This window comes from Shewanella metallivivens (genome assembly GCF_028750675.1).
Classification (GTDB): Bacteria; Pseudomonadota; Gammaproteobacteria; order Enterobacterales; family Shewanellaceae; genus Shewanella; species Shewanella metallivivens.
The window spans coordinates 288,358-346,028 of record NZ_JAQQPZ010000013.1 but is presented as its reverse complement, the minus strand read 5'-3'; the positions used below and the strand labels follow the sequence as shown (position 1 = coordinate 346,028).

Here is a 57,671-nt window from a genome sequence, read left to right as displayed (position 1 = left end):
GCCATGAGTCCTAAGCTGGTGGCGTACCTCGACAGTGGTTTACAGGCAGGCAAAATTGATCAGGCTCAGGTCGTTTGGCACGGTGCGCTAAGTGATTTTCCATATCATGATAGCAGCGGTGTATTTCAAGCTGAATTTACCCTTCAACAAGGTCATTTTAAGTTTCAACCTAATTGGCCTGCGGTCAGCGAATTAACGTTATCTGCACTGTTTGAAAATGACTTAATGGACCTGCATATTGATCACGGCATGTTAGGCGATGTTGTCGTTGATGGCGCCCGAGTCTCTATCCCTCAGTTGGGTAAAGAATCATTATTAAAAGTTGAGGCCGAAATAACGGCAGATGCCCAAGCCGCCACCAAAGTGATTAACAACTCATCGTTAAAAGACTCGGTAGGCGCCACCTTAAATGTTGTGCAAATAAAACAGCCAATCGGGGTCGATTTAGATTTAGCTATTCCGCTTTACAAAGACGGTAAACAGCTGATTAAAGGCCAAGTGAATTTAAATAACAACCCGATTTATATTGCATCTCCAGGCTTACAATTAAACAAAGTGACCGGCCAGGTGAGTTTTGTTAATCAGTTAATTGAAGCAAAAGGTATGAGTGCAAAGCTGTTTGAGCAACCGTTAACTTTTAATGTTAAAACGGGTAAGCAAAACCAAAACTTTGCCTTGAATATCGATATGAGCGGCCGTTGGGATCTCGACACCTTGCCAAGCAAACTCAATAACCCTATGAGTAGCACATATAACGGTAAGTTAGATTGGGATGGGGCATTAACGATGATATTTGATCCCAGTGGTTACAGTTTACAAATGTCGGCCTCTTCAGACTTGCTCGGCGTAGCCCTCGATTTGCCTAGCCCATATACCAAATCAGCCGTTGAACCTAAAAAACTCCGTGCAGATTTAATTGGCGACAATAAGCAATCATCGTTAAGTATCAAGCTTGGTCAAGATGTTGAGTTTTGGGGGGGCTTTAATCCGGAAAGTGGTGGCCACTTGGCGTTTTACGATGTGATGATTGGGCGTCATTTTAAATTAGGCGATAAACTCAAAAAACAAAACGGCCACTTACATTTAGATCTCCCTAAAGTCGAACTGGAGCAATGGTTACCCATCATTAAAGGTTTTAGCTCAACGGCCGCGCCAGACGTTATTGCCTCGTCGGTGCGTGACCGCATATTAACCGACAATGAAGTGCCAACGATGGTCACTCAAGAGACCGTAGCGGTTAACCCTGCACCATCACCCACCTTATTTCCGCCATTGGTGGGTATTCATGCCAACGTTGCCCAATTAACGGCCTTGGGGCAATCGTTTGATCAGTTACAGTTTGATGCCGAACCAACAGAATATGTATGGCGCTTTAATGCGCTGTCAGAGCAATTTGATGGCCAAATTGATTTTTACTCAAATTGGCGAGATCAAGGGATTAAAGTGGTCGCCAAAAAACTGCGTATTTCTCCGCCGCCACAAACCGTATTGCACGGTGAACCTTCATCGACGCAAAGTCACTTAATCTCGCAATTGCCAACGTTAGCCATTGATGTTGACGAGTTCAGCATTTATGACTTGTCACTTGGGCACTTGGTTTTACAAGGCGTTCCTTCTGAACAGGGGTATCAATTTCAAACTTTATCACTGACCAAGCCAACCTTGTCTATGCAAGCAAATGGATTGTGGTCAATAAAAGATGGTATCGACAATACCGAGTTTGATGTGAACGTGCAGGCCGACAATTTTGAAGATCTATCGGCTACATTAGGGATTAATCCCGGTATTAAAAATGCACCGTTAGATCTTAATGGCCAATTATCATGGCATGCTGCGCCATACTTATTTTCGCTCGATACCTTAAATGGCCAAATTCAGTTTAGTTTGGGTAAAGGCCATTTATCGGAAATCAGCGACAAAGGTGCCAGGGTATTTTCGTTATTTAGTTTAGATTCGTTACTGCGTAAGTTGTCATTGGATTTTTCAGACGTGTTTGGCCAAGGGCTGTATTTCAACACCTTTACAGGTAATTTAAACATAGATAATGGTGTGGTTAAAACCACCGACACCGAAATGGATGCCATAGCCGGTAATATGAAGGTAAGAGGCTTTACTGATTTAACAACCCAAAGTCTTAATTACGATATTCGTTTTGTGCCGCAATTGGCCTCCAGTGTGCCTACCGTGGTCTTACTGAGCACCAGTGCATGGACTTTAGGCTTGGGCGCCTTTGCGTTAACCAAAGTGTTAGAGCCTGTGATTGAAGTGATTTCAGAAATTCGTTTTCGAGTCACTGGCACCATGGATAATCCACAACTTGAAGAGTTAGAACGTAAGAGTAAAGAAATCGAAATTCCCAAAGCTATTTTACCGCAACCCGATGAAACCGGTCCCGATGGGGTTGAGGATATACCAGCTAAAGCGAAGGGGGCTGAACAACAAAGTCCGGCATCTGAAACACAACCTACAGCCGAAGCGTCAACTATTGACGCCCCTACACCAATAACCAAGGTCGTGACGCTACAAGGAGCACAATATGCAAATCAGCTTATTACAATGCCAGAGCAGCCGCGATGTTCAAGCCAACTTAGCGTTTATCGACTCGCAGCTTAAATTATTACCGCGCGACATTGATGAGCCACAACTCGTGGTACTGCCTGAATGCTGCTTGTTGTTTGGCGGCCATGAAAGTCAGCAGCTGCAATATGCCGGTAGCGAGCATCAAAGCGAGCTTAAAACGGCTTTAGGTAATCTGGCCAAACAATATCAAGTGTACTTAATTGCTGGCACCATACCGATGCGTGCCAATGATGGTAGAGTATTCAGTCGCTGTTATTTTTTTGATGATCATGGCGTCACCCTAGGTCATTACGATAAACTGCATTTATTCGATGTCGATGTTGCCGATGGCACTAAAACCTACCGTGAAAGTGATACATTTCATCCAGGTGATCACTTATGTGTGGTTGATACACCCTTTGGTAAAGTGGGTCTGGCCATTTGTTACGATATTCGCTTTGGTGATTTATTTCGCGCATTGCGTCTTGCGGGCGCTGATTACATCGCACTGCCGTCGGCCTTTACCAAAGTGACCGGAGAGGCGCATTGGCAAGTGTTATTGCAGGCAAGAGCCATTGAAACTCAATGTTATTTATTGGGTGCCGGCCAATGGGGACAACATAATCAAGGCAGTCGTGAAACATGGGGCCACAGCATGATAGTTGACCCATGGGGCAGAGTGATTGCCGAGCGCGCTACAGAGTGCGGTTGGGCACAAGCCAAGGTTGAGCTTAGTGAGCTACAACGTATACGTCAGCAAATGCCGATAATTAGCCATAACCGTTTCATTGCGCCGCAATTAACCCCTGTTTAGGTAGGCGCTAAATACCTTATTCGCGCTACGTGTTAGCTATTAATAAAAGAGAATTTGAATGCCATTTTTAACCCAAGTAGAGCAAAGCTTATTACAAGATGGATTAACCTTAGATGGGCTACAAGGTTACTTAACTACGATTCATCAACATAATATTGATTTTTCAGATCTGTATTTTCAAGGTTGTCGTCATGAGTCGTGGGTATTAGAAGATGGCATTGTCAAAGAAGGCAGTTTTCATATTGAACGTGGTGTTGGTGTGCGTGCCATTAACGGCGAAAAAACCGGTTTTGCTTATGCCGATGAAATTACCCCCGCTGCATTAGATGCTGCTGCGAGAGCCGCGCGTGGTATTGCCAGTGCGGGCGAGCAACACAAGGTCCAAGCGTTTAAGCGTCAAACGGCCCATAAACTGTATGACAGTGCCGACCCGATAGCCGCAATGGACGAAGTAAAAAAAATCGATTTGCTTAAACAAGCTGATGCCTATATTCGTAGCTTAGACAGCCGTATCATCCAGGTTGTGGTGAGCTTATCAGGCGTGCATGAAGAGATATTAATTGCCGCAAGCGACGGGACGCTAGCCGCAGACATTCGTCCACTCGTGCGGTTTAACTGTAGCGTCATTTTAGAAGACAACGGCAAGCGTGAACGCGGCAGTGCTGGTGGTGGTGGTCGTCATGACTACAGTGTATTTTTAGCCACTGATGACGCCGGCTTACCACTCAGTTTTGAATTTGCCCGTGAAGCGGTGCGCCAGGCTCAAGTTAACGTAAATGCCATTGATGCACCAGCGGGAGAAATGCCCGTGGTACTAGGCAGTGGTTGGCCTGGTGTATTATTGCATGAAGCCGTTGGTCATGGGTTAGAAGGTGATTTTAACCGTAAAGGCAGCAGTGCATTTAGCGGCAAAATTGGCCAGCAAGTGGCGTCAACATTAGTCACGGTAGTAGACGACGGCACAATAGAAAATCGTCGTGGCTCGTTAAGCATTGATGATGAGGGCGTGCCTAGCCAAAAGACCACCTTAATTGAAGCGGGTATTTTAAAAGGTTATATGCAAGATAAACTCAATGCACGCTTAATGGGCCAAGCCCCTACCGGTAATGGTCGCCGCGAATCATACGCTCATTTGCCTATGCCGCGCATGACCAATACCTATATGAACGCGGGCGAATCGGACCCTGCCGACATCATTAAGTCTGTTAAAAAAGGCATTTATGCGCCTAATTTTGGTGGCGGACAAGTCGATATTACTTCGGGTAAATTTGTATTCTCAGCTTCAGAAGCTTACTTAATTGAAAACGGTGAAGTCACTCAAGCGATTAAAGGTGCCACGTTAATTGGTAACGGTCCAGAAGCCATGGGATTAATCTCGATGGTAGGTAATGATTTAGCCCTAGATAAAGGCGTTGGCGTGTGTGGTAAAGATGGTCAAAGCGTGCCAGTGGGTGTGGGTCAACCCACATTAAAAATTGACCGTTTGACCGTAGGTGGCACAGCTTAACTCAAGGCAGTGAATGAGCTTAATGTTGGGTGTTAAGCTCATTAAAACGTGTTTATACCCAAACAACGTGAATATGCTCTGAAACACGTATCTTCAAGTTGATTGGGTATTTATTGAAGAAATGGGTGCAACCTCTTACCAACCTGTGCAATAGATCGCAACGATTAGCGTATAAACAATATAGATGCAGGGTATAATCTATCCAGGAAATAGAGCAACAGTTCTAGAGGTGATAGTGATTTTAATCAGTCTTATTGGTCAATGCTTTAAATGCTCTGCACGTATTGTTGCTGGTGTTGCGCTAGGGATTAGTGCAATATTTGTTATGGGTTTTGCTTACGCAGAACCTTTTTCGTTTCCACAAGCGTGGCAACAATTACAGCAGGTGAGCGATCATCTACAAGCTAAAAATCAACACGTTAACCGTGCTAAAGCCGAAGAGCATGCCGGCGATGCGTTAAACTACCCGTCACTCAATATTGCTGGTAGCTATACTCGTCTCGAAAAACCGCTCGAACTGGATTTACAAGATTTAAATCCACTTGCCTCCCTTGATGCCAGTTCATTACCCAGTGCGATCACTGAAGTATTAGCCACTATCCCTAGCTCAATGTATGTCACACCATTTACCGAGCAAGATGTATTTCGTGCAAGTTTGCAGGCCATGTGGCCAATCTACACTGGTGGACGAATTACTGCTGCGCAAGGTATTCATGCAGCACAAGTTTCTGAAACAGAACAAGAGTTAGCCCTTGCCAGTCGAGAGTTATTTTTGCAATTAGTTGACCGTTATTATGCGGTGTCGGTGACGCAGACCTTAGCCGATACCCAAAAGCAGCTCGTTGACTCATTAAGCTTACATGTTTCTCATGCTGAAAAGCTTGAACAACAAGGCCAAATAGCTAAAGTTGAACGCCTAAATGCTCAAGTGGCCCTTGAGAATGCCAAAGTGGACTGGGGTAAAGCTAAGCGCCAGTATGAAATGGCCGAAATTGCCCTTGCGCGGATGCTGCATGTGCCTACGGTTAGTCCCAATACCCCATTATTTGTGCTCAAGCAACAACCGTCTTTATCGCGCTTAAGTCAGTTAACCTTAACCCAACACCCTGCACTAAAACTGCTTGAAGCAAAAGAAACTCAAGCCAATGGTTTGGTTGATTTAGAAAAAGGCGGCTATTTTCCAACCGTGTATTTATACGGTAATTACACCTTGTATGAAGACGACAGTTTATTTGCCCAAATGGAACCCGACTGGATGGTGGGTGTGGGGGTGAGTATTCCGTTAATAAGCCGTGATGGTCGCAGTGGTAAAGTCTTGGCGGCCAAAAGTGCGTTATTACAAGCGCGATATACCAAGGCACAAACGAAACAAGATTTAAGCTTACTGATAGATCAAAGTTATCGTCAAATGCTGCAAGCTCAAGAAGAAGTTGAAGCATTGAATACCTCACTTGAGCTGGCATCTGAAAACCTGCGTTTACGCGAGTTAGCATTTAACCAGGGTTTATCCACCTCCATTGATCGCGTCGATGCCGAACTGAATTTAACCGCGGTTAAAACCAAACAATTAGGGGCCAAATATCGTTACATGCAAGCGTATGCCAAAGTGATGGCGGTAAGCGGTCAAGTCGACGAATTTATTAATCAAATTCAAATTCAGGGAGCTTCACATGCGAACTAACAAGGTTATCGCAGTATTCGCATTGCTGCTGTTATTGTTATTACTGGGCTATGGCGTCATGTTGGCGTTTACGCCTAAGCCAACTGTGTTGCAGGGGCAAATTGAAGCGCGAGAATATAATATCTCTTCTAAAGTCCCTGGCCGTGTTGAGCAAGTCCTCGTACGTAAAGGTGACCGCGTAGCACAAGGCGATATTTTATTTTCTATTAACAGCCCTGAGTTAGATGCCAAATTAATGCAAGCCCAAGGTGGGTTAGATGCTGCCACCGCCCAACAACAGCAAGCCAATAATGGTGCGAGACAACAAGAAGTGACCGCTGCCCAAGAGCAATGGCGCAAAGCAAAAGCAGCAACAGAACTCAGCGCTAGTACCTATCAACGAGTTGAAAACTTGTTTGAAGAAGGGGTTGTCGCACGGCAAAAACGCGATGAAGCCTACACCCAATGGCAAGCCGCTAAATATACCGAACAAGCCGCCTATGCCATGTATCAAATGGCACAAGAGGGGGCTCGCAGTGAAACCAAAGCTGCAGCCGCAGGGCAAACTCGCATGGCTGAAGGGGCAGTAAAAGAAGTGAATGCCATTTTAGTCGACAGCCAAATGCGCTCACCCAAAGATGCTGAAGTCAGTGACGTATTACTGCAAGCGGGCGAACTCGCTCCTAGCGGTTTTCCTGTGGTGAGTATTATCGATATGGCCGATGCCTGGGCGGTAATGCAGGTGCGCGAAGATCAATTGAGCCAATTTAAACAAGGGCAAAGCATAACCTTAGAGATTCCAGCATTACAACAACAGGTCGAGTTTGAAGTGTCGCACATCAGTGTGATGGGTAACTTTGCCACATGGCGCTCTACCGAAAGCGGTCACGATTTTGACATGCGCACCTTTGAAGTTGAGTTGACCCCCAAACAACCCATTACCGACTTACGCGTGGGGATGTCGGTATTGTTTCGTGTCGACACGTTTACACAATAAGCCAGAGTACAAGGCTTAATGATGACAGAGTTATTTAAGCGAGAACTCAACGCCCTGTGGCACTCGCCATGGCAGTTGGCCCTGATAAGCTATATTCCACTCATTGGCGTACTGGCATTATGGTGGCTGTTCAGCGCAGGGTTACCACGGCAACTCCCTGTGGCGGTTGTTGATATCGACAATAGTCAAATAAGCCGCATGTTAACTCGCCAATTGGCCGCTAACGCTGTTATTGCGCCACAATCTTATGCCAATGAAGCCCAAGCAATAGAGGCAATGCGCCAAACCCAGGTGTATGCCATGGTGGTGTTGCCTTATCAGCTGAGAAAAGATCTACTGACGGCTAAGCAGCCCACCATTGATATTCGCTATAACAGTCAGTTTTTGCTAGTGGGTAAATTACTGTCGAGCCAGTTACAGTTGAGCTTAGCTGAGGGGCTGACCCAAATAGGTCAGCAGCGCTTGCTACTTAATGGCGCTAAAAAAGCCACCGTCGATGTGAGCCTGACCCCCATTACCAATCAAACCACCGCATTATTTAATCGCAATAACAATTATGTGGGCTTTTTAGTGCCGCCCATTCTGATTGCGTTGTGGCAAATATTATCGATGTTGGTGTTCGTTAATAGTCTTAATCAAGAGCTGATCCTGCACCAAAACCGTTATTATTTGCCTAAACAAATCTGGGCGCTAATCGCGACTAAAATACTGTTTTATAGCCCTATCATGTTACTGCATGGCGGGTTTATTTTATTGTGGTTATATCATTACTTAGGGTTACCCGCCGCAGGTACGTTGGTTGATTTAGTGTTAGCGCAGTTCGCAATGCTACTCGCGTTATGGTTAATAGTATTAGTGATATTTACAGCACTGCGTGACAGCGCGCGTAGTGTGAGTTTTTGTACCGCATTATTCGCCCCTGCATTTGCATTTATGGGGATTACTTTTCCTGTGAATGACATGCCTTTACTCGCACAGTGGTGGCGCTTAGTGATGCCGTCGAGTCATTACATAGACTCTCACGTGAGCGTGATTAGCTATGGGGTCGAGCTGCCTCATGTGTTGGGGCAAATCAGTGGTTATTGGGGTTTTTTATTGTTGTTGCCTGTCATTGTGTTTTTCGGCAACAAAGCCAAAGATATCCCACGGACAGCGCTGACCTCAAGCAGCCTTAATCAAGAGGTGAGCAAATGAACTTCTGGCAGTTGATGCTTGCTGAGTTGAAGGCTATTTTTGCTGACAAAGCGATTGTGGTGACCCTGTTTGGTGGCGTGTTGTTTTACTCAGTATTGTATCCGTTACCTTATTTACACCAAGTGCCTACCGAACAAAAAGTGGTCGTGGTTGATCACGATAACTCATCGCTTAGTCGTTTAGTGACTCGCCATGCCGATGCCAGTGCCAAAATTAATATTTTAGCCAACCTAGGCAGTATTGATGAAGCTGAAACCTGGATTAACCAAGGTAAAGCTCATGGTTTATTGGTTATCCCGGCCAATTTTAGGCGTGATTTGTTGTTAGGCAAAGGTGCAACCTTAAGTTATGGTGGCGATGCCAGTTACTTTTTAATTTATTCTGCAGTGGCAGAAGGGCTCGTGGCTGCGGGTCTTGATGCCAGTAAACAAGTGCAACTTATTGGTTTGCTCGCTCGAGGACAAAATCCACAATTAGCTGAGCAAAGTGTTAACTCAATTAATATCAACTCGGTACCAGCATTTAACCCGAGTTTGGGTTACACCCCCTATGTCATCCCCGGGCTCTTTTTACTTATTTTGCATCAAACGTTATTAATAGGCACTGGGATTTTAGGTGCTGGCCAATGGCGTAGGCCTGGGTATTGGCAACATGCGACCCCCAGCGTATTGGTATTTGTGCGTTTAAGTGTTTTTTTACTCATTTATAGTGTGTTTAGCTGCTTTTATCTGGGGTACTGCTTTTATTGGTATCAGGTCAGTGTAGTGGCAACCATCATGGAAGTCGGTTTATTTATGCTGCCATTTTTATTAGCCACAGGTGCATTAGGGATCGTGATGAGTAGTTTATTTGCTCGGCGCGACTTACCCACCCAGGTGTACTTACTGATGTCGATGCCAGTGTTATTTGTGTCGGGGTTTGTATGGCCTATCGCCTTAATCCCAGAACCTTTGGTGATGATATCGCAGGTTATTCCTGCGGTGCCCGCCATTATGGGGATGCTAGAACTCAATCAACTCGGGGCTGGTTGGTTAGCTGTTATGCCTAAATGGTTGCAGCTTTGGGGATTATTTGCGGTGTTTGCGTGTATCGCAATCATGAGGGTAGCCGCGAGACAAAAACAGGCTAAAGCGATGTTAAGTTAAACTCGCGATCACATTCAACATAGTTAAGTGTTGCCGAAGTAAAAAGACAGGCATCGCAATGATTGGCCTGTCTATCGCGTCTCACTCAGTTAGATTTGGCAGTCTTTTTACTAAAGAAACCACAGCCAACCTTTATGGTTGTTTGGTTACGCTGCAATTATAAGATGCCAGTTTTTGCCGTGTTTAATGCGGCTTCTAAACGTTCAAGGTTATGTTTGTAGATACTGCTGTTATCGACTTTAGCAGCGCGCTTAAAATCAGCAAGTGCACCTAAGTTGTCGTGGTTCATTAACTTCATTATGCCACGGTTGTTATAAGCGTAAGCACGAACAGACATCGATGGAACAGCCACTAAAGAGCGCGCACTTTTTACTGCTGCACTGCATGCTTTTTGTGCTTTTTCCATGTCAGACATTTGTACGTAACCGGCGCATAAATTCACATTGCGTGAATAGTCGTCCACGGTGTATTTGCTTGCAGCTAAAGTTGCGGTTAAGCCTTCTTCTACATGGCCGGTTTGCAATGCGTCTACGCCTGGCACATCTTCAACAAGTACCATTTTATATGCATTGCTACTGATTTGTTGGCCTTGGTTGTCGGCCATAACGCTTGCTGATGCGGTCAGTAATAATGTGGCACTGATTAGGCCTGTAATGATGTTCTTGTTCATGATGTTGCTCCTCTAAAAATATCTGTAGCGCCGCGCTACAGTTGAACTTTAGTGAAAAGGCATACAGGCGACAAACGATAAAAAACGCATTAATGGATTAAAAAAATTCAACTATACATAAAGAGGTAGTTACAGAGTGATTCACTCTGTTTTATACAAGAAAATGAGGTTAGCTTTTTTGTCGCGGGTTAGCGCTGCACAGATGTTAGCGAGTGGCTTCGTTATGAAAGCTTTTAAGGATCCAATCAATAAGTAGCTGTACTTCAGGGCGCTGCTGTTCATTAGTGTGGCGTACAAGGTAATAGCGGTCGTGACTGAACAGAGGGTGGCGAAATAGCGGAATAAGGGTTTTATTGTCAAACCAGGCTTGGCTGATGGGCAAGGGGATTAATGCTACGCCTAGCCCTTGTTCTGCGGCGCGGGCAACGCTGAACATGCTGTCTAACTGTATGATTTGTTTCGGTTGAAAACCATCAAACCCGACACTTTCTGCCCACTGATGCCAGGCATATGGTCTGGCTTTATGTAATATTAACGGCACTTTAGTTAACGCTTTAAATCCTTGTGATGCTAACTCACTGTGAAGTTGTGGGTTGCATGCTGGTATATAGGTGATGGGGAATAAATCATATATGTCGTCAGTGGTTTGTTGTTTACCTGACAACATAATCGAGACGTCGGTATGCTTTATAGCATCGGTGCGCGATTTTATGGTTTCAAGCTTGAGATTAATATTGGGATATTTAGATGACCAGCCAATCAGTTTAGGCATAAACAGCTCGCTGGCAAAAAACTCGGGCATAGAAATGCTCACTTCGAGCATGCGATCTGATTGGTTAAACTCGCTGACAGTATTAACCAATTGTTGCATTACTGGCTCGATAGCTTGGTAAAAACGCACACCTACTTCTGTTAGGGCAATTGAACGAGTTTGACGAATAAATAATTGTTGATTAAGGGTTTCCTCTAGCTGCTTAATTTGGTGGCTAACCGCAGACGGCGTAAGGTACAGCTTTTTCGCTGTTTCTTTAAAGCTTAAGCATTCAGCAGCAACACAAAAACAACGTAGGCCGCGCATAGAGGTATGTAAAGGGATCATTTATTTCTCAACAACAAAGCTATTTGCATCATTCTTACGGATAATATAGGTTCACAATATATATAGGTTCACAATATACATAGGTGCATAAATAACATAATTGCATCAGTATTATGAAATATATATGAATAACAATTGTGCATGAGTGGTTATCTATGGTGCAGGTTACAAGGTGACTAATAACAAGGTTTCCACTCACTTAATGATATTCAGATGACTTCACTCAGGTTACTTTGTAACAATAACCGCGATAAAATAACGTATAAAAATATCATTGCAGCAAAGATCAGACCATACTATAAAATCATTAAAAAACATAACCTTGTTATATAAGTTATGCGTGAGTTGAATCCTATTAGTGCTTTATTGAAAACCATGCGCACCACAGGGGTGCAATTTTTCCAAAGCAAAGTAAGCAGGGCTAGCGCTTAATGGGGTTACCGATTAGAAATAAAGTGTTTCTTTCTGCTCGCCATCAATAAAGATGTCGCACTTGTCAGCCGTGCTGTTTTTTGTTGATTGAACAATACTTGCCACAACCCCAAATGCACCACCTTGATCACCTAAAACAGAACCAAAATAGCAATCGCCTTTAACGGCCATTCCATTGAATTTGGCGTTAAGGTGTTGCGTTGGTGTCATTGGCGGAAATCGCCCTTGCATGATTGAGTCGCCATTGGCGATAAGTTGCAGTTTGTTTTTTTCTTTGTCGTAAATCCCGCCAAAGATAATCGTTTGGTCATTGACTACAACTGTCTTATTTTGTGCCACGATGGGTGGCTTTGCTGCACAGGCGCTGAGTAGCAAGCCTGCTGTTAAAGTAGAAAGTACATAAAGTTTGCGCATTATTGTTCCTTAGTATGCGTCGAGAAACGTTTACCTGTTTCTCGTATAAATAAACTAGCCCTGTTTATCATTGGGTGACGCAGATAATAGATAGAAATACAGTAAAAGTTTTACGGTATTCTCGCCGTCATTGTAACAACTTATCAACAAATTCCAATCACAAAAAAGCCTGCGTATTTAGCAGGCTTCTGTTTATGATAAAGATGGTGAGTTACAACAAGGTGACAAAAAAGCTCAGTTCAGTCACGACACCTTTTGGCGTTGTGGCTGTTAAAGTCACTAGGCTAGTACCCGAGTTGTCGTCATTGGTTATCATAAATGATGTTGAGGTGCCACCGGCAGAGTTACGGTCGGGTACCGTGTATCCAGAAAACGTTAATTCACCTTCACTGCTGCTCACCGATAAAGTTGTGCCAGAGGGTAATATTTGGTCAGCACTGTCGCTGAGTACCACAGTAAATATCGAAGAGCCACCATTGGCGATGTCTTGAATGTCAGTATCAAAATCATTAATCACTGAACCATTTTGGCTTACCGTAAAGCTGGCTGTTGAGCCTGACATGGTTAACACCAAGGCTTTACGGATATAGGTTGTTGTTGCCGTGCTGTCGCATAAGCTACCTTGGCATTGTGGGCCGTTGAATACGCCGTCAGCTCCTTGATAGGTGCTGCTTGATTTTGTGTTAAAGTACGGCTCACCTGAATCGCGTTCGCCTGACTCATCGTCATCTCTAAAGGCATCTGGTAAATCAACAAAGCCATTATCTTGATAGGTTTCTACGTCCATACCGTTACCGCTACAGGCGACAGACGTTGTGCCAATTAAACAGCCATTAACTGCACTACCATCTTCATCATCAAACACGTTGTTGCCATTGGTATCGAAAAAGGTTTCATGGCCAAGCGCATAAGCCAAAATGGTAATACGATGATCAGTTACCCGTGGTGATGCCGATGTCCAGGTCACGGTACAGCTCCCGCTTACGATGCTACATGACGGCTCAATTTGGCCACCTTCAGTTGTAAAGTTAACCGTAGTATCGTCTGGCGCTGGGTTACCAAAGCTGTCTGATGCATACACTGTAATCGTGACATCTTCGCCATTGTAATCGCCCGCTTCTGGGTTAGAGGTTGACGCAGAAATACTAAAACCCAATTGTTGTGGCAGTCCGGTATTCACTGTGAGTTGTTCTGATTGGCTTGTAATAGTGTCGCCGGTGTCAGCATCGGTTGTCGATGCCATTACGCGAACAGGGGTCGGAATAGTGCCAGCTTGCACTCTAACACTCACAAGTCCTTCTGAATTAGTGATGCTGCTATCAGTCGTGTCGCCATTAGAAAATTGTAAGCCACCCACTGTGGTATCAAGGCTAAATTCAACCTCTTGTTGGGCAGCAGGTTGGCCATTAGCGCTGCTTACCAAGAACGTCACCAAAGATGACTCTGTTGTATCTGTGCCTCCAGAACCTTTGATACGGATTTGAGTTGGGTCTGCAGACACAAAGCTAATATTTGATAATGTTTGGCGTGCTAATGTGAAAGGTAAGCTCGCGCTTAAACTGGTGTCATTAACGGTTGCGCTGGCGACAATGGTGTCAGTGCTTTCACTGTTGCCACTGCAACTGGTGTCTGAAAACGTCGAGCTGGCTGAGCCTGCGACAGTGGTCACCGGTGTGTCTAAGGTTGCATTGTCGTTCGTGGTGCAGTCTGAACTAAAGCTAATACTGATTGGGCTTTGTAAGCGGGTAATCGTACCGTCTATTGCTTCTGTCACTAGGGTGGCTGTAACGCCAAATGAGCCGCCAGCGCTAATGGTATAACTACCCTCTGTATCTGCTGTTAAGGTTGTCGCTAATAGATTTTCAATAAATTCACCGCTGTCATCGTAAGAGCCCATCATCACTGTGCCATCAGTTGTGACATCGGTCGATGCAAGCACTTCATAGGCACTGGTCGCGGTTAATGTCGTGTCTTCATATTCTGCAGTGGCGGTAAGCTGGCTAGCCCCTAATTCTGAATCGGTGGGCGTAAAGCTTAATGTTGCGATACCTGCGTCTGTGGTGAGCGCGGTCGCAGGCGATAACGTCGCGCTGCCGGCATTAAAGGTCACAATTTGATTGGCAATACCTTGATTACTGCTGTCGGTAAGCTGTGCGTTGAGTTGTACGGTGTCGCCAACATTAAAACGGGTAATGACTCCGCTACTGTCACTGATTGATACGGTAAAATTTAGCGCTTCAGCGGGGGCGGTGGTGCTGTACTCTTTAAATTGGTAATTACGGCTGTCACTGACACTGTCGTCGTCATCTGAAGTGTAGGTTGCCGTTAAGGTACCGGCTTCTGTGCTGGTGGAAGTGATAAAGGTAGTCGCTATGCCGCTAGTATCGGTTAACACCGATGCATTACTTAATGTGGCATTGCTGCTGGTAAATTCGATAAGCGCCCCACTGACGTTAGCATTACCTAATGTCAGTTTGGCTACAGCGCACACGCTATCGTTAAGGTCAAAGATTAAACTGTCGGTACTGGCATCGCATTGGCCGTTGACTACATCCTGGTAGCTCACCGACAGGCTATAACTGTCATCTGATGTATCTGAGTCAGTACCATCTGCGGCACCGTTACAACCCGTAAATAACAATATTGAAGCAATAGATAAAAAAAGTGCACGTATCGTTGTTTCAAGCTGCATTAGCCACATCCTTATTTCGATTAATCAGACTATTTTTGAGTATAGGGTTTACTCTTTTATCTCAGAACGTAAGTATTTAAACAATTCTTTAGACGACTTTGATTCTGGGCCTTTGGCTAACTCTTTATTAGCTTGGCGGATCAATTGACGTAACTTTTGACGTTCTAACTGCGGGTGCTGATCTAATAGGCTTTGAACTTCATCGTCACCATTAGTCAATAAGCGCTCGCGCATCTTTTCAAAGATTTGCAACTGAGCGGCCTCATTATTGTTCTTATTCAAGACTTTATCTAGTGCTGCTTGAATAGGTTCGTGATCAAAGCCACGCATTAGTTTACCGATGTATTGCAAATGACGGCGGTATGCTTCGGTTTTTTGCTTAATGAGCTTAGATTTTAAGATAGCATCGTAGAGAAACTCATCTAAATCCATTTTATCTAATTGGGTTTTACTAAGCGCAACCAAGCGCATGCCAAGTGCTTGAGCCTCTTCGCTTTCTTTTTTAAATTCTGTTCTGCTGACGTAATCGTCATCGTTATCATAGGGCTGCTGAAAGTGTTCAGAATCGCCAACAATCTTCATAGTGTTTAACCTCAAGTCAATATAGGCTAATGATAGCATTTATTTGGCATTGAATATGCAGATTTTATTCAAGAGAAGCGCTTGGTTATCAATCGGCTTTTTTATTTGATATGCTAGCGACAATTAGACTAATCAAAGAGTAAATTTGTGGCTTCTCATCCTTCTTCAGCGCCTAGCGCCAGTGAAACAACACCAAGAATTGATTCTGAATTATCAGCACTAAAAGACGCCGTTGCCGTTGCATTAGAGTACGCTAAACAATTAGGCACAACTGCCGCTGAAGTGGCTATTAGTAAACAGCAAGGTTTGTCGGTGTCGACGCGTGAAAAAGAAGTCGAAACTGTCGAGTTTAATAAAGATGGTGCATTAGGTATTACCATTTTTCGCGACGGTCGCAAAGGTAACTCTTCTACTTCAGATTTAAGCCCTGAAGCCATCCGTGAAGCAGTAAGAGCGGCTGATGGTATTGCTAAATACACCTCAGAAGATCCTTTTAGTGGTTTGGCTGATGCTGCATTAATGGCACAAGATATTCGTGATTTACAGCTGTATCATCCACAAGACATTGATGCAGAAGAATTAGCGCAATTGGCTATTCGTGCAGAAGCAGCCAGTTTGTCAGTTGATAGCCGTATTCGTAATTCAGACGGTGCGTCAGCCAATGCGCACACCGCCGCAAAAGTTTATGGTAATAGCCATGGTTTTTTAAACGGTTATTGCAGCTCGCGCTATAGCTTAAGTTGTGTGGTCATTGGCGAAGAGTCAGATGGCAACATGCAGCGCGATTATGATTATACCGTTGCGCGTAAATACCAGGACTTATTGTCGCCAGAGTCTGTTGGTCAGCAGGCTGCTAATAAAACGTTAAGCCGTTTAGATGCACGTAAAATTGCCACGGCAAAAATGCCCGTCTTGTTTGCACCTGAAATCGCCACAGGCTTAATGGGTCATTTAATTGGTGCAATTAGCGGCAGCAGTATTTATCGTAAGTCGAGTTTTTTACTTGATGCCTTAGGCACCCAAGTGTTTCCTGAATGGTTTAATATTGAAGAACAACCACATTTATTAGGGGCCTTAGCTAGTGCTAATTACGACAGCGAAGGTGTTGCAACACAAGCGCGCCGTATTATCGACAATGGCCAACTCGCGACGTATCTTTTAACCAGTTATTCTGCCCGCAAACTCGGCATGACCAATACGGGCCATGCTGGTGGTATTTATAACTGGACATTAAGCCACACTAATCAAACTTTTGATGACCTAGTCAAAGCAATGAACACGGGTTTGATAGTGACTGAAGTGATGGGCCAAGGGGTGAATGGTGTTACTGGAGATTACTCGCGTGGCGCAGCGGGTTTTTATGTTGAAAACGGTGAAGTACTTTACCCCGTCGAAGAAATTACTATCGCAGGTAACTTAAAAGATATGTTTAAAGGGATTCAAGGTATAGGTAAAGATCGTGACTTACGCTCATCAATTCGTACTGGTGGTATTTTGCTGAGTGAAATGAAGATCGCCGGTAACTAGGGCCTGTTGGTCTTTGCTGGTTAAATTTTGTTCGAGTTAAAAACGTGTTAATCGAGGCGAATGGATTGATGCCTAGTCATCTAAGCAACTCTTTATTCGCAAAGAGTCATTCAACAAAGCGTAAAACGTTTTTAGCCGAACCCTTCGGGCAGCGTTTGTTGGCCATTTTACGGCGTTATCGACTTTTTATGTAGAATAACTACACCTCTAAGTCTCTGCCGCGCACTTGTATATGAGTAATGGCCAACAATTCGCTGCAAAAACAACCTTGACAGATCAACAGGCACTAGTTTATTACAAATTTACATGGTGAATGCGGAGTCCGCTTAACGCGCTTAGTCTGTTTTTTGCTCGATAGTACGATTTAAAACCTCTTGTCGACTGATAAGAGGTTTTTTTATAACCAATTTAAGCCCACTTGACGATTTATATACCAACTTTACGTATCTTGACAGTCGTTTACGCATACAAAGAGTCATAATACTGCAAATGTAGCTAAGTGGTTAATGGAGCAATTATGTTTAACAAGAAATTAGGCCGATTGATATTGATATCAACGGTTGGAGCTGTACTGTTTGGTTGTGGTTCTGACAGTTCAGATAGCAGTAGCAGTGATGTTGCTTATGTACAGTATTACAATGCCTCACCTAACAGTACCTCGACATCGTTAGTGCTTGATGACTATTCGTATACAGCAATTGACTTTGCGGATGCTATGCCACGTTATGGTTACAGCACTGGTAGTGCTGATTTAGAAATTTACGGTCAGGATGAAGATGGCGAAACCGTTACCATTTACAGCGATACTGTGGATATGGAAAACGACGATAACCACTTGTTTGTGCTTTATGGTGATTATCTTGACCCACAATTACTGGACATTAATTATAACCGTGAAGATATGGACGAACTTAATGCGGATGATGATTATGAATACAGCAAAATGCAGGTGCTTATTGCCAACGTAGCTACTGATGAAGGCACATTTGATGCGTATATTTCTCTTGATACTCAAGACTTTGATGAAGCGGTAATGTTAGGCAGTGTGGGTTATGGTACTTACAGTGACTCAATGATCCTAGACACCGAAGATTATATTGTTTATTTAACAGAAGCAGGTACTACTGATGTAGTTTACACCACTGGTAGCATGGATTTCTCCACGGAAACCGTTTACAAATTGGTTATTCGTAATAGCTTTGGTGCTGGTGATCTTAAAGTGAATATCGACAGTGTAGACTCAACGACTACAGTCGATAATTATCCAGCGTTGGAATCAACTGCAGATTACCGAGTATTTAATGGCCTTGAAACTCAAAACATCGATGTGACGATTTCGAGCCAACAAGAAACTCAATACCTGTATGATATTGCTGCATTTTCGGTATCTGACTATCAGTCAACGTCGTTTAATGATTACGGTATTACCGCAAAAGATGCTACAACCAAAACACAGCTATTTAATAACTTGCTCGTGACGTTTGAACAAGATGATGTGAAATCATTGCTTGTATATCAAAACGAAGACGGTTCAGTAGAAGGGATGGAAATTACTCAGGACCTTCGCCCACGTGCATATGAATATAAAGTTGATGTCGTTAACTTGTCTTATGACTACGATGATCTGAGTGTGTATTTTGTGCGTGATTCAGAAACCATTGAAACTGCAGAATATACCTTGACTGATTTAGACTTCGTTGAAGAGCAGAGTACAACATTACCTGAAGATTTTTACGAAATTAATATCGTGTATGAAGCTGATAATGGTACTAAAACATTGATTTATCAGTCTGAAACATTAGATATTAGTGGCGACAGCAACTTTACTTTTGTACTGACACCAGACAGTTCAAGTGCACTAGGGCATAGATTAACCATGCTAGAATAGTTCGTTGAAATAATGAGTTAGCAAAGCAAAAAGCCGATATCACTTCAGATATCGGCTTTTTAATTTGAGTTTCAGTTGCAGGTTATGCGTTAAGCAAAGCGATTAATCTTCGACTTTAACGCCCCACACATCGTGCTCGTCGGCATGTATAATTTGCACCCAAACTTGATCGCCTGGTTGTACGTCAAACTCGTCGGTTAAATACACTTTGCCGTCAATTTCTGGCGCGTCCATGTATGAGCGACCCACAGCACCTTCGGTGTTCACTTCATCAATTAAGATTAAATACTCTTGGCCAATGCGCGCTTGCAGCTTGTCGGCACTGATCTGTGCTTGTACCGCCATAAAGCGTTGTAGGCGATCTTCCATCACATCTTCTGGTACATGGTCTGGTAAATCGTTGGCTTTAGCGCCTTCCACCGGCGAGTATTTAAAGCAACCGACGCGGTCTAATTGTGCTTCTTCTAAAAAGTCTAATAGCTCTTCAAATTCTTCTTCGGTTTCACCCGGGAAGCCCACAATAAAGGTTGAGCGGATCACTAATTCTGGGCAAATCTCGCGCCATTTAGCGATGCGTTCTAATACTTTGTCTGAGCTACCAGGGCGTTTCATCAATTTAAGAATACGCTTATTGGCATGCTGAAACGGAATATCTAAATAGGGCAGAATTTTACCTTCAGCCATTAATGGAATAATGTCATCCACATGCGGATAAGGATACACATAGTGCAGGCGCACCCATACGCCTTGTTTGGCCAATTCTTCACAAAGCTGCTGCATATGGGTTTTAACGGGCATACCATCCCAAAATGCGGTTTTATGCTTTACATCCACACCATAAGCTGAGGTGTCTTGCGAAATAATTAATAGCTCTTTTACGCCTGCGTTTACTAAACGTTGCGCTTCACCTAATACATCGCCAATAGGGCGAGAGTCTAAATCACCGCGCATTGACGGAATAATGCAGAAAGTACAACGGTGGTTACAACCTTCAGATATTTTTAAATAAGCGTAATGCTTCGGTGTGAGTTTTACACCGTGATCAGGCACTAGATCCATGAGTGGATTATGTTTAGGCTTTTCAACATGCAGGTGAACTTGTTTTAATACTTCATCATAGGCGTGAGGGCCTGTTACGCCTAACACGTTAGGGTGAAGTTCGACAATTTCATCTTTCTTAACGCCTAAACAGCCAGTGACTAACACTTTGCCGTTGGCTGCTAATGCTTCGCCAATGGTTTCTAACGACTCTTGCACCGCGCTATCAATAAAGCCACAGGTGTTCACAATAACCAAATCGGCGTCATCATAGCTGTTGGTAACGTCATAGCCTTCGGTACGTAATTGAGTGAGAATCCGTTCTGAGTCGACTAAGTTTTTTGGACAGCCCAGTGATACAAAGCCAATTCGATTACCAGTGCTAGGGCGACTTGTGCTGTTGGCTTCAAGGGTTTTAACTGGAATGTCGAGCGTGGTAGTTTGTTTGGGTGTAAAGGTTTCAACTGTCATAAGATCTCACACATAGAGTTTGCGATTAACGTAGGTGATAAAAATTGCGCGGATTATACCTGAAAGTGGTAAAAGGTATAGATCCAATGTGGTCGAAAAGTATACTGTACAAACTTGGCATCAGGCTAATAAAAAACGACGTGGTATCGGTGGATATCACGTCGTTTTATGTTGAGTTAATGAATGACTAGCTGTTCTCTTTAGTTAGTGCGGTAACGGCTTAAAATCTTCCCTAAGTTAGCAGAGGCTTTGGACAGATCTTTCACACCATGTGCTGATTGCTGTGACAACCCGCGGATGACATTCGATTTTTGACGGATTTCAGTCAGTTCTTTAGCAATATCATTCGCTACAGCGCTTTGCTCTTCAGAAGAAGTCGAAATCTGGAAGCTCATGTCCATAATTGAACGAGATGATTCAGCAATCGCATCAATGTCAGTACCAATGTTACTGATTAAGTCGCTACTGGTTTGTGCTTGTTTAACAGTGTCTTGAGTAATACTGTCGATGTTAAGTGTTTCGTTTTGCAGTAACTCAATCATGTTATGAATTTCAACTGTTGCTGCTTGAGTACGGCCCGCTAGGGTTCTTACTTCGTCTGCAACCACGGCAAATCCACGGCCCATTTCACCGGCACGCGCGGCTTCAATTGCCGCATTAAGCGCCAGTAAGTTAGTTTGATCTGAAATAGCATTAATGGTCGTAATCACATCATTAATGTTAGTGGCATTGACCTTCAAGGTGTTAACTGAGTTTGACGTTTGCTCTATGTATTTAGACAGCTGCTCAATTTCGTTAATAGCACGTTTTGCTCTGTCATAGCTTTGGCGAGTGTATTCGGAGTCTTGCTCAACACGTTCGGTAGAGTTACGGGCAATGTTAGAGACTTCTGCGGCAGAGGCGGTCATCTCTTCCATTGCAGTCGCAACAGAATCTAAAGAGGCATACTGTAAGTCAATTTGTTCAGCGCTTTGTTCTGCATCGCGGGCAAAAGAGTCTGATGTTGCATGCAAGGTATCGGTATTGGTTTTAACCGCAATAACCAGCTCACTTAAGGTGTCCATGGCTTTGTCTAATGCACAACCAATCGTACCAAACTCGTCGCGCCCAGGATGAAAGCCTAAACGTGAGGTTAAATCGCCTTTAGCAATTTTCTCAGTGGTATCCCATAACACCCATAACGCGCCACCAATAAAGGTGGCGTTCCAATAAATAACTAAAGCAAAGGGTAATATCCATAAAAACGACAGTAACATTGAGTTCATTGCCGCTTGTTTCGCATCAGACTCTTGGGCATATACCGATTCGCTAAGGGAATAATATTGGCCAGCAGAAGCGTATACCGCAGTGACGGTGTCTTTTGAGCGATTACTGGTTTGAGCGCGACTAGAAACTTGTAACCCAAGGCTTGCAGCTTGTTCAAGTTGGCCGGTTGAATCGAGCGCCTGCACCATACCAGCAGCTTTTTGCTCTAAAACCTGTAACGATTGTTGTTCAATTTGATCAATTTTACTGACATAGCTGCCGATGGATACGCTGGATAATACGATTAAAAATAGCGCGAAAATTGTCCAAAACTTGTCGTTAATCGACATTTTTATGAAGAGTTTATCAATATTTCTGAAATCAACTTGTTTCATAGCGAGGGTACCTAAACCGGTAAATACAATAGATGCAAATAGTAGATTAGCTAGCAGTATTTTGATACTAAAATACTGCGCAAACTACAATTCTTATGATCAAAACAACACACTATCTAAATATATATCGACAATAAAACAAATAGCTTAAGAGATTTATTATTTTTTAACCCCGTAATACGAATATGACGTTAATGGTTTGTATTAAGTGGGTCTTTTATACATCTGCATATTGTAACAACACCATTACAACTGGCTGGTAATGGAGTTAACTATGGCTTGCCTTTTTTAATTATCTTCAACTTTATTTATCGTTTCAAGGTAAACGATAGTATTAATTACAATATAAAACAGCATGTTGTAATACTCTCTTTTTATTTTTTATAAAAGTGTTACAAGGGTTGTCATATTGTTTTGAAATACCATGATGCATTGTTTTTAGTTTAGCCTCTGTTTTTAAATGAGAATTTGATCACACTTTGAACTTTATTCTGCCTGAAAAACTATTTTGTTTTTGAAATCAATTAGATAGTTATTTTTTCTGGTCGTTTTTTGTGATCAATGTTCTTTTTTATGTCACAAAACTTTGGGACAATCGCGCCGCATATTACAAAAAAATAGCATTTCTATTACAAAATATGGGGTTAAAAAATGAAAGGACTGACTAAACTTACAGCGGTTTCACTCGCAGTGGCCGCAGCATTGCCAATGATGGCAAATGCAGATGTGTTAATTAGTGAATATGTTGAAGGGAGTTCCAATAACAAAGCGATTGAATTGTATAACAACGGTGACACAGTCGTTGATTTAGCTGGGTACAAATTAGTGCGTTATAAAGACGGCGACACCGCGGCTTTAGATATGGTTGATTTGACTGATTCAATCGCGGCTAAAAGTGTCAAAGTGATTTTGCACCCTAGTGCGGCTATCACCTTACCGGCCGGTACAGACTCAATGACTGGTAATTTGTATTTTAATGGCGGCGATGCTGTTGGCCTATTAAAAGACGATGTATTAGTTGATGTGATTGGCGATATTCCTACACCAAGCGGCTGGGGGCTTGATACCACTTTTCAGCGTAATTTAGAAGATTTAACTGCCAGCACAACTTATGATGCGGCCCAATGGGTTACACTTGAAAAAGACACTTTTAGTGGTTTAGGCACACTTGACGCGGCTGAGGCTCCAGAGCCAAGTACTTTTACTTGTAACGGCGCCACGCTAACGAACATTTATGATATTCAAGGAGCAGGTGATTCTAGTCCATTAGTTGCCAGTGGCAGTTTTGAGTCGGCTAACGAAGTCACCGTAAAAGGCATTGTGAGCGCCAGAAGTGACAGTTTATATAAAGGCTTCTTTATTCAAGATGCTCAAGGTGATGGTTCTCCTTATACCTCTGACGGTATTTTTGTTTACCTAAATGAAGCCGCACCAGACACGATTCAGCCCGGTACTGAAGTGTGTGTACAAGGTAAAGTCAAAGAATATTACGGCTCAACGCAGATAGACATTAAAGACGAGCAAAAATTTGAAGTGGGCGTTGTGGGCGATGCGCCTGCCGCTGTTGAATTCTATGTTGCAGATGGTGAAACACTTGCGCAAGCATTAGAGCGCGTCGAAGGCATGAAAGTGAAGCTCGATGCAGGCAGTGACATGAAAGTCACTCGCACCTTTAGTTTTGATTACTCTAGTTACCGTAACAATATGGTGTTGTCGCACAAAGCGCCATTAATGAAACCGACTCAAGTATTTGAGCCAAACTCAGCAGAAGCTGTGGCATTAAATGATGCCAATATGGTTAACCAACTCTTTGTTGAATCTGATTACAAAGCGAACGATGGCGAAGTGCCTTACTTCCCTGATTTTAACGCTGAAACAGGTTATATCCGCGTCGGTGACCAGTTAACTAACCTTGAAGGTGTGATTGGCTACAGCTATAGCTCATACCGTCTTTTAGCGACGAACACTATCTCCGCGGGCGATTTTATCCGTGTTGATGATCGTACCAATGCGCCAACAGTGGCAAACATGGGCGACATTCGTGTAGCCAGCTTTAACGTACTTAACTTCTTTAATGACGCAGTGGGTGGCGATGCTAACCCATCAAACAGCAACCGCGGCGCGTTAGCAGAAGATGAAATGGTCTTGCAACGCACCAAAATTGTGAATGCACTTGTAGCCATGAATGCTGATGTTGTGGGTTTAATGGAGATTGCCAACAATGGCTTTGGTGAGTTAAGTGCGATTCAAAATTTAGTTGATGCGCTAAATGCTGAGCTGACAGATGAGCAAGCATATCGCTTTGTTGAAATCGAAGATGTTGATAAATATGACGGTAAATATATTGGCAGCGACGCGATTACGGTAGGCATGTTATATCGTCCTGCAAGTATTAGCTTAGACGGTGCAGCGCAAGTCATTGCGACCCCCGAGCAACATGCTGCAGAAGGTGCACAAACGCGTGAACAAAATGGCGTGGTTGAATCGAGTCCTAGTTATGACAAATACCAACGTCACAGCCTAGTACAAAGCTTTAGCATTAATGATGAAAAACTGACGATTGTGGTGAATCACCTTAAGTCGAAAGGGTCTGGTTGTATTGAAGATTGGGCTGAGTTTAACGAAAATTCAGAACCGGCTGATTTACAAGGTAAGTGTAATGCATTCCGTGTATCGGCGGCCAAAGTACTAGGTGAGTCACTTAACGATGTAGACGGTGATGTGTTGGTGATTGGCGATTTAAATGCCTATGGTAAAGAAGATCCTGTTGCGGTTTTGACCGACTATGATGCCTCAACAACAGACCATGTTATTCGCACTGCGTCTTGGACCACATTAGACGGTAAAGTGTATGAGCGTTCAGGCAGTGTGATTGAAAAAGGCTATGGTTTAATTAACTTAAATACTCAAATGCACGGTGCCGATACTTACTCATACAGCTATAACGGCGAGTTAGGTAATTTAGACCATGCATTAGGCAATGCGAGTTTAGCGGCAAAAGTGGTGGGTATTGATGACTGGCACATTAACTCGGTTGAATCTAACCTGTTTGAGTATGGCAGCAAGTACACAGGTGATTTGGTCAAGTCTGAAAATGCCTTCTCTGCATCAGACCATGACCCAGTGATTATTGCACTGAGTTACCCAGCACCTGTGGTCACCCCTGAACCTGTTGACCCAGTCGAGCCAGAGAAAAGCAGTGACGGTGGTAGCTTAGGCTATTTGGCATTAATGTTATTAGGTGCATTAGGCTTACGCCGTCGTAGCTAGTACCAATCAGCACAAAAACGTGATCATGCTTACTGGTTWAYATCGYTTATCAYTTCGTTAGAAATGTTGAAGGTAGAACAACTACCTCGCTGCAATTTCTGCCTTGTGCTAAGCGATTTTTCCTACGCWATCTCTGATCACTTATTTATCCTGATTGGTATAATAATATTGAGTCGCTAACGTGCTCTTAACATAAAAAAGGATGACCACAGTGTCATCCTTTTTTGTTTCATCTGGGGCTTACATTTTCCAGGTTAGTGTCGCACTATAATTGGCCGGTGCGCCGTAATAACCTTGGGCCCAGTACAAGCTATTGATGTACTTTTCATCGCCAACGTTATTCGCATTTAGCGCTAAACCTAAGTTGTCGGTAATTTGATATTTAGCCATTAAATCAATAACCGCATAGGCGTCTTGCTTAGTGACAATCTCTGCGCCTGCATTGTCATAACCTTCTGCGACAACCCCTTGGCTTCGCGAGATATCATCTTGCCACCGCATGTTCATCCCGATAGAGAGCCCTTCGATTGTTTCAACGTCATAGGTTGCGGCAAATTTTAATAACTTGCTGGGGGTGTATGCCGCTACCGTATCGTCACCTTTAATGTCAAAGTCGGTGTAACCTATACTGGCATTTAACCCAGGGTATACCTCTCCGGTCACTTCAAACTCAAAACCTGTGCTGCTAATTCCGTCTGTACCATAGTAAGTTTGCATGTCGATGGGTAAGCCGGCTGTTTCGGGATCAAGTACTGCAATATTGGTTTGCTCTACGTCAAAGTAAGCCAAGCTGGCAATTAAGCGACCGTTAAACAGCTCACTTTTAACACCCACTTCACGGCTTTCCCCGGTAATGGGGTCAAGAAACACGCCTACACTGTCGACTTCAGTTTGGGCGACAAAGTTTTCGGTATAGCTGGCATAAGCCACCAGTTCTGGAGTAAAGCTATAAACGGCACCTAAATACGGGATAAATTTGTCATAATCAGCTTGTTGGTCAACTTCGTATGACTCACCTTCGGCTTGCCAATCGTTGTAACGACCACCAACAATCACGTGTAAATCATCCACAATACTAAAGCGACCGGTAAAATAGGCTGCTTGTTGTTCGCGGGTGACATCGCTGCCGCGTAAACCGTCATTAAAGGTGGGTTTGGGTGTGTTGCCGTCCCAAGTGTTGAGATCTGGCATTTCGGGGAAGCCATAGCCAGTGGTGTAATCATAAAGTGAGCTGTCGGTGTAGCTCATTTTTGAGTAGTTAACTCCTGCAACAAGCTGATGCTCACGGCCAAAGAGACTAAAATTACCATCAATATAAATATCGACTAAATCGCTTTGGTCATCTAAATCATACTCACTGCCATAGCCGGTTAAACCTAATTCGGTATTCTTGTCTGGCGTGCCGAAAACATAAAATAGCTCAGTGTCTTCATCGGTTGTTTTATGTGAATAAGTGGCACGTAAACGCCAATCATCGTTAAAGTGATGGCTCAGTTCTAGCACCGTATTATTTTTAATCACTTGCCAGTTTGACCAGTCGGCAGAGGTGTTGGTTGAACTGTCGTAATTGGTGGCGCTGCCGTCAGTGTAGAACAACGGCAACGCGCCCCAATTATTACCGGTAGCATCGTTATTGATATAACTGTGGCTCAGCGACACACTGGTGTCGTCAGTTAAGTTGGCTTCTAAAAAAACATAAAAGACATTTTTATCTGTTTCGTAGAGGTCTAAATACGAATCTTTACTTTGAGTTACCGCAACGGCCCTGGCGGCAAAGGTGTCATTGAGTCTGACTGAACCATCGGCTTCGATACGGGTGTTATTAAAGCTACCGTAAGTGCCACTGACACTGAGTTGATTATCTGCCGTAGGGCGCTTACGAATAAAGTTGATGGTGGCCGATGGATTACCCACACCGGTCATTAAACCATTAGCACCACGGATAACTTCAATGCGATCGTAAATTGCGGTGTCTTCATCTGCGTGGTTATTGCCTGAGGTCAGCGGTAAACCAATGCCATCTATTTGGAAGTTAGTAATATCAAAACCGCGGGCGGTATAGTAAGTACGATCGGTTTCAATGCGTTCAACATTTACCCCAGTGGCTGAGTCGAGTGCGGCATTGATGTCGTGTAATTGAAAGTCTTGCATTTGCGCGTCGGTGATAACCGAAACGGATTGTGGAATATCAATAATGGCGAGGTCTAAACGTGATGCACCACTGACTGAGTGGGCGTTGTAACCCGCAATATAACTGCCAGTCACTTCAATTTTTTCAATGTTATCGGTATTTGCAGTGTCATTGTTGGTATCGAGGGGCTCGTCGGCAGCAATGGCGTGTTGCGATAGACTAATAGCGCAAATAATAGCTAGGCTAATTTTGTTTAGTTTCATGGTGTTATCATCTTCAACGGCTATGAACTAGTCCTTGTTCTGTTATAAGTAATTATGTTTAGCCAAGATAATATATCAGAAGGTAATGAAAATCATTATCATTTACACTTTGTCGGTTTTGTAAAGAATAACTTCTTTGAAAGGGAGACTAGAATGTCTTGTTAACAAAAACGGCGCTCAAAGGCGCCGTTGTTTATGGAAAACACGAGTGATTAATCGATTAAATCATACTGCTCGCGCAGCACCTTGATGATGTCAGCTTTCGGGTTAGTAGGCAGTGCAATGCTGTTACCTGTGACTTTTTCAGCTACGCCAGTGTAGGTACGCGACACGTTCATCATGGCTTCTAGTGGCAGGTCATTATCACGTGCAAGGGCTTCACGTTCTGGCATTCTGTCTTTATTTAATAAAATGTCGGCATCGTCAAAATGGTTTAATAAAAACTGGCGGAAACCTTCTTTTGAGTTTTCAACAATTTTACCGTCGCGGTAAGCTGGGCCATCCCAAATACGTGATGAGTCTGGCGTGCCGACTTCGTCCATGTAAATCAGTTTTGATTGGCCGTTTTTGTCATTCACATAGCCAAATTCAAATTTGGTGTCGACAAATACCTGGTCAAGTTTAGCCAGTGCGTCAGAAATCACTTTAAAGCCTTGTTTGAGCAAAGTTTCATATAAGTCAATATCTTGTGGTTTTTCAAAGCCGAATGACTGATAGTTGGCTTCAATGTCGCTGCGGCTAATATTGACGTCATCTTGTGCTGGCACGCCTGGAATACCGGTTAAAATGCCTTTGGTTGATGGGGTAATGAGTAATTCTGGTAATTTTTGGTCTTTACTTAAGCCTTCTGGCAAGGTAATGCCACAAAAAACACGTTCGCCTTTTGAATAAGCGCGCCACATTGAACCGGTAATGTATTGGCGACAAATCGCTTCCACTTTAATTGGGCGGGCTTTTTGTACTATCCATACAAAAGGGTGTGGTATATCTAAAATGTGGCTGTCTGCTAAGCCATTTTGGGCAAATAAACTAAACCAATGGTTAGAAATTGCATTGAGCGCCGCGCCTTTACCAGGAATGCCTTGTAAATTGCCTTCGCCATGAAAAATACAATCAAAAGCAGAAATACGATCGCTGATCACCATAATGGCCAGTGGTGTATCTTCTGGGACATCATATCCTTTATCACGGATTAGGCGACTGCTATCGGCATCGGTTAACCAGTAAACGCTGCGTACTTTGCCACTGTGGACAGGCTTGTCGGTTCGGATAGGTAAATCATTGTTCACAGCAAGAACGGAATCAGCAAGACTCATGCGAGTGTTCCTTAGGTAGTAGGGCACATAGGTTTTTTATGGTCGCCATTTTACCTGCATTAGCTGGATTTGCCACGCGAAAAGGAGGTACTGAAATAGGCTTTTTTGTTATGCGAACAATTAAAGGTGTTAGAAGCTCATCTCGGTAAAGACTTTGTATTGGCTATCGGGCAAAATCTATCTCCTTAATTGTGTGTGAGTAAATATCAGTGACAGCAGAACAACAAAGTGCCAATAACCGTTTAGGGCTGATATTTGTCTCTATTGCGGTGTTTTTCTGGGGCATCTTACCGATAGCGCTCAAATTATCTGGCAGTTTTATTACCCCGGTGACGTTAACTTGGTTTCGTTTTTTGATGGCGCTTGTGGTGACTTTGCTTATCCAGTGGAAAGTCGGCGCACTGCGGCAGTTTGTTGGGCTTCCCCGTGCTATATGGTTAAAACTGATATTAGCCGGTGTGTTGTTGATGTGTAATTACGTGTCGTTTGTGTACTCATTGAGTTACTTAGCCCCAGGTACTGCGCAGCTTAATTTTCAAACTGCGCCCTTCTTTTTAGCTTTTGGTGGGGTGTTGTTTTTTAAAGAACGCTTTAACGCCTTTCAGCTCAGCTGTTTTGCCACACTCGCATTGGGCATGTTGATGTTTTTCCATCCGCAACTCGATATGGATCAAGCTCGTGATGAGCAAGTGCTTATCGGCATTATGATTGTGCAGTTTTCAGTGATGTCGTGGACCAGTTATGCATTATTACAAAAGTCGGTGAGCCAACGGTTATCGCCCAGTAATGTGCTGTTGTTTATTTATGGTTTAGGCATTTTGGCTATGGCACCCTTTAGCGATTTTAGTCAATTTGACGCCATGACATTACCCCAATGGTGGATAGTGTTATTTTGCGGTGCAAATACGTTAATTGCCTATGGCTGCTTTGGTCAGGCAATGCACTATTGGCCAACCGCACAAGTGAGTGCAATGCTGTCGTTAACGCCGGTGTTGAGTTTTACCGTGACCGAACTGGTGGTCAGCTTAGGCTGGTGGAGCGGAGTATTTAGCAGTGCCAATATTGATATGTTGTCATTAATGGGCATTGTATTGATTGTCAGTGCAGTATTTGCCGTGCAAATAGTCCCTATGTATCAAAAGCGCAAACAGGCTAAAGCATTCAGGACGGTATTGTAGTATTTGTTCAGTATTGGTTAGCAAGATAATAGAGTGTGAAGAAGAATGCGCTAAAAAGCACGCCGCCAATGATAATAATCCATAACAAGGTTTTATCTTGTTTAGCTGATTTTGTAGCATCAAGTAATGGCGAGCCAAATATTTGTGCAACGACGACTAAAAAATCCATTTAGATTACCTATCGGGTTAATTCATTCGAGAATGATAATATTACCTACATTCTTGCAGTAACCAAATTAATTGGTGTTAATTGGTTTTATCATTTTCAGCCTATAAAAAATTGCTTTAACTAAAAACTGAAAACAAAAATGGAGCCCAGAGGCTCCATTTTTTGTGTCATTCAAATGAATGATTAGCCATTATCACGTGGCTTACGTGGACGACGCTCTGCACCTGCAGGACGGTCACCGCGTGGACGATCACCACGAGGACGGTCACTGCGAGGCTTACGTGGCGCACCACGGCCAGAGTCAACAAACACTTCATCACCGGCTTCGCGAATGTTAAGTGGACGGCCACACACGCGTACTTTTTTAAGATGAGACAGAATGTCTTTTGGCATGCCATCTGGTAAATCAACGGTAGTCACTTGGTCGAATAATTGGATTTGACCAATGAAACGGCTGTCGATGTTTGCTTCGTTAGCGATAGCACCAACAATGTTACCTACACCAACACCATTTTCGCGACCCACATCGATAACATAACGGTTCATCTTCACGTCTGGGTTATCTTTTAGGGTGTCTGCACTACCAAAGCTTGTTGGCGCGGGACGGTTACCGCGCTCACGACGAGGACGATCACCACCGCGATCACCACGTTCACTACGGTCATCACGTGAATCACGTTGACGCTCAGTAATCGTCGGTAATTGTAACGGACGCTCTTGTTGTACTTGTTGTAATAATGCAGCCGCTAATAAGTCGGTATCAACTTCAAGCTGTTGGCATAACTCAGCGACAGCATTTTTCATGAAATCTAAGTCGCCGTTTAAGGTTTCTTGGATTTGTTCGCCTAAACGAGATAAACGACGCTCTGCAACAGTCTCAGGGCTAGGCACTTTCATTGGCGAAATGCGGCTGTTAGTTGCACGTTCGATAGTGCGTAACATACGCATTTCACGGTTAGTAACAAACAAAATAGCCATACCTTTACGGCCAGCGCGACCTGTACGACCGATACGGTGTACATAGGCTTCTGAGTCGTAAGGAATATCGTAGTTTACAACATGGCCAATACGCTCAACGTCTAAACCACGTGCGGCAACGTCAGTTGCAATCAAAATGTCTAATTTGCCGCGTTTAAGTTGTTCAACAGCGCGCTCACGTGCTTGTTGGTTCATGTCACCGTGTAGTGGTGATGATGCGTAACCGCGAGCTTCTAATTTTTCTGCTAATTCAACACAGCTGTTACGTGTACGTACGAAAATGATAATACCTTCAGTATTTTCAACTTCTAATACGCGTACTAACGCTTCAAGTTTGTTGTGTTGTGATACTTGTACAAAACGTTGGTCAATTGACTCAACTGTCGTGTGGCTAGCAGCAATGCTGATGTTAACTGGGTTGTTCAAATGCTTGTTAGCTACGCGCTTGATTTGCTCAGGCATAGTGGCAGAGAACAACGCAAGCTGGCTGTTAGCTGGCTTATGTTCTAGTACCCATTCGATATCATCGATGAAGCCCATTTTTAGCATTTCATCAGCTTCATCAAGCACTAACGCTTTTAATGTGTCTAATTTTAGTGTGCCACGACGCATGTGATCCATTACACGACCAGGTGTACCAACAATCACTTGTGGGCCACGCTTAAGGGCGTTTAACTGTTGTTGCATGCTTTGGCCGCCGTAAATAGGCAGTACGTGGAAACCTTTCATGTGTTTTGCATAGCTACCAAAAGCTTCTGCAACCTGAACGGCTAATTCACGAGTTGGAGCCAACACTAAAATCTGTGGAGCATTGATTTTCATGTCGATTTTATTTAGTAAAGGCAGGGCGAACGCACCTGTTTTACCGGTACCGGTTTGCGCCTGACCGATAATATCTTTACCTGCCATAAGCGGGTCGATACTCGCAGACTGGATTGGAGTTGGTTTTTCGTAACCTAACTCGTCAAGTGAACGCAACAAATACTCAGACAGGCCGAGTTCGCGGAAAGTTCTTTCATTGGATGACATTGGGTTGTAGCCTTGTGGATGCGCACGAAGTTCGGAAGCTCGTGCTAAAGTTTCACAGACAGAAAATCAACCCCGTGTCGATTTCCCGCGCCGATAAGGGGGCATATTATAGCAGCAAGTATGCGATTTGACCACGTAAAAACTGAAAATAAACATTAATTTGGCCATTAATCGTTAAGATTGGCCTGATTCTTGATTTATAGCGCTCACTAATTGATTGAAAAAAGAACACTTGTTGTAATTGAGCAACACTTTTATGGTGACTCGGTCAGTTTATCAATCAGCAGCAGCTGGTACACGGTTTCGGCCACTGCCACGATAAAGTCAATGTCGAGGGTGTCAATAGTGTCATGTTCGGTGTGGTATTGTTGATGTGGCGGCACACCAAAATACACCCATTTATACCCTGCCTTGTGAAACGGATAATGATCAGATGCCCTTAACCAATCGGTTTTTTGTAAGCGCCCGCTTAGTAAACTACTGCGATGAGTACGAATACATAATTGTGTTTGCCGCATCAGTTGCACCTTAATGGTGTCAAACTGAGCGATATTCTTTTCGCCTTCCATATAAATCGCACGGCGCCGATTGGGGTGGCCAATCATGTCAAGATTAACGCTTAGCTCAACTTCTATATTTGGATCTTGTTGCAATAATTTCACTAAGGCATAACTGCCAAATAATCCGGGTTCTTCAGCATCGGTGGCGACTAGCATTAAATTAACATCCTCTAAGTGAGTCTGTTTTTGCCAGCGTTTGGCAATGGCCAGCATACCCGCTACGCCAGAGGCGTTATCGTCGGCGCCAGGAAACACCGTGCTACCTTTTTGGCCAAGATGATCGTAATGGGCGGTAATGATCCGCCAGCGTCGAGAAGGGATTTTTGCAGGTATGGTCGCAACTAAATTAACCCCTGTAATCGTTGAAAATTGATGGTCGAAGTTAAAGGGGATGGCAAATTCTGTTTGCCAGGGTTTAAGACCAAGCTGATTAAAGCGCGTAATAATATATTCTTGTGTCGCTTGCGAACCAAGTGTTGCGGTTTTGCGCCCTTGAAACGCGACAGAAGTCAGTATGCTGATATCTTGTTGTATTTGCTCAGTTGCGTTAGGCCAAGTGGTGGTAAATGTAGAAGAGCATTCAGGTAAGCGGGCACTGCAACCACTGTTTAAGCAGAGCAGTAAAAGCATCCCAACCACCTGATAACGAGTAAGAAGCGTGGGCATATCGGCACTCCTAACGTTACGGGTGGATGGGAAACCTATATAAAGGCTACTTTTTATTTTTTGCTTTTTTGCTACGTTGCTGATGAAGCGCCAGCATTGGCTTTAAGAATCGTGCAGTATGCGATTCTGGGTGCTCGGCAACGTCTTCTGGGCTACCGGCTGTTAAAATCATGCCGCCGCCTGAGCCGCCTTCTGGGCCTAAGTCTACAATCCAGTCTGCGGTTTTAATCACATCTAAATTGTGTTCAATCACCACAACAGTATTGCCATGGGACTTTAAGCGATGCAATACATCTAACAATAGCTGAATGTCTGCAAAGTGCAGGCCGGTGGTTGGTTCATCTAAAATGTACAAGGTTTTACCCGTGTCGCGTTTAGACAATTCTTTTGCCAGTTTAACTCGCTGCGCTTCACCGCCAGATAGGGTAGTTGCACTTTGGCCCAGGCGAATATACGACAGGCCGACATCCATTAGCGTTTGCAGTTTGCGTGCAATTGATGGGATGGCATCAAAGTAGCTGCGCGCATCTTCAACGGTCATTTGCAGCACTTCGTGAATGTTTTTGCCTTTGTATTTCACTTCCAAGGTTTCGCGGTTATAGCGCTTACCTTTACATGAGTCGCAAGGCACATACACGTCTGGTAAAAAGTGCATCTCAACTTTAATTAAGCCATCGCCTTGGCAAGCCTCACAGCGTCCGCCTTTAACGTTAAATGAGAAGCGGCCCACTTGATAACCTCGGGTACGCGACTCTTGTGTGCCGGCAAACAACTCACGTATTGGGGTAAATATACCCGTGTAAGTTGCTGGGTTTGAGCGCGGCGTGCGGCCAATCGGGCTTTGGTCGATGTCGACAACCTTGTCGCATTGTTCCATGCCTTTAATGCTTTTATAAGGAGCAGGTTCGTCGACCGTGGCACCATTTAGCATGCGATGGGCAATTTTAAAGAAGGTGTCGTTAATTAGGGTCGATTTACCTGAGCCAGACACACCTGTAATGCAGGTGAACAGGCCAATTGGAATGGTGAGATCGACATCCTTGAGGTTGTTACCCGATGCGCCAAATAGTTCAATGACTTTTTTAGGGTCCATTGGCGTGCGCTCGTCGCTGATGTGAATTTGCTTTTTGCCAGAAATATACTGGCCAGTGATCGACTCTTCACAGTTAAGAATATCGTCTAAGGTGCCGTCGCAAATCACTTCGCCACCGTGTACACCAGCACCAGGGCCAATGTCGATAACATGATCGGCAAGGCGAATGGCGTCTTCGTCGTGCTCAACCACAATCACGGTATTGCCTAAGTCACGCAGATGAATAAGCGTTTGTAATAAACGTTCGTTGTCGCGTTGATGCAAACCAATAGAAGGTTCATCAAGCACGTACATTACGCCGACTAGGCCTGCGCCAATTTGGCTGGCTAACCGGATCCGCTGTGCTTCACCGCCCGACAAGGTTTCGGCCGAGCGCGATAAGCTTAAATAATTCAACCCCACGTTAACCAAAAAGCCTAAACGTTCGCTGATTTCTTTTAAGATTTTTTCGGCAATTTTGGCGCGTTGGCCTTCAAAAGCGACAGTATCAAAGTACGCTTTGGCTTCGCCAATTGACCAGGTGATTAATTGCGGCAAGTTTAATTCACCAATAAACACGTTGCGTGCTTCTTCACGTAGGCGTGAACCACCACAACTTTTACATGGCTGCATATTGATGAACTTAGACAGTTCGTCGCGCACCGAATTACTCTCGGTTTCGCGGTAACGGCGGTCCATGTTATTTAAAATGCCTTCAAACGGATGGTTACGCACCACCACGTCACCGCGGTCATTAATGTACTTAAAAGCAATGTTTTGTTTGCCTGAGCCGTACAAGACTATCTTTTTGACTTTATCGCTGAGTTCGGCAAAGGGTTTTTCGACATCAAATTTGTAATGCTCTGCCAATGAGCTGAGCATTTGGAAATAGTAAAAATTGCGTCTGTCCCAACCGCGTACCGCCCCACCGGCTAATGATAATTCATCGTTGGTGATCACCCGCTCTGGGTCAAAAAATTGTTGTACGCCTAAACCGTCACAGGTTTGGCAAGCACCCGCTGGGTTGTTAAACGAGAAAATGCGCGGCTCAAGTTCGGCCATGGAATAGCCACAATGCGGACAAGCAAAGTTAGCCGAAAATACTAATTCTTCGGTTGTTGAATCGTCCATGCTGGCGATTTTGGCAATACCGCCAGACAACTCTAATGCGGTTTCAAATGATTCAGCTAAACGCTGTTTAATGTCGTCACGCACTTTAAAGCGGTCTACAACTACTTCAATAGTGTGTTTAACATGTAAATCTAATGTTGGAGGGTCGGTTAAGTCGCACACTTCGCCGTCAATACGGGCGCGGATGTAACCTTGAGCCGATAAACTTTCGAGCAGTTTAACGTGCTCACCTTTACGATCGTTTACCACCGGCGCCAGTAACATTTGGCGGCTGTCTTGTGGCATTGCTAATACTTTATCGACCATCTGGCTAACGGTTTGTGCCGACAAAGGTAAGTTATGTGTTGGGCAGCGTGGCTCACCGACTCGGGCAAATAACAGGCGTAGATAGTCGTAAATCTCGGTAATGGTACCCACGGTTGAGCGTGGGTTGTGCGACGTTGATTTTTGCTCAATCGAAATGGCTGGACTTAAGCCTTCAATATGATCGACATCGGGTTTTTCCATCAGGCTTAAAAATTGGCGAGCATAAGCCGATAAGGATTCGACATAGCGACGTTGACCTTCTGCATACAGAGTATCGAAGGCTAAAGATGATTTCCCTGAACCAGATAATCCTGTAATAACAATAAGTTTGTCACGTGGAATTGTTAGATTGATGTTTTTCAGATTGTGGGTGCGGGCACCGCGTATTTCAATTTTATCCATCTATCTCGCTCTATGACTGGTGTAAACAAAACGATGATCAGTATCGCATAGATATTGATGCACTTCAGATCAATTTTGTTATCAATGTTGTGTATACGCCCGCAATCGTCAATAAGTTTAGTAAATGATGAACTAAATGAAGCATAGGTCGCAATCTACGATTTCCTTTTGAGCAAATTTATTGCGCTGTGATAATATGCGCAGCTAATCGTTTTACTGAATCATTTTCAAAGGGCAATTGCATGGCCGGTAATGGACTGTCAGGTATAGAGAAAAAAGTCGCTTTTTCGTTAGCCAGTGTGTTTGGTTTACGAATGATGGGGCTGTTTATGATCATGCCTGTCTTCGCGTTGTATGGTCAGCACCTTGAAGGCTTTTCACCGTTATGGGTGGGTATTGCTATTGGTGCTTACGGACTGACTCAAGCAGTATTGCAAATTCCAATGGGGATTTTGTCAGATAAGTATGGCCGTAAGCCGATTATTTTGGCGGGCTTAGTATTATTTGCTATTGGCAGTTTAATTGCCGCTTCATCGGATCATATTTATGGCGTTGTATTTGGCCGTGCGGTACAAGGTATGGGCGCCATTGCTGCTGCCGTATTAGCATTAGCTGCCGACTTAACTCGTGATGAACAACGCACCAAAGTCATGGCCGTCATTGGTATGTGCATTGGATTTTCGTTTGCGTTGTCGCTGCTTGTAGGCCCGATTGTGGCACAATATTTAGGGTTAACAGGGTTATTTTTAATGACCGCGGTGCTCGCGGTATTGGGTATGTTAATTGTGCAGTTTTTTGTACCAAACCCCATTAGCCAAGCCCCAAAAGGCGACACAGTTGCTACCCCAACTAAATTAAAGCGCATGTTGTTAGACCCGCAGCTATTTCGTTTAGATGCGGGTATTTTCATTTTGCATTTAGTGTTAACTGCGGTGTTTGTGGCTTTACCGCTAGATTTGGTGGATGCCGGTTTAGTCAAAGAAAAGCACTGGATGTTGTACTTCCCGGCTTTTGTAGGCGCATTCTTTTTAATGGTGCCGTTAATTATTATTGGGGTGAAGCGTAACAATACCAAAACCATGTTCCAGCTATCGCTGTTGATCATGATGTTGTCATTAGCAACCATGGGCATTTTTGCCGACAATATTTGGATGTTAAGCGCTGCGGTTGTGTTGTTTTTTACTGGTTTTAATTACCTTGAAGCGTCGTTGCCAAGCTTAATTGCTAAGTTTTGCCCTGTGGGTGAAAAAGGCTCTGCAATGGGAGTGTATTCAACCAGCCAATTTTTAGGTGCATTTTGTGGCGGTATGCTTGGCGGTGGTGCATATCAGTTAGTGGGTGCATCTGGTGTGTTTTTTGTGGCACTTGCACTGATGTTTGTGTGGTTACTGCTAACCTTTGGCATGCAAAAACCTGTGTTATTAAAAAGCTATACCCTTGAAGCCAATATAAAAGATAAAAATGATGCCCAAGTGATGGCCACAGAGTTATCGCAATTGGCTGGCGTGGTTGAAGCCATTGTGGTGCTTGAAGAGAAGGTCGCTTATTTAAAGGCCGATGATAAATTCAATTTAAGCGAAGCCCGAGCTGTGTTAGGCTCTGTACAATAGATCGTGTAGATCATTTCGTTTAGAATTCAGATACAGTAAACAGATAAAAATCTCAGGAGATTTCGATGGCTAGTCGTGGTGTAAATAAAGTGATTTTGGTCGGTAACTTAGGTAAAGACCCTGAGGTTCGTTACATGCCAAACGGCAACGCCGTAGCCAATTTTACAATAGCGACAAGTGAGTCGTGGAAAGACCAACAGGGTCAAGTGCAAGAGCGTACAGAGTGGCACAACATTGTAATGTACCGTCGCCTTGCTGAAATTGCTGGCGAGTATTTAAAGAAAGGCTCTAAGGTTTATCTAGAAGGTAAATTACAGACCAGCAAGTGGCAGGACCAAGCTACCGGTCAAGACCGTTACAAAACCGAAATCAACGCGATGGAAATGCAAATGCTAGACAGTCGCAACTCGGGTGATAATGCAGGTGGCCAATATAACCAAAACGCCAACCAAAACGCTTATAACTCAAACCAAGGTCAGCCAGCTCGTCAAGCACCAGGCGCAGCGCCTCAGCAACGTGCACCTCAGTACAACAACCAGGCTGCTCCTGCTGGTAATACCAATACTTACCAGGGTCAGCCTAATGCGGGTCAACAAGGTGGTTATCAACAACCTGCACCAACCCCAGCACAGCAAGCTCCTGCTTATGCGCCTAAGCCTGCCGCGGCTCCACAAGGTAACTTCCAACCGCAAAATGCACCAGCTCAACGCCCAGCGCCACAGCCTGCACAAAACTTCACTCCAGATTTGGATGAAGGTTGGGATGACGATATTCCGTTCTGACGAATACATAAATAATAAATGTTGATTAAAGCTGAGAAAGGTCTGTTTATACAGGCTTTTTTTGTTTTTATTATTAAAATGTGTTGACAAAAATTCATCTAGGAATTATACATAAATATATGTAGATAATAGGTGCGTCATATGTCGAAAATTAGAGATCTTATTTTTAGTAATGGTGAGCGTTATCCAATCCTGATTGAAGAGGGGGGAATGCCTAACTATTGGGTAACTTTGTACGTTACTGAAAAGTTAAGAACGACGCATACTCAATCTGCAATTTCAAACTCTCTTGCCCACTTGGTTCATTTACAATTGTGGGAAAGTATTAATAATCGAGATCTAGTAGCTGAATTTCATCAAGGCAAGTTGTTAACGGATGAAGATATCTATTCAATACGTGATCACTGCATTTTAGATACAAGAAGCTTAAAAAAGTGGCTTAAGTCATCAGAAAAAAATGTTGTTAAGTTTGCTTCTGCTTCAACGGCAAGCGTTACACCAATTCAAAGAGTTTCTAATAATCATGCAGCAAACCGATTAACTCAGATTGCTGCCTTTCTATGCTTTACTGCTCGAACCATTCTTAAAACTCAGCTGATCGAAGAAAAAGTTTCAAATGATATTGAAGCTATGAGTAAATCATTACTAGCCAATAAACCCAAAGGTAGTAAAGGGAAGGGGCTCGCTGCTAATCCAAACACAAAAGCACCGCCACCAAAAGCGTTTGAAAGGATATTAAGTATTACAAGAGAATCTTCACCAGATAATCCATTTAAAGGTGAAGATGTTAAATTCCGTAATGCAATAATTTTTGAAGTCATGGAAGCAACCGGGATGCGAGCTGGTGAAATACTAGCATTGCAGATTCGAGATATAGATTTCCAAAAAGGGACTATATCAGTTGTTCGCAGACATGATGCGATTGAAGATCCACGTAAGAAACAACCTGTAGCAAAAACAAATGAGCGCGTAATTCCGGTAAATAAAGTCATAACAAATAGGCTACGTGAATACATAATGGATAAGCGATCCAACATACCATCAGCTAGAAAACATCCTTATTTGTTTGTAACACACAAATATGGTGAACATCATGGTAAACCAATTTCCAACAGCACTTTTGTCAACCGAGTGTTAAAGCCTGCAATAGCTATTTATCCCGAACTACTTGAAGATATTACAAGGCATGGTTTTCGTCACAATTTTAATTACAAGCTCTCAAAAAAAATTGATGCTGTTAACAAGGCTGCTAAAGAAAATCCTGATATTCAACCAATTAATGAAAAAAAGGAAATTCAAATCCGTAAGGAGTTAAATGGTTGGAGTTCCGATAAAACGGCTGAAACATACAACTTGAGGCATATTAGAGAGGAAGCCGACAGAGTTATGAAAGAAGATATGGATCATTGGGCTAAGCGAGCAAAGAAGGATAAGTAGTATGCAATTAAAACACAGTGCCAGCTTAGGAAGCTTGCACACCACTAAAAGTGGCTACCCATTTTATTTCTTCGATTCTGAGTGGAGGCTAGATGGCTCAACAGTGATTAACTTCAACCAATTAGCCGATATAGATAAAGATACAGCATTGGGTTTTAGAAGGACCGTGTGTCGATATGCGGAAGAGTTATCAGCTAAGCACACATATAACATGGTTTACTATTTTTCTGCTTATTTCAGATTTACTGGAACTAGAACAGTAACTCTGGTTAGTCTAGTCAACTACCGTGCTTCTTTAAATGACGCTAACGAATACAAGTTAGGGGCACTTAAAGGTTTCTTGCTTGCTTGGTACGAGTGGGGCTTCAAAGGTATTACCAGTGAGGTTGCAGATTACTTAGAAGAACTTATATTAAAAGGCAATCCCAAAGGCAATGCTGTTAAGGGGGCTTGTCCATACTCTGGCCCTTTGACTCACAACGAGCTTGGCGCGTTAATAGACTGGGCCTCTAATGCATTCACGCAAAGCTTGTTAAATTTAAAAGAGTACAGTTGCTTTATGTCATTAGCTTTGACAGGACGAAGATACGTACAAATTCGCGCATTGCGTTCAGTTGATTTGGTCGTTCGGGAAGATGAAAACGGCAATGATTATGTTATTAACTGTCCCAGAGCTAAACAGCATGATACAGAATTCCGTGGGCAATTTACTCCATTACCAATTAATGAAGATCTGTATCTTCTTCTCCATAATCAGCGTAACAAATCAATTCAATATGTAGAGTCCCAATTAGGTAGAACACTACCATCGACATTGCGTGAGCAGATTCCAATATTTTTGGAGGAACCTAGAGTCGATGAGTTAACTGGTCTTGAGGCATTAAAGTCAATACTGACTAAAACTCCTGATTATTTACATATGACTACTAAATTAGCTCAAGAAATATTACGTGGGGTATCGGTTAAAAATACAGCCTACTCTGAGCGAACAGGTGATTACATTAACTTTACAGCCTCTCGTTTTAGATATACCAAAGCGACAAATTTGGCACGAAGAGGCATAAGAGGGGTATCTTTAGCTGCTGCGCTCGATCAATCAGATACACAGCAAGTTGGCATTTACTGCGAAAATACAGAAGAAACGGCTAAGCAAATTGATGAAATCATGGCTCCAATGCTGGCTACACTCGCTCAAGCTTTTGCTGGAAAGCTCATTGCATCAGAGCGTGATGCTGTTAGAGCAAATGATCCTAATAGTCGAGTTAAAAATGGCAAGTCTGATAATGTTGGTAACTGCGGAACTTATGCTTTTTGTGCCTCTGGATATCGAGCTTGTTATACCTGTTCTAGTTTTCAACCATGGTTAGAGGCACCTCACGAAGAAGTGCTTAATGAAATCCTTGCGGAAAGAAAAAAACAGCAAGAACTTAGCGTCTCAAAAAACGTTATCCAATCTACAGATCGACTTTTATTGGCAGTCCAACAAGTTATTATAATGTGCAAGCAGGCTTCATCTGAGGGGGATTTGTAAATGGCTGATATTATTCATTTTCAACCAAAAAATGAGATAGCTGCACAGAAAAATTTAGAAAATTTTATTGAGCACTGTAGAGATAATCTAACTCTCTATGAAGATCAAGGTGGCTGGCAAAATAATAATTGGCAACATAAACAAAAAAACCGTTATATTGCCATGACTTTCTCAAAGTATAGAGAAAAGTCTAACCCTGCCAACTTTGATCCGTTAAACGAGCCTTATTTATCTTTCGCTAAAGCCTATATTCGATACAACCAGAGTATAAAAGCCGTATCAAGTGTAACGAATAAAATGGTGGCACTTCGGATGTTACATGATGCCTTAAGTGAGGTTCATGGTGTTACCAATGTCCTACAAACTGATGGCTTAGTTATTGGTGAATTAGAAGCATTAATTAAGAAACGAGTTACCAACAAAGACCGAAGAAATAAAGTAGGTTATCAAGTTGAAATATTGCTCAACTTTATCAGAGATAAGCGATTTGTTCCCGCTCTTCAATCATGGAAAAACCCGTGGCCTAAGGTTGCTGCAAAAGCTGAGCGAACCGATAAGGAATCTCGTAAATGGCAAGATACTCGTTGCCCAAGTATGCATCAGATGCTTGCACTTGCCGATTGTTTTGCAAATGCAGAAACCGTAGAGGATAAGTATTGGTCTAGTGTTATTACTTTATTGATGTTTGCACCTGGTAGAGCGGGTGAGCTGACAGGGCTAACAGTTGACTGTTTGCACCGAGGCGAAAATGGAGCACTTGGTGTGAGATGGTATGGCGAAAAAGGCTTTGGTTTCACTGTTAAATGGGTACCAAAAGTATTAGAGGAAACAGTAATTGAAGCCCATAAAATTTTGATTGAAATAGGAAAGCCTGCAAGAGAAGCTGCAAAGTTTTCTTACGATAATCCGGATGTTTTTATGCGACATAATCGCTGTTGTACTTCACATTATTTCGGGGAGAACACACCATTAAATGCTTATCAATTTGCACATGCCATGAGTTTTAGTGACGATACAATATCGAGAATGGAGAACAAAACGATTAATTTTAGCAATGCGTCAGCTTGGCACATTGTTGGCGCGCACGAAAGCAAGTGGGTGCAATCATTACTAGCAAATGGTGAGCCGACATATAGAGATCTAGCGGGATTTGTAGCTTCAGAGTATCAAAACAGTGATTGGCCTAATCTTACATCCATCAAGCGTCCTATTTGGGAATCTTTAGTCATAATACGTGATCGTGAATTTCACAAAGAATTTAAAGTCAGAGAATTTTCATGGCGGCTGCCAAGTGTAAATGAATTAAATGCTCAATTAGCCGTCAGGGATAAACTTAAAAATCCACCAGAAACCTTGTTTCAACGTATGGGTTATAAGGATGAAGATGGTTCAGATATTCGTCTAACGTCTCACCAAATTCGAGTTTGGTTATCAACTAATGCCGAACGGGGAGGAATGGATGCATGGCAGCTTGCCAGATGGGCTGGTCGGGCTCGAATCAATGATAATCGCCACTATGATTTACGTACAAAGGATGAACGTGAACAGCAAGCGAGGAGTATTGTTGAGTTTAATGAAAGGCCTACAGCATTAGAGGCCATAAAGTTGAATTTGCCAGTCAGTTACAAAGACTTAGGTGTAAATCGAATCGGTATAGCAGATGTGACAGAATATGGAATGTGTGTTCATGATTATGCCATGTCCCCTTGCACAAAAGGTGGTGAGTGTATGACATGTAAAGAGCATGCTTGCATTAAGGGTATGCCTGAAACACTTGAACGAATTATTAGGCTTGAAAAGCATGTGGAGTCTCAATTCATCAAGGCTACAGAAGATAAATCTGACAGTGTTTTTGGTGCTGACATATGGGTTTCACATTTGGGCTGGAAGCTAGCACATATTCGTACACAACGTGAGCGACTTGAATCAGAAGATACACCAGAAGGTGCAATCTTATGGATCCCGCCTGAGCATGATCCAAGCCCAGTAAAACGAGCGCTAGAACAAAAAGATTTTGACATAAAGGTTAGCAGTCAAGATCTTGTTGAAGAGTCAACGGTAGCAATGTTGTTGGGGATCGAAAATGCCTAAAAAGATAATCACAGAAAAAACACTGCCTGTAGCATTGCATGAACTTGATAAATGGTCAGGAAAGTTAACATGGAATAGTTTTGCGGCACAGCTTGCAAAAGTCCTAGGAGAAGAGAGTGTCAGTCGACATACGCTGCTCTCATATCCTGCTCTAGTAGAAGCCTTTAATAATAGGAAAGATAGCTTAAAGGAGCAGTTAAATAGTACCGAAAAGGATGTCACTCTTGAGTTTGCAAAGGAGCAGATTTCTATTCTTGAAGCTAAAGTTGAACGTCTAGAGAAGCAAAACGAAAGTTTATTAGAGCAATTTGTGCGCTGGCAACATAACGCTTACATGATGCCCAATGTCGATATGAAAGTGCTTAATCAACGATTGGACAAGCCTCTTCCAGAAGTTGATAGACGATGATCAAAGGCAAGAGTGGACAACAAATTGCTCAAGAAAATCTCAAATTAGTACAAGCGTGGATTAATGAACGAAACGCCGCTCGAGATTGGGATGAGTATGAATATAGCGGTAAGGTTAATCGTAGAGTTTTGGCTGAGGAACTTGGCTTTGCTAAGTCAGTATGCACCCAAAATAAAGCCGTCAGAACACTTATTGAAGAAGCTGACGGCTATTGGTTTCGGAAAATTGATGAAGATAAAAAGTCTCATGAAGCCGCACGAGAAAGAGCTGAAAAGCAAACTAATATGGTGTCAATGAGCAATAATGCTCTGACACAGCGAATAGTTGAATTAGAAGCTGAGAATCGACAGCTTCAGCGTGAACTGACCAAATTTAAAAAACAGCAGAACCTGATCCAATCTGGAGCGGCAGGATTCAAGATATGAATGAAGTTATCCATCTACGCCAAATCATTCAAGTCAAAAAACAACGATCAAACTCATACGCAACAGTTGATTTGATCAACGTTGACGGTTCAATAAAAAAACGCGATAAAACAACGGTCGTTAAGTTCCCCGAGCATGCTAAAGATACCGCTACAATAGGCAGCTTGTGGGAGGTATCAGGTAAAGAGCGACTTAATCATTTCGTAGTAAATGACTTTTCGTTGAGTGAATACACAATAGATGCTGCCAATATTAAGTTCCTGAAACCATCAGGTAGGATTTTATCTCGTTGGATAAGCAGTAATATTAAAGGAATTGGCAGTGTCATCGCTAATCGACTAGTAAGAAATAAACAGCTTACTCAGCTAATTATTCAACAAGATAAACAAGCACTGCTAAACATTGCGGGTATGACAGAATCTCGTGTAAGAGATTTATTGGACAACTGGCCTAGCTCGGCTCTTTATAACACGATTAACTGGCTTGAAGAGCAGTGTTTACCTTTAGGGTTCGGTGAGAAGTTAGTCGCAATTTTTGGTGAGTACGCGATAGATAAAGTCAAAGAGCACCCGTTTTTATTAGTAGCAATGGGAGCTTCATTTGATCAGGTCTCAAAATTAGCAAATAAGCTTGGCTTCACCTTGGAAGATGAAGTTGTTGTGGCTGGAATTACTCAGCATGCAGCTATTAATTATGCAAATAAAACAGGTTCCACTGTAATTACTCAAGTAGAGCTGATTAAAGAATACAGCAAGCTAATGAAATCTAATCCACCTGAAAATATTGGTGACATTGCCTGTGAACAAGGATTTTTAATTCAGGTGAGTAGTGGCTACCAGGTTTATGGTAAAGCGTTGATGGAGGCGTCTGTCGCTCAGTTTTTTGTTGATGCACATCAACGAAAAAAGGGCGACGGTTCATTGTTAGCGTCCTGGGAGACTGGCTTATCAAACGATCTAGTGTTTTCTGCATTGGCAGAGTACGAAACCACGTTGGATTTTGAACTAACAGTTGATCAACGAAATGCTATAGTTGGGGCCGTTTTATCACCTATCTGCGGTATATCTGGCGGAGCCGGCACAGGAAAAACGACAATACTTAAAGCTATTTTGGGAGTATATGATCGAGTGTCTGAGGGCTTGCAGTGCTATCAGGTTGCGCTAGCAGGGCGTGCTGCTCAGCGTATGGCGGAAAGTACACAAAGACCTGCCTCAACCATTGCCAAGTTTGTTGGAGAGCATATAGGCGATAACAAGCCCAAGCTACCTGAACAAATATTGCTAATTATTGATGAGTCATCAATGGTTGATTTGTTGTCGATGTATCGTCTAATCGGGATATTGCCCGATGCTACAAGGCTAATTTTTGTGGGTGATACGTCTCAACTACCGCCAGTGGGTAATGGATTAGTATTCCAGGCATTAACAGATACACAAATTCCATTCTTCAATTTGTCCCAAGTAAAACGTCAAAGTGCTGATAGTGGCATACACAGTTTTGCTACTTCAGTTAGAAATCGAGTATTGCAGATCCCTCAGGATACTAAAAATACACTGAGTGAAAGTAGCGATTGCTCTATTGAAAGAAATCCCTCAGTGAGCAGGTTGATAACACTTTGGCGAGAGTCAGGTGGTATTGAACAAAGCATTGTTTTATCACCAGTTAGAAAAGGTGAGTTTGGCGTCGATAATCTAAATATTGAGCTTCAAACATCTGTTGGCCATGCCAGAAAAGCAATCTATTTCCAAGATGCTTCAAGAGGTTGGATCCCTTGGGTTACATCGACAGGAACCAAAATTTTGTTAGGTGATCCAATTCTGGTTATCGCTAATAATTACGATGATGCCGCAGATCTGCGAAATGGTGACTTAGGTATTGTAACTGAAGTGTTTGAGCAACAAGATGAAAATGGTGCAGTCGGCGTTATTGAAGTAAATCACGTATCGATAAACCTCACCGTTGATGTGCTTGCAAAACTTCAGCTAGGTTATGCCATCACTATTCATAAATCACAAGGTTCACAGTGGCCAACGTGCTTTGTCATGCTTCCTCAAGAAGCGGAACGAATGATAGATCAAACTTTACTATATACAGCATCAACCAGACCGAGTGAAAGGCTTGTTTTAATGGGATGCCAGACTGTGGTAGAGCAAGCCATGAGGCGCGGCTCAATAGCACTTAACCGAAAAACATTTTTACGGGAGCGAATCGCATTGGCCATACAATTAGAAAATGAATAGAAACAACAAACCACATTTCAAACAAGAATCGATATCATAAGTGCGATTAACCGCCTTGTTCTTCATTTTGACTAGACAAACTATCAACCAAAAGCATTAGCCAAAACATAAATTAAAACCATAACTTACTAATATTTAATCAATATGATTTTAAACGTTTACCTAAGCTCAATAAGCCTTATATGATAGCGCTTATAAGCAAATAAAAGTGTTAAGCCTCATGGCGTAACACTTAAGTACATTTTTACGTGGCCATATCAACACGCCACGCCAAAGCCCAAGAGAGAATCAATGTTAACTGGCAAAATACGTAATCAAATCGACCAAGTGTGGACCATGTTTTGGACCGGCGGTGTCGCCAATCCTATCTCGGTAATTGAGCAAATCTCTTATCTGTTATTTATTCGCCGTTTAGACGAGCTACAACGTACCGCTGAGCGCCGCGCACAGGCCACTGGCATTCCTATTGCTAACCCCACTTTTGGCCCTGACGAGCAAGCGCTGCGCTGGAACAACTTTAAAGATAAAGATCCTAACGTGATGATGGATATAGTCCAAAATCAGGTGTTTCCTAAAATCAAAGCCCTACACAATGAAGGTAGCTTTGCCGAGCACATGAAAGACGCCATCTTTATGATCCCGTCAGCTAAGTTGCTCGACCAAGTAGTGCAGCTGCTTAGCGCCATCAACATGGACGACAAAGACACCAAAGGCGACTTATACGAATACCTGCTGAGCAAGTTGCAGCAATCGGGTGTAAACGGCCAGTTCCGCACCCCGCGCAATCTAATCCAAATGATGGTTGAGCTAATGCAGCCAAAACTGGGCGACACCATTTGTGATCCATCATCAGGCACCTGCGGCTTTTTAATGGCGGCACTAGAATACGTTGAAAACAACTACAAGCAAGAGGTCAACAAGCCAGAAAACCGTAAACATGTGAACAATGCCATGTTCACCGGTTTCGACTTTGACAAAAGCATGTTGCGGATTGGCGCCATGAACATGCTACTGCACGGCATCGAAAACCCAAGCGTATTGTATCGCGACAGCTTACAAGACCAAGGCGATGCCAATATCAGTGAGGCTTATAACTTAATTTTGGCTAACCCGCCGTTTAAAGGCTCGGTCGATTTTGATATCGTCGCCCCTGACTTACTGCGCGCTTTAGGTAAAAACCCAGCCGCCAAAAAAGCCGCGCCAAAGTACAAAACTGAAATCGATGAAAACGGTAACGAGATACAAGTTGAAGTTAAAGCCAAAGGCCCAACCGAAAAGTCTGAATTATTATTTTTAGCGCTGATTTTACGTATGCTAAAAGTCGGTGGCCGTGCTGCGGTTATCGTGCCAGACGGAGTATTATTCGGCTCGACTAAATCCCACAAAAGCATTCGCGAAAAAATCGTTAACGAGCAAAAGCTCGAAGCGGTTATCTCATTACCATCAGGGGTATTTAAGCCTTATGCCGGTGTCAGCACTGCCATTTTAATCTTCACTAAAACCAACTCTGGCGGCACCGACAAAGTGTGGTTTTATGATATGCAAGCCGATGGTTTCTCGCTTGACGACAAACGTACTCCACTGTTTAAGGATGGAGCTGAACCTACCCACGAGCAAAGTAATATCGCCGATATCATTGCCCGTTACTTAAGCTTAACCAATCCAGACGGTACGCCAAACCTTGCCAGCCCAGAGCACAACCGCAAAACCACCGAACAAAGCTTTATGGTGCCGGTCGCTAACATTACCGACAACGACTGCGATTTAAGCCTGAATCGTTATAAAAAAGTAATTTATGAAGAAGTGCAGTACGACTCGCCAAAAGTGATTTTAGCGCGAATTAAAACCCTGCAAGAGAAGATGACGAAGGGTGTGCAAGAGTTGGAGAAATTGTTGTGAGTTGGCCTTTAGTTAAGCTTCAAGATCTTGTTGATATAAACATCGGCCGGACTCCTTCGCGCGATAACCCCGAGTATTGGGGAGAAGGTGTTTCATGGCTGTCGATTAGAGATATGAATCAAGGCAAGCTCTTATCCAAAACTGCCGAACAGATTACCGAATTTGCTGTGAAAGAAACAAAATGCAAAATAGCTAAAAAGGGCACCGTCTTATTTAGCTTCAAACTAAGCATTGGTAAAGTTGGGTTTGCTGAAATAGACATGTTTCATAATGAAGCTATTGCAGCAATGCCTATCAAGAAAGACGTTGAATTATGTGAAGAGTATTTATATTTTGCATTATTGCAAATGGATTCAGGCAAGAGTACTGATCGTGCTGTTATGGGAGCCACTTTAAATAAAAAGAAAATGGCAGAATTGGAAATCCCACTCCCACCACTAGAAACCCAAAAGCAAATTGCGGCGGTGTTAGAAAAAGCCGACCAACTGCGTAAAGACTGCCGGCAAATGGAGCAAGAGCTAAACAGCCTCGCCCAGTCAGTGTTTATTGAGATGTTTGGTGATCCATTAATTAACCCGAAAGGATGGCGTGTTCGTACTTTAAATGAGTTCTATGCTTCAGCAAAAACAGGGACAAAATGTGGTCCTTTCGGCTCAGCATTAAAAAAAGATGAGTTTGTTGATTCAGGAGTACCTGTATGGAATATGAGTAATATCTCTTTAACTGGAGAGTTTATTGATAGCCCATCACTATGGATTACAGAAAAAAAGTACCAAAATTTAGAAGCTTATAATGTACTACAAGGGGATGTCATAATATCTCGCGCTGGTACTGTTGGGAAAATGGGGGTTGTATTATCTAAATATGATCGTTCTATTATTAGCACAAACCTTATTAGAGTTAGATTTGGGGAAGATCTTTTACCATTATATTTTGTATGTTTAATGACATACTGTAAAACGAGATTGAAGCGTTTAAAGGTTGGGGATGACGGCTCATTCTCCCACATGAATACTGGTATTTTGGATAATTTAGAATTCCCTTATCCACCAATGAATGAACAATTGAAATATATGAAGTTTAGAGAAGAGCTTGATGCCCAAATCAATTGTTTGAAACAGTTAAAGATCGAACAAGAACTAAATTTTAGCTCTCTGATGCAAAAAGCGTTCAACGGCGAACTTAATCTCGATAACGCTAACACTTAATAAGATGTAAAAGGAACTTACATGTCAGATACGGTCCAACCTCCAGCTTCCACTGCCACTCATGGCGCTAGCGCTTTTGGCATTAGCTCTCTTGGCATTAGCAATTTTGACTTTATGGATGTGGCGATTGCAAGCGGAGCAGGCAATGATCTGTATTCTATGCGCTGCGCTGAAATACAGCTGCGGGCTAAAAGCGCTGAAGCCAACATAAAAACCGACCCACGTATTGCCGGCTTTTATGCCCGTAATGCCTTGGAATTAATGGTTGAAACCGTATTTGACATAGATAACTGGCTAAAACGCCCACGCCATGATGCAACTTTAATGTCGCTTATCCATGAGCAAGGTTTTAAGCAAAACTTAAGTAGTAACTTGTTCCCTAAGCTTAAACTGATTATCAAAATCGGTAACGAGGCCGTACACGGCAAAAGCGCACTGCCACAACGTGATGCCTTACAATCGGTAAAAGAGCTGCACCATGTATTGTACTGGTGTGCTCGCACCTATACTCCAGGGCTAGACAGACAGCAATTTACCGTAGCGCCGTTTGATGAAGCATTAATCCCCCACAAGCTTGCCATTGATGCAGGCCTTGTAACTAAGGCGATGAGTAGCATTAAGCGGGTGCAAGATCTCGAAAAACAGCTGGCTGAAAGTGACAGTGTTAAGCGTGATGAGTATCTGCAACAGCTAAGTGAAAACGCTGCGTTAAAAGCGCAAAACCAAGCCCTGCTTGAGCAAATAGCCAAAGCCAAACAAAGTGCAGATATACAACAGGATACCCACGACTATAACGAAGCCGAAACCCGTCATTACTTAATCGATGCCCTGCTTAATGAAGCAGGTTGGCCATTAAACCAAACGCGCGACCGCGAATATCCAGTTAACAGCATGCCAATATCGACCGCTAACCCGAATGGTAATGGGTTTGTGGATTATGTGCTCTGGGGTGATGACGGCACAGCTCTGGCAGTGGTAGAAGCCAAACGTACCAGTCGCCGCCCAGAAGACGGTCAGCAGCAAGCCAAACTGTATGCCGATTGCTTACAAAAGCAGTGTGGCGTGCGCCCAGTGATATTTTACAGCAATGGCTATGAAACTCGTTTGTGGGATGACTATTTTTATCCGCCTCGTAAGGTACAAGGTTTTTATACCAAAGCTGAACTTGAGTTAATGATAAAGCGTCGCAGCGATCGTAAAGCATTTTTTATGACGGGCAATGACACCCCGCTGGTTGAAACTGAAAACCTTGATATCAATAACGACATCACTAACCGTCACTATCAAAAAGCGGCAATTACTCATATTTTGCAGGACTTCGAATTAGAACATCAACGCAAAGCTCTGCTCGTCATGGCAACCGGTACAGGTAAAACGCGTACCGTAATAAGCCTGGTTGATTTGCTGGTTAAAAACGATTGGATTAAAAACATCTTATTTTTAGCCGACCGCAATGCCTTATTAACTCAAGCGAAAAAGAACTTCGTTAGGCTATTACCCCGCGTGAGTTGCGCTATGTTAAGCTCTGGCCAAAGCAAAGACAGCATTGAAAGCCGTTTGTATTTTGCCACTTATCCCACCATGAAAAACCTACTCGACCGTGGCGCAGATGAGCGCCCATTTGGTGTAGGTCATTTTGATTTAATCATTGTCGATGAGGCCCATCGCTCTGTGTATTCAAAGTATCGGCAAATTTTTGAGTATTTTGACGGCTTGTTAGTGGGCTTAACCGCCACCCCAAAAGATGAAGTTGAAAAAGATACCTATAGCATTTTTGACTTGCAAAAAGGCATGCCGACCTACGCCTATGAAGATGAAAAAGCCTACGCCCAAAAATACTTAGTACCTCCAACCAAAATATCGGTTGCGACTAAGTTTTTACGTGATGGGGTTAAATACCAAGAATTGTCGGATGAAGAAAAGCAAGAGTGGGAAGACAAAGCTGAATTGACGGACCGCGAGGAAGTGCTACCGTCTGAAGTGAACAAGTTTTTATTCAACGAAGACACTGCTGAAAAAATGTTTGCTCAATTAATGAGTAAAGACGAACTTGGCGGCATTCATGTTGAAGGTGGCGACGTGATTGGTAAAACCATCATATTTGCCGCCAATGAACCTCATGCTTTATTTTTGCAAGAGATTTTCAATAAAAACTATCCTAAATGGACTGGAAAATTAGCACGAGTTATAACTTACTCAGAAACCTATGCACAAAGCTTAATTGATGAATTTAGCGGTGATGAAAACAACCGCAAAGACTTTGACCCGAAAAACCCAACTTGCCGGATTGCGATTTCTGTAGACATGCTCGATACGGGTATTGACGTGCCAGAAGTAGTTAATTTGGTGTTCTTTAAGGTTATCCGCTCAAGAGTCAAGTTCACACAGATGATTGGCCGCGGCACCCGTTTATGCCTAAACTTATTTGGCCCAGGCTCTGATAAGGAGAATCATAAAACCACCTTTAAAGTGTTCGATTACTGCCAAAATTTTGAGTACTTTGATGCTAATCCAGAAGGTTTACCAGTAGGTATCGCAAAACCAGTTATGCAGCAGGTGTTTGAAAAACGCGTGAAGTTAAGCACTTTGCTAAATGACCGCCTGCAAGATGACAATTATCAAGACAAGCACCCAGAAGACTGTAATTTATTGCGTAGCTTAAACAACTATCAGCTTGATATGTTGCATCACCAAGTCACGGGTATGAACCTAGATAACTTTATTGTTAGGCCAAAACGCCAAGCAGTTGAGCCATTTTTAGAGCGAACTTATTGGGATAATATTGATGATGCCAAGTTTACTGAACTAGAAAGCCATGTGTCTGTACTGCCAACTGAAGCAGAAGCCTTTAATCAGGATGAACAGCCCAATAATTTGTCGAACCGTTTTGACAATATCATCTTAACCATGCAATTGGCCTTGCTAGAAAAAGGTATGGTGCCAGAACCAAGTCGATTAAGAGTAATGGAGTTTGCTCAGCAGCTGGAGGCAAAAACATCTATTCCAGCTGTACAAGCTCAGTTGCAGTTAATCCAAGACATACAAACTCACGAGTTTTGGCAAGATATTCATGTCGTGACACTAGAAGACATGCGTAAACGTTTGCGCAACTTAATGTTCGCCTTAGACAAAGACAAAAAAGAAGTGGTGTACACCAACTTTGAAGATGACGTACAAGGCGTTCATGATGTTACCGCTGTTTATCAAAGCCCAACTATGGACTTAGCCCAATATCGTAAAAAAATTGAGCTGTATATTAAAGACCACCAAGATCAGTTAACCATTCAAAAGCTAAAGCGTAATAAGCCGATCACCCAAGCCGACTTAGATGTACTCGATGGCTTACTGCTGGATGCAAGCGGCATGAGTGACGTAGAGGCTTATCGCCATCAAATATTGCAAGAGAAGCCCTTAGGCGCATTTATTCGCCAATTGGTAGGCCTTGACCTTAATGCCGCTAAAGAAGCCTTCAGCAGCTTTTTAGACGATGGTCTTTACAATGCCGAGCAAATTAACTTTGTTGACCAAGTAATTGATTACCTTGTTCACAATGGCGTACTCGATATGGCCCAAATATTTGAACCGCCATTTACCGATTACCACGGCGAAAGCGCTTACGGCTTTTTTGACGAAGGCAAAGTGGTCGAACTGTTTGGGGTGATACGAAAAGTGAATGCCAATGCTGTGGTTGAAGAAGAGCCAATGACGGCTTGATGGTGGAGCTTTTAAGGTGTTGAATTGTTGTAATAATTTAAAGGAACTAGATAATTTATGAGTGCAATTGTCAATTTAGCATTACTTGAATCATTAAAAGCTCATGATTTCAAAGATGAGATCGATCTCTATATTCCATTTTTAGCCAATACTATCTTAGAGATTGAAGCCTATCCTTTTGATGTACCTTCTCTAGCAAATAAATTTAAAGAGAAGTTTGGATTTAAGCCGCCAGAAGCAGTTGTCAAAGTACTATTAGTGAGAGCCAAAAAAAATAAGCTTGTTAAAATTGAGAATCATTTATACGTACCCATAAGCGAAAATTTAACTCCTTTTCGAGAGCAATACGAAAAAAACAAAGCTCACCTCGAAGATGCATTGGCATCTGTGATTTTTGATTTTATTGAGTTCACTAATTCAACATTCGATAAAATAATTACAGCAGAATATGCCGAGAACATATTACTTACCTTTATTGAAAATAATGTAGCGTCGTTAATTTCTAAACAAGCTGTTTCAAAGAGAAGTTCAAAAAACAATATTAAAAATGAATCTCATTTGGTTGCTAGTTACATCGCTCATCTTTATCAAAAAAACTCAAGAGACTGGGAAGAGGTGCAGACAGTTATCAAAGGTGTTGTATTGGCAAATTATTTATTTTTTGCTGATACGAAAGCGAAAGTTTCAGCTAAGAAAACTTATTATAATATAAGTGTTTATCTTGACACGCCTTTAATTGTTGCGTTGCTTGGCTATAATGGTAATTTGTCAAAAAATGCAATTCAAGAGTTACTACAGCTGCTGCAATCACTTGAAGTTAATGTTTATATTTTCGATAAAACATTAAAAGAAACTGAAGGGTTGTTTGAGGCTTGGAAAAGAGATTTGAAAAGAGGTAGCGCAGATAACTTTAATCCAGCAACGCTTCATCTTTTATTAAGCAGAAATATTGATATCCCGCAACTAGAAACGCAACAGGCCTTACTCGAAAAAAACCTAGCGGGGTTAGGTATCAACGTAAAATATGGATGGAAAATAAATCCAGAGCATCAATGTGATGAAAAAGAACTAGAAAGCCACTTAAAACGAATGCGAGCTGTAAGCTCAACTTCCAAGCAAAGCATTGAACACGATGTCATTTGTATTTCTAGAGTCAATAATTCAAGAGCGGGGGCCGTGACTAAATCGCTTAATGATAAATTTTCAGTGTTTGTAACGCCAAATGCTTCGTTAATTAAGCACGCAAATAGGTTTTTTTCATCTGACATTGATTCTGGTATCCCTATAGTAATTTCAGATACTTGGTTAACAACTATTTTTTGGTTAAAACATCAAAATAATTATAAAGATTTACCGACTCATTCATTAGTATCTCATGCATATGCGACATTGAATAAATCAGATTCTGTATGGGATAGTTTTTTATCTAGATTTAAAAGATTAAACGCAGAAGGAGTGATTGATGACGAAACGGTAGAAATAGTTCGATATCATAAAAGTCTACTTAAAGAAGTCAATGATTGCTCGATTGAGGTCGGCGATGATTTTTCTGATGAAGGTGTATTGGAAATTGTTAAACGTATTGAAGCGCAGAAAGAGGAAGCTAAGAACTTAGCTGTCGCTAGTGCAATTACTCTTGAGCAAGAAAAGCTATTTACGGTAAGTAGTAAATTATCGAAAAGTGACGAAACGGTAATTAAGTTTGAGTATTTTATTGATAAAAGTAGCAGGACACTCTCATTAATATTAACAGCTATACTAGGAATTTTATTAATTTTAGGCTTCTATGGTTCGCTGAAAGGATTAGAGGTTTTTAACGGTGAAACTAATGTTATTCTAGGATTGGCAACGGTTATAATGTTTTCATTGAACATCTTAGGCACATTCTGGGGAATAAATTTAATTATTATTTATAAAAAACTTTCTGAAATACTCAGTAAGTGGTGGAAAAATAAAATATTGAATGAGCAAAATTCTTCAACTCGTTTAGATCCATTTATAGATGAAGAAAAACCTTAGAAATAATACATTTCTTTAACAGGCGGGTTGAAATAATGGAAAATAGATATGATAGATTTATACTAAACAATTTAGTATAAATCTATCATAAAATTGTATATTTTCTAGTATCTTACCTTATTAAGGTACTTGGTTTTTTTTTACATTATTAAGTAACTTGATCTTATCTTCCTCTGTCATCTTTTCAAGCAAGCACAGCAACTTAGCTGTGCTTTCTGATTCACAAAAAAAGTAAGCCACAGGCACACCTAATTCATCGGCCATCGCTTTTAAGGTGGTGTAGTCAGGAGTGTGCTTGCCCTTCTCATAATGATTCATGCGCGCACTCGCCGTACCTGGCTCCATGCCCAATTGAATGCCAAGCTGTTTCTGGCTGATGCCCATAGCCTTTCTTGCTTGCTTAAGCCTAAGCGGTAGTGGATTGATCTGTTTGTCTGACACGAGTTCATTTTTATTATTAATTCCAGATAACTTAGATTGTCTTAGTTTTTTTCCTTAAGGTATACTAAGGAATCCTTAGCTTTTTGTTTGTTGTTGTCAAGTTTTTAGACTAAAACAAAAAAATTAAGCTATTGGAATAAAAAAAACAACAATGGAATGTCACAAAAAAACGCCAGGGATGAACTCTTTACTTATTGAAATTATTATAAATTGGTAGTTAACGTGACGATATCTGTTATCAGTATAAATGAAGTTATCCTCAACATTTTGAAGGATAAAAAATTACAACAAATTAGTGCTGTTGAGCTGAAAAAATTGTTTCTGGATGCTTCTCCTACCTCAAAAAACAAACAAGCGACTCAGTTAGTTCATAGAACACTCAACAAATTGTGTCGGTATCAGTTTTTCGAAAAAGTAGCTGTAGGTAAAAAAGTAATGTTTTCAAAAACAGCACAATTTGATGAAAACCGCCTTAGTGACAGTAAGTCTAAGTCTGAAGTTATTCATCCGAGTGAAGTAAAAACAAGCATGACAAATTCAAATGAACTAAAAGCAACACTTAATCAATACCAGATAGATCTACTTGGGCTGATTGGTGAAGCTGAAGAGTTTAAACGGCTTATTAACGAGTATCCAGAGGCTAAAACGACACTTTACCCTCGGTATATGCAGGCTAAAAACCAAAGTTCAACAATGGTTGGCAAGATCAATGCTATTGAAGTTTTTATAAACAGTTTAGAGGGCTGTTAACATGATAAAGCTCAGAGATTGGCAAACGCGATGTGTTAAACATGCTCTTAATATCTATCAATCACAAAATCATTTTTTATGTTTAGCGACACCAGGTGCAGGTAAAACTGTTATGGCCTCTGAGCTTGCGATGAGATTATATGAGCAAAAAAAAATTGATTTTATTTTGTGTTTTTCACCGTCAACAGAAGTAAATGAAAGTATTCGACAGACGTTCTCAAAAAGATTTAAACGTCGATTTAACGGGCTAATTGGCGCTATAGGCGGGGTATATACCTACCAATCAATGCCTTCCTTATCTGATGAGGTCTGGCA

The 57,671-nt window shown here is 42.5% G+C and carries 39 protein-coding genes (2 of these 39 only partly in view); 25 read left to right on the top strand and 14 right to left on the bottom strand.

Annotation, left to right across the window (positions count from 1 at the left end; genetic code table 11):
* From PQR79_RS14200 to PQR79_RS14170, 7 genes are all read left to right on the top strand, one after another.
* Nucleotides 1–2,613, top strand: partial view of a YhdP family protein gene (locus PQR79_RS14200; protein ID WP_274408556.1) — the 3' portion only. It extends 1,551 nt beyond the left edge of the window; 2,613 of the gene's 4,164 nt are visible here — the last part of the coding sequence; its start codon lies beyond the left edge, outside the window; it ends in the stop codon at nt 2,611–2,613.
* On the top strand, nt 2,537–3,373 hold the full coding sequence (locus PQR79_RS14195; RefSeq protein ID WP_238103160.1) for a carbon-nitrogen hydrolase family protein: 837 nt from the start codon (nt 2,537–2,539) through the stop codon (nt 3,371–3,373). The genes PQR79_RS14200 and PQR79_RS14195 overlap by 77 nt, the downstream gene beginning before the upstream one ends.
* A gap of 58 nt (nt 3,374–3,431) precedes the next feature.
* On the top strand, nt 3,432–4,880 hold the full coding sequence (tldD, locus tag PQR79_RS14190; RefSeq protein ID WP_238103161.1) for a metalloprotease TldD: 1,449 nt from the start codon (nt 3,432–3,434) through the stop codon (nt 4,878–4,880).
* Between the two features lie 325 nt (nt 4,881–5,205).
* Nucleotides 5,206–6,561, top strand: coding sequence for a TolC family protein (locus PQR79_RS14185; RefSeq protein ID WP_238103215.1), 1,356 nt, complete (start codon nt 5,206–5,208; stop codon nt 6,559–6,561).
* Entirely contained in the window at nt 6,551–7,537 is a 987-nt protein-coding gene (locus PQR79_RS14180; RefSeq protein ID WP_238103162.1) for an HlyD family secretion protein, read from the top strand. The genes PQR79_RS14185 and PQR79_RS14180 overlap by 11 nt, the downstream gene beginning before the upstream one ends.
* 21 nt (nt 7,538–7,558) lie before the next feature.
* Nucleotides 7,559–8,731: an ABC transporter permease gene (locus PQR79_RS14175; protein WP_238103164.1), complete on the top strand. Its 1,173-nt coding sequence runs from the start codon at nt 7,559–7,561 to the stop codon at nt 8,729–8,731.
* Nucleotides 8,728–9,876: an ABC transporter permease gene (locus PQR79_RS14170; protein WP_238103166.1), complete on the top strand. Its 1,149-nt coding sequence runs from the start codon at nt 8,728–8,730 to the stop codon at nt 9,874–9,876. The genes PQR79_RS14175 and PQR79_RS14170 overlap by 4 nt, the downstream gene beginning before the upstream one ends.
* Before the next feature lie 157 nt (nt 9,877–10,033).
* Here the strand turns inward: PQR79_RS14170 and PQR79_RS14165 are convergent, their stop codons facing one another.
* From PQR79_RS14165 to yjgA, 5 genes are all read right to left on the bottom strand, one after another.
* The gene (locus tag PQR79_RS14165; RefSeq protein ID WP_238103167.1) at nt 10,034–10,546 is read right to left on the bottom strand and encodes a hypothetical protein; all 513 of its coding nucleotides are present in this window, start codon (nt 10,544–10,546) and stop codon (nt 10,034–10,036) included.
* 205 nt (nt 10,547–10,751) lie between these two features.
* Nucleotides 10,752–11,645: a LysR family transcriptional regulator gene (locus PQR79_RS14160; protein WP_238103168.1), complete on the bottom strand. Its 894-nt coding sequence runs from the start codon at nt 11,643–11,645 to the stop codon at nt 10,752–10,754.
* Nucleotides 11,646–12,089: 444 nt separating this feature from the next.
* Nucleotides 12,090–12,491, bottom strand: a complete 402-nt coding sequence (locus PQR79_RS14155) for a YajG family lipoprotein (RefSeq protein ID WP_238103169.1) — start codon at nt 12,489–12,491, stop codon at nt 12,090–12,092.
* Nucleotides 12,492–12,702: 211 nt separating this feature from the next.
* Complete coding sequence (locus tag PQR79_RS14150; RefSeq protein ID WP_238103170.1) at nt 12,703–15,183, bottom strand: Ig-like domain-containing protein; 2,481 nt, start codon at nt 15,181–15,183, stop codon at nt 12,703–12,705.
* 48 nt (nt 15,184–15,231) lie between these two features.
* On the bottom strand, nt 15,232–15,765 hold the full coding sequence (gene yjgA, locus PQR79_RS14145) for a ribosome biogenesis factor YjgA (protein ID WP_238103171.1): 534 nt from the start codon (nt 15,763–15,765) through the stop codon (nt 15,232–15,234).
* A gap of 147 nt (nt 15,766–15,912) precedes the next feature.
* Between yjgA and pmbA the strand changes: the two genes are divergently transcribed.
* On the top strand, nt 15,913–17,292 hold the full coding sequence (pmbA, locus tag PQR79_RS14140) for a metalloprotease PmbA (protein ID WP_238103172.1): 1,380 nt from the start codon (nt 15,913–15,915) through the stop codon (nt 17,290–17,292).
* Nucleotides 17,293–17,809: 517 nt separating this feature from the next.
* On the top strand, nt 17,810–19,180 hold the full coding sequence (locus PQR79_RS14135) for a hypothetical protein (protein WP_238103173.1): 1,371 nt from the start codon (nt 17,810–17,812) through the stop codon (nt 19,178–19,180).
* Between the two features lie 102 nt (nt 19,181–19,282).
* Here PQR79_RS14135 and rimO read toward each other — a convergent pair whose 3' ends face one another.
* Together rimO and PQR79_RS14125 are read right to left on the bottom strand one after the other, a co-directional pair.
* Complete coding sequence (rimO, locus tag PQR79_RS14130) at nt 19,283–20,689, bottom strand: 30S ribosomal protein S12 methylthiotransferase RimO (RefSeq protein ID WP_238103174.1); 1,407 nt, start codon at nt 20,687–20,689, stop codon at nt 19,283–19,285.
* Nucleotides 20,690–20,889: 200 nt separating this feature from the next.
* The gene (locus PQR79_RS14125) at nt 20,890–22,329 is read right to left on the bottom strand and encodes a methyl-accepting chemotaxis protein (protein WP_238103176.1); all 1,440 of its coding nucleotides are present in this window, start codon (nt 22,327–22,329) and stop codon (nt 20,890–20,892) included.
* 651 nt (nt 22,330–22,980) lie between these two features.
* Here PQR79_RS14125 and exeM point away from each other — a divergent pair.
* A complete protein-coding gene (gene exeM / locus PQR79_RS14120; RefSeq protein WP_238103177.1) occupies nt 22,981–25,599 on the top strand; it encodes an extracellular exonuclease ExeM in 2,619 nt (872 codons plus the stop codon).
* A 240-nt stretch (nt 25,600–25,839) separates the two neighbouring features.
* Here the strand turns inward: exeM and PQR79_RS14115 are convergent, their stop codons facing one another.
* Together PQR79_RS14115 and PQR79_RS14110 are read right to left on the bottom strand one after the other, a co-directional pair.
* Entirely contained in the window at nt 25,840–27,993 is a 2,154-nt protein-coding gene (locus PQR79_RS14115) for a TonB-dependent siderophore receptor (protein WP_238103178.1), read from the bottom strand.
* 212 nt (nt 27,994–28,205) lie between these two features.
* On the bottom strand, nt 28,206–29,309 hold the full coding sequence (locus PQR79_RS14110; RefSeq protein ID WP_238103179.1) for a phosphoribosylaminoimidazolesuccinocarboxamide synthase: 1,104 nt from the start codon (nt 29,307–29,309) through the stop codon (nt 28,206–28,208).
* Between the two features lie 209 nt (nt 29,310–29,518).
* Here PQR79_RS14110 and PQR79_RS14105 point away from each other — a divergent pair, with 209 nt between their 5' ends.
* Nucleotides 29,519–30,487: a DMT family transporter gene (locus PQR79_RS14105; RefSeq protein ID WP_238103180.1), complete on the top strand. Its 969-nt coding sequence runs from the start codon at nt 29,519–29,521 to the stop codon at nt 30,485–30,487.
* 7 nt (nt 30,488–30,494) lie between these two features.
* Here PQR79_RS14105 and PQR79_RS14100 read toward each other — a convergent pair whose 3' ends face one another.
* The 4 genes from PQR79_RS14100 to uvrA form a co-directional block, all read right to left on the bottom strand.
* Nucleotides 30,495–30,656: a hypothetical protein gene (locus PQR79_RS14100; RefSeq protein WP_238103181.1), complete on the bottom strand. Its 162-nt coding sequence runs from the start codon at nt 30,654–30,656 to the stop codon at nt 30,495–30,497.
* 183 nt (nt 30,657–30,839) lie between these two features.
* Entirely contained in the window at nt 30,840–32,663 is a 1,824-nt protein-coding gene (locus PQR79_RS14095) for a DEAD/DEAH box helicase (protein ID WP_238103182.1), read from the bottom strand.
* 254 nt (nt 32,664–32,917) lie between these two features.
* A complete protein-coding gene (locus PQR79_RS14090; protein ID WP_238103184.1) occupies nt 32,918–33,889 on the bottom strand; it encodes a M20/M25/M40 family metallo-hydrolase in 972 nt (323 codons plus the stop codon).
* A 46-nt stretch (nt 33,890–33,935) separates the two neighbouring features.
* Nucleotides 33,936–36,800 carry an excinuclease ABC subunit UvrA gene (gene uvrA / locus PQR79_RS14085; RefSeq protein WP_238103185.1) on the bottom strand — a complete coding sequence of 955 codons (2,865 nt, stop codon included), beginning with the start codon at nt 36,798–36,800 and terminating at the stop codon, nt 33,936–33,938.
* A gap of 242 nt (nt 36,801–37,042) precedes the next feature.
* On the opposite strand from uvrA, the gene PQR79_RS14080 reads away from it, so the two are divergent.
* The 12 genes from PQR79_RS14080 to PQR79_RS14025 all read left to right on the top strand — a co-directional run bounded on the left by PQR79_RS14080 (nt 37,043) and on the right by PQR79_RS14025 (nt 56,165).
* Nucleotides 37,043–38,410, top strand: a complete 1,368-nt coding sequence (locus PQR79_RS14080; protein ID WP_238103186.1) for an MFS transporter — start codon at nt 37,043–37,045, stop codon at nt 38,408–38,410.
* A 65-nt stretch (nt 38,411–38,475) separates the two neighbouring features.
* Entirely contained in the window at nt 38,476–39,192 is a 717-nt protein-coding gene (locus PQR79_RS14075; RefSeq protein ID WP_238103187.1) for a single-stranded DNA-binding protein, read from the top strand.
* Nucleotides 39,193–39,333: 141 nt separating this feature from the next.
* Entirely contained in the window at nt 39,334–40,629 is a 1,296-nt protein-coding gene (locus tag PQR79_RS14070) for a tyrosine-type recombinase/integrase (protein ID WP_238103188.1), read from the top strand.
* A gap of 1 nt (nt 40,630) precedes the next feature.
* The gene (locus PQR79_RS14065; protein ID WP_238103189.1) at nt 40,631–42,160 is read left to right on the top strand and encodes a site-specific integrase; all 1,530 of its coding nucleotides are present in this window, start codon (nt 40,631–40,633) and stop codon (nt 42,158–42,160) included.
* Nucleotides 42,161–44,251 carry a hypothetical protein gene (locus tag PQR79_RS14060; protein ID WP_238103190.1) on the top strand — a complete coding sequence of 697 codons (2,091 nt, stop codon included), beginning with the start codon at nt 42,161–42,163 and terminating at the stop codon, nt 44,249–44,251.
* Nucleotides 44,244–44,660: a hypothetical protein gene (locus PQR79_RS14055; protein ID WP_220776953.1), complete on the top strand. Its 417-nt coding sequence runs from the start codon at nt 44,244–44,246 to the stop codon at nt 44,658–44,660. Before PQR79_RS14060 ends, PQR79_RS14055 begins: the two co-directional genes overlap by 8 nt.
* The gene (locus PQR79_RS14050; RefSeq protein WP_238103191.1) at nt 44,657–45,085 is read left to right on the top strand and encodes a VPA1267 family protein; all 429 of its coding nucleotides are present in this window, start codon (nt 44,657–44,659) and stop codon (nt 45,083–45,085) included. The genes PQR79_RS14055 and PQR79_RS14050 overlap by 4 nt, the downstream gene beginning before the upstream one ends.
* Nucleotides 45,082–47,325, top strand: a complete 2,244-nt coding sequence (locus PQR79_RS14045; protein WP_238103193.1) for an AAA family ATPase — start codon at nt 45,082–45,084, stop codon at nt 47,323–47,325. The genes PQR79_RS14050 and PQR79_RS14045 overlap by 4 nt, the downstream gene beginning before the upstream one ends.
* A 291-nt stretch (nt 47,326–47,616) precedes the next feature.
* Nucleotides 47,617–49,224, top strand: coding sequence for a type I restriction-modification system subunit M (locus PQR79_RS14040; protein ID WP_238103194.1), 1,608 nt, complete (start codon nt 47,617–47,619; stop codon nt 49,222–49,224).
* Nucleotides 49,221–50,432, top strand: a complete 1,212-nt coding sequence (locus tag PQR79_RS20300; RefSeq protein WP_238103196.1) for a restriction endonuclease subunit S — start codon at nt 49,221–49,223, stop codon at nt 50,430–50,432. Before PQR79_RS14040 ends, PQR79_RS20300 begins: the two co-directional genes overlap by 4 nt.
* 21 nt (nt 50,433–50,453) lie before the next feature.
* Entirely contained in the window at nt 50,454–54,146 is a 3,693-nt protein-coding gene (locus PQR79_RS14030; RefSeq protein ID WP_238103197.1) for a DEAD/DEAH box helicase family protein, read from the top strand.
* Between the two features lie 57 nt (nt 54,147–54,203).
* Entirely contained in the window at nt 54,204–56,165 is a 1,962-nt protein-coding gene (locus tag PQR79_RS14025) for a hypothetical protein (RefSeq protein WP_238103199.1), read from the top strand.
* 120 nt (nt 56,166–56,285) lie between these two features.
* Here the strand turns inward: PQR79_RS14025 and PQR79_RS14020 are convergent, their stop codons facing one another.
* Nucleotides 56,286–56,606 carry a helix-turn-helix domain-containing protein gene (locus PQR79_RS14020; RefSeq protein WP_238103201.1) on the bottom strand — a complete coding sequence of 107 codons (321 nt, stop codon included), beginning with the start codon at nt 56,604–56,606 and terminating at the stop codon, nt 56,286–56,288.
* A gap of 222 nt (nt 56,607–56,828) precedes the next feature.
* Here PQR79_RS14020 and PQR79_RS14015 point away from each other — a divergent pair, with 222 nt between their 5' ends.
* A complete protein-coding gene (locus PQR79_RS14015) occupies nt 56,829–57,356 on the top strand; it encodes a VspR family transcription factor (RefSeq protein WP_238103203.1) in 528 nt (175 codons plus the stop codon).
* A 1-nt stretch (nt 57,357) separates the two neighbouring features.
* Nucleotides 57,358–57,671 carry the start of a DEAD/DEAH box helicase gene (locus PQR79_RS14010; protein WP_238103205.1) on the top strand. The gene runs 1,087 nt beyond the window's last position, so 314 of the gene's 1,401 nt are visible here — the first part of the coding sequence; its start codon is at nt 57,358–57,360; its stop codon lies beyond the right edge, outside the window.

Excerpts from the sequence above, each read along its gene's own strand:
- exeM (WP_238103177.1), top strand. The coding sequence starts at position 22,981 with ATGAAAGGACTGACTAAACTTACAGCGGTTTCACTCGCAGTGGCCGCA.
- PQR79_RS14095 (WP_238103182.1), bottom strand. The coding sequence starts at position 32,663 with ATGTCATCCAATGAAAGAACTTTCCGCGAACTCGGCCTGTCTGAGTAT.
- tldD (WP_238103161.1), top strand. The coding sequence starts at position 3,432 with ATGCCATTTTTAACCCAAGTAGAGCAAAGCTTATTACAAGATGGATTA.
- PQR79_RS14110 (WP_238103179.1), bottom strand. The coding sequence starts at position 29,309 with ATGAGTCTTGCTGATTCCGTTCTTGCTGTGAACAATGATTTACCTATC.
- PQR79_RS14045 (WP_238103193.1), top strand. The coding sequence starts at position 45,082 with ATGAATGAAGTTATCCATCTACGCCAAATCATTCAAGTCAAAAAACAA.
- PQR79_RS14180 (WP_238103162.1), top strand. The coding sequence starts at position 6,551 with ATGCGAACTAACAAGGTTATCGCAGTATTCGCATTGCTGCTGTTATTG.
- PQR79_RS14115 (WP_238103178.1), bottom strand. The coding sequence starts at position 27,993 with ATGAAACTAAACAAAATTAGCCTAGCTATTATTTGCGCTATTAGTCTA.
- PQR79_RS14070 (WP_238103188.1), top strand. The coding sequence starts at position 39,334 with ATGTCGAAAATTAGAGATCTTATTTTTAGTAATGGTGAGCGTTATCCA.
- PQR79_RS14055 (WP_220776953.1), top strand. The coding sequence starts at position 44,244 with ATGCCTAAAAAGATAATCACAGAAAAAACACTGCCTGTAGCATTGCAT.
- PQR79_RS14040 (WP_238103194.1), top strand. The coding sequence starts at position 47,617 with ATGTTAACTGGCAAAATACGTAATCAAATCGACCAAGTGTGGACCATG.
- PQR79_RS14160 (WP_238103168.1), bottom strand. The coding sequence starts at position 11,645 with ATGATCCCTTTACATACCTCTATGCGCGGCCTACGTTGTTTTTGTGTT.
- PQR79_RS14090 (WP_238103184.1), bottom strand. The coding sequence starts at position 33,889 with ATGCCCACGCTTCTTACTCGTTATCAGGTGGTTGGGATGCTTTTACTG.
- uvrA (WP_238103185.1), bottom strand. The coding sequence starts at position 36,800 with ATGGATAAAATTGAAATACGCGGTGCCCGCACCCACAATCTGAAAAAC.
- PQR79_RS14135 (WP_238103173.1), top strand. The coding sequence starts at position 17,810 with ATGTTTAACAAGAAATTAGGCCGATTGATATTGATATCAACGGTTGGA.
- PQR79_RS14185 (WP_238103215.1), top strand. The coding sequence starts at position 5,206 with ATGGGTTTTGCTTACGCAGAACCTTTTTCGTTTCCACAAGCGTGGCAA.
- PQR79_RS14030 (WP_238103197.1), top strand. The coding sequence starts at position 50,454 with ATGTCAGATACGGTCCAACCTCCAGCTTCCACTGCCACTCATGGCGCT.
- PQR79_RS14165 (WP_238103167.1), bottom strand. The coding sequence starts at position 10,546 with ATGAACAAGAACATCATTACAGGCCTAATCAGTGCCACATTATTACTG.
- rimO (WP_238103174.1), bottom strand. The coding sequence starts at position 20,689 with ATGACAGTTGAAACCTTTACACCCAAACAAACTACCACGCTCGACATT.
- PQR79_RS14060 (WP_238103190.1), top strand. The coding sequence starts at position 42,161 with ATGGCTGATATTATTCATTTTCAACCAAAAAATGAGATAGCTGCACAG.
- PQR79_RS14050 (WP_238103191.1), top strand. The coding sequence starts at position 44,657 with ATGATCAAAGGCAAGAGTGGACAACAAATTGCTCAAGAAAATCTCAAA.
- PQR79_RS14080 (WP_238103186.1), top strand. The coding sequence starts at position 37,043 with ATGGCCGGTAATGGACTGTCAGGTATAGAGAAAAAAGTCGCTTTTTCG.
- PQR79_RS14025 (WP_238103199.1), top strand. The coding sequence starts at position 54,204 with ATGAGTGCAATTGTCAATTTAGCATTACTTGAATCATTAAAAGCTCAT.
- PQR79_RS14150 (WP_238103170.1), bottom strand. The coding sequence starts at position 15,183 with ATGCAGCTTGAAACAACGATACGTGCACTTTTTTTATCTATTGCTTCA.
- PQR79_RS14065 (WP_238103189.1), top strand. The coding sequence starts at position 40,631 with ATGCAATTAAAACACAGTGCCAGCTTAGGAAGCTTGCACACCACTAAA.
- PQR79_RS14170 (WP_238103166.1), top strand. The coding sequence starts at position 8,728 with ATGAACTTCTGGCAGTTGATGCTTGCTGAGTTGAAGGCTATTTTTGCT.
- PQR79_RS14175 (WP_238103164.1), top strand. The coding sequence starts at position 7,559 with ATGACAGAGTTATTTAAGCGAGAACTCAACGCCCTGTGGCACTCGCCA.
- PQR79_RS14155 (WP_238103169.1), bottom strand. The coding sequence starts at position 12,491 with ATGCGCAAACTTTATGTACTTTCTACTTTAACAGCAGGCTTGCTACTC.
- PQR79_RS14075 (WP_238103187.1), top strand. The coding sequence starts at position 38,476 with ATGGCTAGTCGTGGTGTAAATAAAGTGATTTTGGTCGGTAACTTAGGT.
- PQR79_RS14125 (WP_238103176.1), bottom strand. The coding sequence starts at position 22,329 with ATGAAACAAGTTGATTTCAGAAATATTGATAAACTCTTCATAAAAATG.
- PQR79_RS14195 (WP_238103160.1), top strand. The coding sequence starts at position 2,537 with ATGCAAATCAGCTTATTACAATGCCAGAGCAGCCGCGATGTTCAAGCC.
- yjgA (WP_238103171.1), bottom strand. The coding sequence starts at position 15,765 with ATGAAGATTGTTGGCGATTCTGAACACTTTCAGCAGCCCTATGATAAC.
- PQR79_RS14100 (WP_238103181.1), bottom strand. The coding sequence starts at position 30,656 with ATGGATTTTTTAGTCGTCGTTGCACAAATATTTGGCTCGCCATTACTT.